Here is a 57,671-nt window from a genome sequence, read left to right as displayed (position 1 = left end):
AGTAAATATTCCCTATTATGGAATATCAGGCGCTACTGCACCCGATGATACAACAATAATATTTAACAGACCTGACCCTGTTTATATTGCTTATTACAATAAAGAGACAAAACAATATAATAATGTAAAAGGGTTTCCTGGTGAGGAAGGATTAAATTTTGTATCAGCTTATGGTATTACCACCACTCAGGATTTATCGAAAGTATATTATTTAACTACACAGCCCGATACGACACTTGACGGCAGATACTATGTGAAGGAGGATTTAGTAGTTTGCTATAAAAAGACAAATTCAACAGATTATACTCGCCCATATGTACTCAATATCAGTTACCAGGCAGACACACTTTATTTTAATAGAGAATATTCTAAACGAGGACAAGCATACCCAACAATAACTGCTGATGGCAAAACACTTTTTTTTGTTGCAACATATCATGGTCAGCAGACAGTTTACGTTTCTCACATGCTCATTGATGAAAACGGTATCCCGGTTTCTGTGAACAATGAATCGTCTACGCTTCCGTCAAATTTCCAACTGTATCCCCCGTATCCAAATCCGTTTAATCCAACAACGACAATAGAATATGAATTAAATAGAGAAAGTAAAATAAGTATAACTATATATGATACTCTGGGAAGAAAGGTAAAGGAATTATTTAACGGCATAAAACAAGCCGGCAAACACAAAACAACTTTCAATGCATCCGGACTTTCAAGCGGAATATATCTTGTAGTATTAAATACATCCTCCGGTTTCTCCGTTAAAAAACTAACTTATCTAAAGTAAAAATTAAACTATGAGGTGCTTTATGAGATTCTCAAGATGTATTTTGCTGTTATCACTGCTCCCGCTTTTCGCCCTTTACGGGCAGTCCGGTTATGAGGAATTCCACTGCTATGTAAGCAGCGAGGGAATTCAGCTTCAAAAAACGAACTCAGTTCTTACTCTAACAACCGGTACAACAAATCTTGCTATTCTTCTTTGTGTTGAGCAAGGGCAGAATAGAGAAATATCACTAACTAATTTTGTTAATCAACTTAAGGACAGAATACCAGATTTTTTTGACAAAACAACAAACGGCAATTACGACGTGAATGTAATTGATGTATTGGTTGACAGTGTTGATACGGGAAACAACAAAGCATTCGCGTATGAACTACCTGGTATGCTTGTACCCAAGCCGCCGACCGATACAAACTTTGTTACCCCGCCGTGGATGGTTAGAAATGTGCTGGCAAAAGCCGATGCCGATTATAACTTTGCCAACTTCGATTCTAACAACGACGGCATTGTTGACTTCCTTGCATTTTTTGTAATTAAGTTTGCATCAGGATATGCAAACGGAACGGTAGGATTAAGCATCAATTCATATTACACAACCAACGACCCATATTCCGGCGGGGGAAATATCAGAATTGACGGCAGAGGATATTTGTATTCAAGCAGCAAAGCGATAATCCAGAGAAATACAAATGCTGATGCAAATAGGGTAATAGCCGTAAGTGTCCACGAACTCGGTCATGCTCTTTTTTCTCTGCCCGATATGGATCATTCGGGAGGAACATATTATGCCCATTACAGTTTGGGGCATTTCTGCGCTATGTCGCAAGCAATAGGATTTAACGGACGACCTTCACCTTATAATCCACAGTTCAGGATACAAAATCAGTGGCTGACTACGACAACATTAACTTCGGGTACAAAAACGTTTACTGATCTCCAAAACACCGGTTTGATTTATAAATATGATTTGCCGGTGTATAGCGCTGCAGCATCGAATCAGAAATTCTATTTAACATATCATACTCCATCAGTGGATAACTATTGGGAAGGCGCATGGCCTATACCAAGAGACGCTCAGGATAATAAAAGAGGAGTAATGATTTGGCATAATTCACCAAACGGCAGCTACAGTAATAAATATCATATGCCGATAGATATAGTTTCAGCACACGGTAAATGGGAATGGGATTTATCTAATGCGACATTAGATAGTGTAAACATTTCTTTAACAGAAGCAGTAAATACTGGTATACCCGATCCAATTAAAGGGTTAGATAGTTTAGAAGTGCGTTATTCATATATAAAATTCAGATGGACACCATCGATTCATTGGTGGACAGCCGAACCTGTATATGCAGACTACCGCATTGGAAGCGCTTCATGTTTTTACAATCCAGCTAATCCTAAAATCTTAGCTTTTTATACAAACCCCAACAGCAACGGTGTCTTGAACAACAGTAGTGAAAATTATAGTCGCACCGTTGGTTCAGATCTTAAGATGACAAACCTACGAATTGAAAGTGGAGTGGTAAAAGCTGATTTCAGCATAGGGGCTAATGCAAATATTGTTACTGAAAATGCTACACTCAAGAAAGGTAATTACTATTTTGATCAGAATGTTACAGTAAATTCTGGGGCAACATTAACAATAGAAGCGGGTTCAAAGTTATATTTTGCTTCAGGCACAAAACTTATTATAAACGGGACGTTAAGTGCCGTGGGTAATTCAGCAAACAGAATAACGTTTGACCGAATAGGAGCGTCTGGAACCTGGGATGGTATACAATTCAATTCCGGTTCAAGTGGTAACGTTCAGTATTGTAATATTAATAACGCTACGATAGGTATCCAATGCAACAGCAGTTCTCCCACTATTCAATACAATAACTTGAACAATATTACAAATATTGGTATCTATCTTTATAATACTTCCCCAAGTCTGCTGCGCAATACAATCCAAGGAAGTTCAGGCAGTTACGGTTACAACGGCATTAGATGCGAAGAATATTCCTCACCATATATTGCGAAAAATACCATAAGATATTTTACTACCGGTATAAATAATTACCGTTATAGTTCACCGAATTTTTCGGAGAACGCTTTTAGCGAAGGTCATAATAAAATAGTAAGAACAAGTACGGCAATTTATGGGTGGTATTACTCATCTCCCCTTGTAGGGCAAAACGGTTACCCTTGGGGCTACAACTACATCGATAGTGCTTCAACATACAATGTAGAAGCGGCTTGGTATACAAATATTATGGCAGAAAATAACTGGTGGGGAACAGCAAGTCCTCCTTCTAATAAATTTAATGCTGTTTCAAATAGCAGTATTGATTATACACCGTATTTAACAAGTCCTCCAAGTTTATCAATAAGAGAGCCGAATCCTTATACTTCAACAGCAATGCCGATAGCATTGAAGATAGCAAGCGGGGCTACTTCTAGTACTTCAAGCGATTTGTCTTCCAATTCGTTATTTGATGATGAAGACATAAAGACGGCATTGCAATATGAAAGCAAACATGAATATCAATCTGCATTTGATATTTATGAGAAAGTATTCAAGAAAGAATTAAATACTGCAAAAGGCAGATATGCTTTTGTAAGATTAGGTGATTGTTTCTTTAAGCTGAACAGAAATGGAATTGATAAATACTTAGCTGGTATATCTGATTCTTACAAAAGCTTAAAGAAAGATGAAATTTCAGTGATGGCACTCGATTTAATAAACCGCGAATTACTTACATACAGAGAATACGAAAAAGTAGCAGATAATATGAAGAAAATTAAAAATGAATTCAGAATAAATTCAGAGATTGAAAAGAGTGCGTTATATGGACTTATTTCATTGTATGTTAACTGTCTTGGTGACACAAAATCAGCTTCAAATTATTACGAAGAACTAAAACAAAAATATCCTAAAGATGAGTTGCTAACCGATAGTGAAATACTTCTAGGTAATCAGTATGATGCTTCTCTAAATGAAAAAATGGTAAATGATAATGAATCGACAAAACATGAAGAATTCGTTTTGACAACAAGTAATTACCCGAATCCATTTAATCCGACAACGACAATTAGCTATACGTTGCCAGTGGACGGCAAAGTAAGCATAAAGATAATTGATATATTGGGGAGAGAGGTAACAACATTATATGATGGCTATAATACATCTGGCAAACACAGTGTAATATGGAATGCAAGAGATGTATCAAGCGGAATTTATTTCTACAGCATTAACTTCAATAATCAGAAGCTCTATAAGAAGATATTGTTGATGAAATGATCTATAGTTTTATGAAGGCAGAATAATTAAGGTTCTGCCTTCTGTTTTGAATAACGTAAGTATAACAAGTTTTACAAGCCGACCGCTTTAAACTATTCGGCATTTGTAAGATTATAAAATAGCGTTGTAAAAATTAATTGTTTTTTGAATGTAATTAAGTAAACAAAGTAATTAATAAATTATTGGTTCTGGTTTTCAAAGCTGCCTTGCTCTGTTGGACAGCGACTTAAAAAACACCGTTATGTCACTAATATTATTGATGAAGAATACTTTGAGTTACAAAAGATATTTTAGAAATTTTGCTCGCAAATAAAGATGTTCCTGTCAAAGAAGTTATCAGATTGATTGGTGCTTAAAGCTTATCAGTTATATTTTTTTACATTCCGCAGCAATAGTTTATAAAATAATCTTTTACCAGATATTTGATTAAAGATTTTCGATTAATCATCTAATATTATTTCCCGGACGATGATTGAAAACTCACTTGTTTTCTATTATGTATTTTCTGAACCTCTGGAGGTAAAGCTTTACTTTGTTCTACTCTCTTTTTAGGTAAAGTGAATTCTGGATTTTAAGAATACTGAAGATTAAAAATTTTGTACGCCCGGAAGGATTCGAACCCTCAACCGCGTGATCCGAAGTCACGTGCTCTATCCATTGAGCTACGGGCGCATTTTTTAAGAAGTATGTTAAAATTTTGCTAATAAATATAAAATTATTGCCTGGCTTTTTCAAAGAAATTGAATTTAGATGTCTGTTTTAATTATTTTTGTAACCATATTATCCATCAATTTATCAGGAGAAAAAGATGACAAACATAGTTGATGTTTGGGGACGTGAAATTCTTGATTCAAGAGGAAATCCCACAGTAGAAGTAGAAGTAGCGCTCGAATGTGGTGTGGTAGGGCGCGCTGCAGTTCCAAGTGGTGCATCGACAGGCGAAAATGAAGCTGTTGAACTGCGTGATGGCGACAAGTCGCGTTATTCAGGAAAGGGCGTTAAAAAAGCTGTCGAAAATATTAACAACAGAATTGCCGACGAATTGATTGACTGGGATGCAGTTGAACAGGTTGCAATTGACAATTTTTTGTGTGAACTCGACGGCACTCCAACAAAATCTGAACTCGGTGCAAATGCAATTTTAGGCGTTTCGCTGGCTTGCGCCAAAGCAGCCGCCGAAGCTCTTGGACTGCCTCTCTATCGTTACATCGGTGGAACTAACGCTCGCACTCTTCCCGTTCCAATGATGAACATTCTTAACGGCGGAAAACATGCCGACAATAACGTCGATTTTCAGGAATTTATGGTAATGCCCGTTGGAGCTCCCACATTTGCCGAAGCTCTTCGAATGGGCGCCGAAACATTCCATAGCCTCAAATCAGTTCTTAAAGCAAAAGGTTATAACACTGCCGTTGGTGACGAAGGTGGTTTCGCTCCCAATTTAAAATCGAACGAAGAAGCTATCGAAGTAATTCTCGAAGCAATTGAAAAAGCAGGATACAAAGCTGGCAAGGATATCTTTATTGCTCTTGACCCTGCAGCAAGTGAAATGTGGGACAACGACAAAAAAGCTTATTATTTCTTTAAGTCAGATAAATCTTACATCTCTCCAGAAAAAATGGTTGACTATTGGGCTGACTGGGTAAGCAAATATCCAATTATTTCAATCGAAGACGGCATGGGCGAATTCGACTGGGATGGCTGGAAATTGATGACGGATAAATTGGGCGATAAAATCCAGCTCGTTGGAGACGACGTTTTCGTTACTAATACTGAATTCCTCGCAAAAGGAATTGAAAAGGGAGTTGCAAATTCAATCCTAATTAAAGTAAATCAAATTGGTACATTAACAGAAACTCTCGAAGCTATCGAAATGGCAAAGAAAGCTGGATATACAGCAGTAATTAGCCATCGCTCGGGCGAAACCGAAGATACTACGATTGCTGATATTGCAGTGGCTACAAACGCTGGACAAATTAAAACCGGCTCGGCAAGCAGAACCGATAGAATTGCAAAATATAATCAACTTCTCAGAATTGAAGAAGAACTCGATACCACAGCAATTTTCCCCGGTATCGCAGCAATTAATTATACTGCAGAGTAATTTATTTTTACGGACTGCTCTCTTTTGCAGGGAGCAGTCCCACCTTTTACACCGATGAATCGCCGTTTGAAAATAATTGTCGTCAATACAAAATTTCTCGGCGATTTAATCGTATCCACTCCAGCCATCAGATTCCTAAAAGAAGAATATCCAGACTCGGAGTTAATTCTCGTTGCAAGAAAAGAATACAAAGAGGCATTTGAAAATTTTCCTTATATCGATAAAATAATTCCATTCGACGCCAGTTTGAAGCATAAAAAAAGTTTGCGCGATTTGAAAAAAGGAATTGACTTCATCAAGAAACTTAGAAAAGAAAAGCCTGATGTTTTCATAATGCTCCATCCTGGCGATCGAATTGCATTGTGGGCTTATTTTTCTGGTGCCCCCTTAAGAATTGGACCAAAGAAACAAAACTTTGCGTTTCTAATTAACAAAAAAATCGACGTCGACGAGGATTCGGTAAAATATATCGAATACTATAATCGAATTGTTGAGCACGGCAATAAAAAAGTCAAGTCGAATAGAACGGAATTTTTCATACGTGATGAAGACGTTATATGGGCTAAAAAATTCATCGATGAAAATAATCTTATGGATGGCGAGTTTATCACAATTCATCCCGGTGCAAGCGAAAAAAGTAAGGTATGGCACATTGAAAATTATATTAAACTGATTGAAATGCTATTGACAAAGTTAAATCGGAAAATACTAATTCTCGCCGGTCCACAGGACGAGGAATATTGTAATAAAATTTCGGAAAAGTTTGATAATGAAAAGCTGGTGGTCTACAGATCCGAGAGCATATCAAAAAGCGGAGCGCTTATTAAAAAATCTGCACTATTACTTGATAACGATACAGGAACACGGCATCTCGGATTTGCCCTCGGTACAAAAGTGCTGGCACTCCTTCCAGAAGATAATCTCGATTACTGGAATTTTTATGACGATGTTAATCACAATTTTATTGCCGGTAAAAGAATTAATGACGGTGAAAAATCTTATCTTGGCGGCATTAATTTTAAAACAGTTTTCGATAGGATAGTTGAATTGATCGGAGAAAAATTGTGAACATATTGATAATCAAATGGGGCGCACTCGGCGATCTAATTGCTTCTACTCCTGCAATTCGTTCGGTTAGAGAGAGTTACCCCGACGCAAGGATTACGCTTTTGACAAATAAGTTGATGACACAAATTTTACCGGCGGGTTTTATTATCGACGACCATATAATCGTAAATACTCACAAAAACAAAGTAAAAGATTCGCTGCTAAGACAAATTGCTACCATATTGAAATTGAGAAGAAGGAAGTATGATCTCGCATTGAATCTACGCTGGACATCCGAGCGAGCGGCATTGATTACATATTTGAGCGGTGCAATTAAAAGAGCGGGAAGCGGTCCCGAAAGGATGAAAAATGTCTACACCAATTTTATTCCTCATCCCAAAGGGCGCTATCACGAAATTCATCGCAATCTGGATATTGTCAAAGCTGCGGGATGCAAAACAATTATCGACAAACCAGTTGTGGCAATAACGAAAGAAGAAGAGGAATTTGCCAGCAGAATTTTCGAAGATTTTTTTGAAAAGGGAAAACCAGTACTTTGTATTCATCCCGGAGCGAGCCGTCCCGTAAGAGCCTGGTTGCCAGAACGATTTGCAGAAATCGGGAAGCGGTTTATAAAAAATTACAATGGCAAAGTGCTTTTAACCTGGGGAAAAGGGGAAGAAGAGCTTGTTCAATTTGTGGCGGAAAAAATTGGAAACGGAGCTGTCATTTCTAAAGCAACGGATACGATTGGTAAACTTGCAGCTGTAATTAAAAAATCGACACTCTTTTTTTCGAACTGCACTGGACCAATGAATGTAGCTGTGGCTGCAGGTACGCCGGTAGTTGCATTGCTGGCATCGTCCGACCCACTTGATTGGGGAGCTTATGGCGAGCTCCATCTTAATATTAAATCGCCGTTGGTGCTCGATAGTTATTCCGACGAAGACGAAAGGCGTGCAATGGAAGCCTTAGAGACGGATTATGTTTGGGAGCTTTTGAGCAAACGATTTGAAAAAATAACTGAGGAGAGGCAGAATGCTGGGTGAATTAGCAGCAATTATTACTGCATTGTTATGGTCGGGAACTTCAATTGCATTTACTGAAGCTTCTGTGCGAGTTGGGTCATTTCATGTGAATATTTCACGACTCGTCATCGCCTTTTTATTGCTCGTCATTACGATTGTCGTCCTTGGTTTTGATATAAAAATGAGCACAAATCAAATTTTTAATCTTGGCATGAGCGGATTTATTGGTCTGGTAATAGGGGATACGTTTTTATTCAAGGCTTTTCAGTATATCGGAGCGCGGGTCAGCATGCTTATAATGGCGCTTGTACCGGCACTCTCTGCTATTATGGCTTATATTTTTCTGGGAGAAATAATTCTTCCTGTGCAAGTTTTAGGTATGATTGTTACTATAACAGGAATTGCAATTGTTGTACTGCAGCGGAAAGATAATAAATTTAAACCCGACTACAGAGGAATCTTTTATGCTTTTATGGGGGCTGTGGGACAGGCTGGTGGGTTGATTTTTGCCAAGCTTGCATTTAATGAAGCCGATTTAAATGGCTTTGTGGCAACATCGGTACGCATTGCCGCATCAATTATTTTTATCTATCCCGTTTTTGTTATAGTTAATCGTAATCCTAATCCTTTTTATAAATTTGTTGACAACAAAAAGGCTTTCCTCTATATGCTGGCGGGTTCGGTTGTCGGCCCATATTTTGGAATTACATTTAGTTTAATTGCTATCTCAAATACAAAGGTGGGTATAGCTTCCACTTTAATGGCAATGCCTCCTATTATAATGCTACCGATGGTTAGATACTTTTATAAAGAGAAAATTCCTCTCTACTCTGTAATTGGTGCAATTATAGCAGTTGCGGGCGTTGCTCTTTTATTTCTCGCATAATTCGTTAAATATTTTTAGATATTTATCGTACGCCTCCTTGCCGAAACAGCAGAATATCACTTTTTCTGGCAATAGGTTCCGATTCAAAAAATCGAGAGTAGTTTTAAGAGCAATTCTGGTAGCCCGTTCAAATGGGAATCGATAAGCTCCCGTACTGATCGATGGAAATGCAATTGATTTGATTTTATTTTCTGCAGCCAGTTGCAGTGAATTCAGATAGCATTCGCTCAAAAGTTTATCTTCATTATGATTGCCCCCTGACCAGACAGGTCCAACTGTATGAATAACAAACTTTGACGGTAAATTATAGCCTTTTGTAATTTTGGCCTGGCCGGTCTCACATCCACCGAGTTTTCTGCATTCTTCCAGTAGTTCTGGACCTGCTGCGCGATGAATTGCTCCGTCGACTCCGCCTCCGCCAAGCAATGTTTTGTTTGCTGCGTTTACGATAGCATCCACTTTAAGTTTTGTGATGTCACCTTCAACTATCTCGATTCTCGTTTTCATATTTTCCTCATCTTATTTTTTCCCATCGGTTAAAATAATAGTGAACTCTATAATAATAAAATCTGTTTTTGTTTCTGAATCTTGACAATTTTATCAAGATTGAATATGTTTTGCATAACAATTTAATAATAAAGGTAAAATTATGAGTAATGAAGAAAAAAAGAACTTAGGTGCTGCTGAAGAATTATCTGAGGATATGAAAGTAATTGAAAACCTTACAAATGAAGAATATAAATGGGGATTCGTTTCCGAAATCGAATCGGAGGTGGTGCCCAAAGGCCTGAACGAAGATATTATCAGGCTGATTTCTGAAAAAAAAGGCGAACCCGAATGGATGACCGAATGGCGCTTGAAAGCATATCGTTATTGGCTTAAAATGGAAGAGCCCAAATGGCCAAACGTTAAGTACGACCCCGTCGATTTTCAGGATATAAGTTACTATGCCGCTCCAAAGAAAAAACCGCAATATAATAGTCTCGACGAAGTCGATCCTGAATTGCTCAAGACATTCGAAAAGCTCGGTATTCCTCTGGAAGAGCAGAAAGCCCTTGCTGGCGTGGCAGTCGATGCTGTTTTTGATTCGGTATCTGTGGCAACTACATTTAAGGAAACTTTGAAAGAAAAAGGAATTATTTTTTGTTCGATTTCAGAGGCAATAAAAGAGCATCCCGATTTAGTGAAAAAATATCTCGGCTCTGTAGTGCCATACACGGACAATTTTTATGCGGCTTTAAACTCGGCTGTTTTCAGCGACGGCTCTTTTGTCTACATTCCTAAAGGAGTCCGTTGCCCGATGGAGTTATCAACTTATTTTAGAATAAATGCTCAGGAAACCGGCCAGTTCGAGCGCACTTTAATAATTGCCGACGAAGGTTCGTACGTTAGCTATCTTGAAGGTTGTACTGCACCAATAAGGGATAACAATCAATTGCATGCAGCCGTTGTCGAATTGATTGCACTCGACAATGCAGAAATTAAATATTCGACTGTTCAGAACTGGTATCCTGGTGATAAAGAAGGTAAAGGCGGCATCTACAATTTTGTTACAAAGCGTGGGGCCTGTCGTGGAGTGAATTCGAAAATTTCCTGGACGCAGGTAGAAACCGGTTCTGCAATAACCTGGAAATACCCCAGCTGTATTTTACAGGGCGACAATTCGGTCGGCGAATTTTATTCAGTCGCTGTAACTAATAATTTTCAGCAGGCTGACACCGGCACCAAAATGATTCACTTGGGAAAGAATACTCGCAGTACAATTATTTCAAAGGGTATATCTGCCGGTCGAAGCAACAATTCTTACAGGGGTCTGGTGAAAGTCGGTAAAAAAGCTTTGAATGCCCGCAATTTTACGCAGTGCGATTCGATGTTGATGGGCGATAAATGCGGCGCTCATACATTCCCTTACATTGAAGTTGAAAACGATACGGCACGTGTTGAACATGAAGCCACCACTTCAAAAGTGGGCGAAGATCAGATTTTTTATTTGAATCAAAGAGGAATTGCTACCGAAGACGCAATTAATATGATCGTTAACGGATTCTGTAAAGAGGTTTTTAACGAGCTGCCGATGGAATTTGCCGTCGAAGCTCAAAAATTGCTTGCCATCTCGTTGGAAGGTAGCGTAGGATAAAATCAGTTATTAACGTAAACAGGAAATAAAGGATATAAAATGCTAACAATTAAAAACTTACATGCTACAGTCGAAGGAAAAGAAATTCTAAAAGGAATTGACCTCGAAATCAAAGCCGGCGAGGTTCATGCGATAATGGGACCGAATGGCTCAGGTAAAAGTACACTTGCCAATATCTTAGCCGGTAATTCTAATTATGAAGTAACCGAGGGTGAAATAATTTTCGAAGGCAAGAACCTTCTAGAAATGGAACCTGATGAAAGAGCAAAGGAGGGCGTCTTCCTGGCTTTTCAATATCCAATTGAAATACCTGGTGTTTCGAACGCAACATTTTTGAAAACTGCCCTCAATGAAAAGAGGAAGCATCTCGGATTACCGGAACTAACTCCAAAGGAATTCCTCGATTTAATGAAAGAAAAATCGAAAATTCTTGGCATGGACGATAATTTGATCGGCCGTTCAGTTAACGTTGGATTTTCGGGCGGCGAAAAAAAGCGAAACGAAATATTTCAACTTTTGATGCTCGATCCTAAACTTGCAATTCTCGACGAAACCGATTCGGGACTCGATATCGATGCGCTTAAAATTGTTTCAAACGGTGTAAACGTTTTTCATAACGAGCGTAATGCAGTTATTGTGGTTACTCACTATCAAAGACTTCTTAACTATATCGTTCCCGACTATGTTCATGTACTTTATAACGGTAAAATAATAAAATCGGGTGGTAAAGAACTTGCTCTGCTACTCGAAGAAAAAGGCTACGACTGGATTAAACCAGAAGAAGTCGAACTCGAATCCAATTAATCGAAGGAGTTGAATTTTGATGAATGAATTAACCAAAAACGAAAGTATAAAAGATTGGTATCTGAAGAACTTCGAAGTGTTTGAAAGGCAAATGAATGGCCGTAATCATGATTTATTGAAGAATATACGAAAGAATTCGCTGTCAAAATTTTTAGAACTCGATTTTCCAACGACGAAGAATGAGGAATGGAAATACACAGACGTATCGTTTGCCAGAAAAAATAAATTTAATCCTGTGCCGACAGATTATAAAACTTCTTTTACAAAAGAAGATGTAAGAAAAATCGTCTTCGGCAATTTCGATTACAATCTTATCACATTCATAAATGGGAAATACTCAGCTGAATTATCCGACATATCTGCGGATGACGATAAAATCATCATTAAAAATCTCAATTCGTTTATCAAGTCGCATAAAGAAATTGTCGAAAATTATTTTGCAAAAATATCGAGTGACGATAATCTCTTCAATGTTTTGAACGGCATTTACATGCAGGATGGAGTTGTAATATTTTTAAGGGATCAGAGTGAATTTAGCAAACCCTTGCAGGTGCTTTATCTTAACGGGGATTCCGAAGAAAATCTCTTGATTGCTCCGAGAAATTTAATTATTGCAGGCAGGAACACTCGAGCTGCGATTGTATTCAATTACTATGGCAACACGAAAACGTCTTACTTTACAGACGCTGTTACCGAATTATTTCTCGAAGAAGATAGTCTGGTTGACATTTATAAAATCCAGAGAGAGAGCCTGTCGTCTTACCATATTGAAAAGTTTCAGGCAATTCAAAAAGATCGAAGCGTACTAAATCATTATAATATTAATTTCGGTGGTAAGCTTACACGTAACGACGTCAATTCGAAACTCGATGGCGAAAATATCGAAACTCATTATTACGGTTTATATCTTGGTAAAGTAGATCAGCATATCGACAATCATACTTTTGTAGATCACGCAAAACCAAATTCAATCAGCAATGAATTGTACAAAGGAATTCTGGACGATAATTCTCGTGGTGTATTCAACGGAAAGATTATAGTACGACGGGATGCACAAAAAACAAATGCATATCAGCAAAACAAAACTGTCTTACTTTCTTCCGAGGCACGTATCGATAGCAAACCTCAACTGGAAATATTTGCAGACGATGTTAAGTGTACACATGGAGCAACTGTAGGACATCTCGACGAGGAAGCTGAATTTTATATCCGTTCGAGAGGAGTTCCTGAGGAACTGGCAAAATCTATTCTTATCCGTGCCTTTGCTGCTGATGTGTGTGACGAAATTAAAATTGATGGACTCAAAGAACAAATTAATCATTTGATTTTTGAAGAATTACATAGGCAGGAAGTCAGTTATTAACATAATATAACGGGTATACAGTGCAAAGAGTAGAAAAACTCGTAAAGAAAGAATTTAACGTCGAAGAAGTCAGAAACGACTTCCCGATATTAAAACGCTTAGTTAACGACAAGCCGCTAGTCTATCTGGATAACGCTGCAACAACACAAAAACCTCAAAAAGTTATCGACGCTCTGACAAATTATTATACGTACGACAACGCCAATATACACAGAGGTCTTTATTTCCTGAGTGAACTTGCAACGGAACAGTACGAAAATGCACGCTTGAAAGTAAAAGAGTTTATTAACGCAATCAGCGCATCGGAAATTATTTTCGTAAGAGGTACAACTGAGGCAATAAATTTAGTCGCTTCGAGTCTGTGTAGGTCAAAGTATTTTTCTGAAGGAGATGAAGTTATTATCTCCAACATGGAGCATCACTCGAATATTGTACCCTGGCAGTTAATTAGAGACCGTAAGAAAATAAACTTGAAGGTAATACCGATTAACGACGCAGGCGAACTTGACCTCGAAGCTTTTGAAAATATGATAACGGATAAAACCCGCCTGGTTTCGGTAGTTCACATTTCGAATGCACTCGGCACAATCAATCCAATTAAAAAGATTACAGAAATTGCTCATTCGAGAAATATCCCTGTGCTGGTAGACGGTGCGCAGGCTATGTCGCATTTAAAAGTGGATGTACAGGAACTCGATGCAGACTTTTATGCGTTTTCAGGTCACAAAGTTTTTGGACCTACCGGTATCGGTGTACTTTATGGTAAAACTGAATTTCTCGAAATGATGCCGCCTTATCAGGGAGGCGGTGATATGATCAGAACCGTCACTTTTGAAAAAACCACATTTGAGGATATTCCCAAAAAGTTCGAAGCCGGAACTCCGAATATTGCCGGCGGAATTGGACTTGGTGCTGCAATCGACTATGTAAACCAATTTGATAGAGCAGAATTATCTAATTACGAAGACATGCTCTTAAAATATGCGACCGAACGTCTTTCGGAGATAGAAGGCTTGAGAATTATTGGCACTGCCCGCGAAAAAGCATCGGTTATTTCATTTGTCATCGAAGGTATTCATCCCTACGATATCGGTACAATTATCGACACGGACGGTATTGCAATTAGAACCGGACATCACTGCACTCAACCAATAATGAAACGTTTTGGAGTGCCAGCAACTGCACGAGCTTCGTTTTCATTTTACAATACTAAAGAAGAAGTCGACAAACTTTATGAAGGCTTACTGAAAGTTAAAAAAATATTCGAGTAAATTATGATCGAAAAAGGAAAACTGGAACAGGAAGTTATTGCAGTTCTTAAAACATGTTACGATCCCGAAATACCTGTTGATATCTGGGAATTGGGATTGATATACGAATTACGAATTGACGACGAAGGAAATACATACATTAAAATGACTCTTACTTCGCCTCATTGCCCGGTGGCTGAAAGTCTACCCATTGAAGTCAAAGAAAAAGTAAAAAAAATTAAAGGTGTTAAAGACGTTTATATCGATTTAGTCTGGGAGCCACCGTGGAGTATGGATAAAATGAGCGAAGAAGCAAAACTCGAACTTGGATTTTTATAATCAAAAAGAAAGGAATACCATGTTTAATATAAATCAAAAGCCACCACTTTACGACCCTGAAGCTGTACAGCCAATGAGGGACGAACTTACTTATGTTGGCTTTGAAGAAATACCAACTCCAGAAAAAGCACGCGAAATTTTTTCTGCAAATATAGACAAAACTATTTTTCTTGTGATTAATTCCGTTTGCGGTTGCGCTGCGGGAAGCGCCCGGCCTGCTGCTACCTTAGCCCTTCAGCATACTGTAATACCCGATAAATATGTTACTGCATTTGCAGGTCAGGACAGAGATGCAGTCGATTTTATACGGGAAAATATTTTAGGGGACTATCCTCCTTCATCCCCTTGTATGGCTTTGGTTAAGAATGGCAAAGTGATTTATTTTTTGCCACGCCATCGCATTGAAGGTCGATATGCTGAAGAAATTGCTGAAGAATTGACAAAAGTTTTTGAACAGCACTGTTCCAGCAAAGGTCCTTCGATTCCGAAGGAAAAATACGATAAACTCGTAACTGCAAAAATGTGCGGTTCTAAAATACCACTGGCTTAAGGAGTAGTAAATTGAAATTCAGCGCACAGGAAGAATACGGTCTTAGATTATTGCTCAGGATTGCTAAATTTTACCACGTCGGTAAATCTTTGACCATACCTGAAATTGCAAACGCCGAAAAGATTTCACACCACAACGTGGGAAAAATACTGCGGTTATTGAGGCTTGGAGGTTTTCTTGTGGCTGAACGAGGACAGACCGGCGGATATACACTGGCACGTCCGCCGGAAGAAATTAAAGTAAGTGAAGTACTCGTATCATTGGGCGGTAGATTATACGACGATTCGTTTTGCCGATCTCATGCGGGCGCTGCCGACTTTTGTACCAACTCGATCGATTGCTCCCTCCGTTCACTCTGGAAAGTTATCCAGGATTCCATCGATACGGTGACCGAAAGACTGACAATAAAAGATTTGATGGCATCAGAAAACTATATTTTCGAAATCATAACGGAACCAGAAAAATATTGAACAACACACCTAGGTTTGTTTACTTTTTGTTTCAATTGTATTAAGTTTGTTCCTAAAATAATCCTTTAATTTTATCCAGCGAGATAAAAAGGAATGAGTCAAATAAATACTTTAATAATCAAAAAAGAGGACCTCGGCGACGAAAGTCAACGAGGATTTTTTTTATATGGACATAAAAGCAAAAATAGTTGACGAAGAAGGGTTGCGCAGAACAATTACTCGACTTGCGCATGAAATAATTGAAAAAAACAAAGGTTCGAAGAATATCGTATTAATAGGGATGCGAACCCGTGGCGAATATATTGCCGAAAGAATCAAAAATAAAATAAAAGAGATTGATAATTATGAACCTCCATTCGGCGTTCTCGACATTACACTTTACAGGGACGACTTTCGCACACGTCTGAAACAGCCTGAAGTGTCAGTTACAAATATCACTTTCGACATAAACGAAAAGGATATTATTCTCATCGACGATGTTCTTTATACTGGCAGAACAGTCCGCGCTGCGCTCGACGCAATTATGGACCTCGGCAGACCAAACACAATCCAGCTTTGTGTTCTTGTCGATCGAGGACACCGCGAAATGCCAATCAAAGCCGATTTTGTCGGGAAAAATATACCAACATCAATAAATGAAGAAATTAAAGTTAAACTAAAAGAAATCGATGGCGAAGATTCCATCTATTTAGTTAATGCTCCTAACAACAAAGAGTGAGTAATTTATGTCATTATCTAGCAGACACCTGCTTGGATTATATGGCGTTCCAAAAGAAGATATACAGCTAATACTCGATACAGCAACTACATTTAGGGAAGTACTGGAACGCCCTATAAAAAAAGTGCCCACACTCCAGGGCAAAACAATAGTTAATCTTTTTTATGAGAATTCAACCAGAACACGTATTTCCTTTGAACTTGCCCAGAAACGCCTTTCTGCCGATACTGTGAATTTTTCGACTTCAACAAGCAGTACCAAAAAAGGAGAAAGCTTCAAGGATACTGTACGAAATATCGAAGCTATGAAAGTCGATATGATTGTTGTAAGGCATCAATCGGCTGGTATTCCTTATTTCCTGACAAGAATATCGAAGGCAAATATTATCAATGCTGGCGATGGACTTCACGAGCACCCAACGCAAGCTTTGCTCGATATGTATTCGATAAGAGAAAAGTTCGGTACATTAAAAGGCTTGAACGTTTGCATAGTTGGAGATGTTGCTCACAGTCGCGTGGCAATGTCGAATATCTTTGGATTGAAAACTATGGGTGCAAATGTATCGGTATGTGGTCCTTCGACAATGATTCCTGTCGGAATTGAAGAACTCGGTGTGAAAGTATGCAAAAATATTGACGAGGCGATTAAAAACAACGATGTTCTCAATGTATTGAGAATACAACTCGAACGCGACGCTGGCAGCCGCATACCCTCCGTCAGAGAATACCATAATTTCTTCGGCATTACTTCTGAAAGACTTGAAAAAAACAATAAGAATATATTGATACTCCATCCTGGACCGATTAATCGTGGAGTGGAACTTACTTCCGAAGTTGCCGACGGTCCTTATCAAATCATTTTGGACCAGGTAACTAACGGAGTTGCTATACGAATGGCAGTACTCTATTTACTCGGGACAATGAATTAATTCAGGTGAATAATGAAAATTATACTAAAAGATGCTACACTTTTGAATCCAGCTCAAAAATTAAATGAAAAGAAGGATCTCCTTATTGAAGACGGCATAATACGAAAGATTGGTGAATTAACGGATGAAGATTATGAAAAGTCGACTGTGTATGACTTTGCAAAAAAATACTGTGTGCCTGGATTATTTGATATGCACGTCCATTTGAGAGAGCCGGGTAGAGAAGACGAAGAAACAATTGAAACCGGTTCGAATGCAGCCGCTGCAGGTGGATTTACAGAAATTGCCTGTATGCCGAACACAACGCCGGATATCGACAGTGCAGAGATCGTCCGTTATATAAAAGAAAAATCGAAAGAGCATCTTGTCGAAGTCTATCCGATAGCTGCAGCCACAAAGAAAAGACAGGGCGAAGCAATTTCACCGATGTTTGAACTCTATGAAGCCGGAGCCGTGGGATTCTCGGATGATGGAGTTGCAATTAAAACTGCAGCTGTACTGAAAAACGCATTAGAATATTCAAAAATGTTCGACGCTCCGATTATTGAACATTGCGAAGATGAATCTCTTTCCAGCGGAGCAATGAACGAAGGAATTAATTCTACTATTCTCGGACTACCACCACTGCCTTCAGTTTCAGAAGATATTATCGTTATAAGAGATATCCTGATGGCTGAATATACAGGCGGCAGAGTTCATATAGCTCATATAAGTACAAAAAAAGCGGTTGAGCTCGTACGCTGGGCAAAAGAAAGAAATATTAAAGTAACTGCAGAAGTAACTCCACACCATTTTACTCTCACAGACGAATCGCTTAAGACTTATGACACTAATTTCAAAATGAGTCCTCCACTTCGAACTGCCGAAGATGTAGAAGCAATAATAGAAGGATTAAAAGATGGAACTATTGATTGTATAGCCAGCGACCACGCACCTCATTCGATTGAAGAAAAAGAGATGGAATTCATCTATGCCCCCAATGGGATTATCGGACTCGAAACTGAATTAGGACTTGCGCTGAGCGAATTGGTACACAAAAAAAGAATGACAATGGAACAGCTTGTGGAGAAATTATCGATTAATCCCAGAAAAATTCTCAATCTGCCAGTGCCACAATTCAAAGTAGGTGAAAAAGCAAATCTTACGATCATCGATCCAGATTTAATCTGGACGGTTGATGTAGCAAGGTTCAAATCAAAATCAAAAAATTCACCGTTCGACAAAAAACTACTGACCGGTAAAGCTGTGGCGGTAATTAATAAACGTAAAATGTATTACGAAGACAAGTTTATTGATATCTGAGTTCCTCTAATTTATTCACCTCTGTCCATTTTTGAACACAATTTTGTAAAAAGGATTTCGTGAATTAAGCGAAATCCTTTTTTTATTCTGGCACTCTTATTGCACCTAAAATCCCAAAATCAGAGGTTAAAATGAAAAAGTTGATATTTGTAGTGGCGATGATCTTGATTGCAGGATGTAATAACATAAACGATTGGGAATATGATTATATTCCCCCGATGCCGCCCCGAAATATTAATACAATTACGGGTGATAACCGCGTGGATATCTACTGGGAGAGAAATACAGAACCAGACCTTGCAGGATATAATGTTTATTATAGTTATTCATATGACGGCACTTATGAGTTAATTGGTACAACTTACGACAATTATTTTGTGGACTATGGCGCGCGCAATGGTATTACTTATTATTATGCTGTTACTGCGTTCGATTACAACAATAACGAAAGTGAATTAAGCTACGATGTTGTTTACGACACTCCGCGTCCGGAGGGATTCGGCAGGGCATTATTCGATTTACATGTATCGCCTTCAAATTCAGGATACGATTTTAGTAATTTCTCGGTAGTTCCATACAACGACGAGGGAACCGATTTTTTCTTTGAAAAATATGAAGGCGTCTATTATTTGAACGTGTGGGAAGACACAGATATTCAGGATATGGGTCCAACAAATGATATCTATGATGTTAGCTTTGCTCCAATTGATGGTTGGGTGCCCATTAACGAAGGCGAAAATATTAAATATGTGGAAGCCATTGCCGGTCATACATATGTTATCTGGACATGGGACAACAGATACGCAAAAGTCAGAATTAGTTCAATTACAGGTGATAGAATGATTTTCGATTGGGCTTATCAAATTGTGGAAGGAAACAGACAATTAAAAATCCACAGGAAATCAATCGACCGGAAAAATCTTACTCTACATCGAAAAGGACAGTAGTTTTTGTGCGGACTTTAATTTCCCGTACTTTTTTGAGAGGGCATAAAAAGTTGAAGGGAAATTATCGTCCGTGTTTTTTATTTTCTTTTGGTATATTTTGTATTGTGATTTGCTTGTTCACAAAATTTGGAAGGCCCTTGAAACTACTGTTCCATACCGCAATTTTATTTTTTGTGACTATCGCAATATTTCCTCAAAACAGAGATGCCGATATAAGCAGAATCTTCGCAAATATCGAGGAAGGATTGCCCACAGGCTCAATTGATCGCTTTTCAAATTATTTCGCTGACAAAACTTTTATCAGTCTCTTCAACGGTAAGAGTGGATATTTCAGTGCCAACCAGGCTTATTACGTACTGAAAGACTTTTTTGGTATATATCGCCCTGTTTCATTTAAGATTGATAATCTGGTAACCGACACGATCAATCCGTTTTCATCTGGCACACTGAGAATGAGTTACAGGGGTATTAGGAAAAGTGCAATGGTGTTTATATCGCTTCAGAAATACGGCGACCAGTGGCGCATTTCACAAATAACTATTAATTGACCTTTATGAAGGGCATTTTCGAAAAATCAAATCTTAAGTGGATTTCTCTGATTACTATTTTGTTTCTATTGCTTATTTCTGCTTTTGCCGCTCCATATTTTATTGATAAGAAAATGTGGAAAGTCCGCTTAGAAGAAAAATTAAAAGAGGCGGAAACACTGGTTGAGGGAGCTCTCGATAAAAAAGTCGATAACTTGATTTCATTTAATAATAACGTTAAAAAAAGAATACCGCTGCTTCTGCGCGAAAATTCACTTTCAACAAATTATTTTGTCTTTGTTTACGAAGAAGACAGTTTAATATACTGGAATAAAGAAGCCGATATTGAAACAACATTAAGACATAAGACCGGTCTGCCCTTTTTTTACGACGATGGCTTGCGAATTTATTTAACTTACATCGATACACTGGTTGATAAAAAAAGCAAGTTTTACATTCTTACGTATGAAATACTCGAACAAAAATATAATCTCTATGGTGAAGAGAGTAGAATCTCTTTTACCGATTCGTTGTCGATCGAAGCGGGCACAAATATTACGATTGATTATAATAACAGCGGCACAAAGATTCAGGATGGCAGGTATCGAACATTTGCATATAAATCGCGGACTGGCAATTTACTCTGCAAAGTAATCATTGAAAATCCTACGCTCGATAGTGAAATTAACAACCTGAAAAAAAATATCTACACAATTCAGTCTGTCCTGATTTTGATTTGTTTTTTTATTGCTGTCCATATTTTGCTTGGATATGTAAAGCGTTCAAACAGGATTATAAGATTTGTATTCTGGACATTGACAATTGGAGGAGGTAGGGTCATAATTTATCTCCTCGGAATTCCTTCGACTTATTATCACAATGCACTGACTGATCCGTCAAATTTTTCTTCGCCTTTTGCATTTGGACTCGTTAGATCGCCGGCAGAGTTTCTTATAACCGCAATTGCAGGTACGATATTGATAGTAATCGGTAATAACTACTTTGAAGAATATTCTCGTGAAAAGCCGGGCACAAACAAAAATTGGATATTATTTTTTGTAGCCCTCTTTGCTTTCACTATATTTTTCCTTCTTACGTTAAGAGGAATTGGAGCGTCGATTAGAAGTGTTGTTTTTGATTCGTCGATTAGATATTTCAGGGAGTTCAATTTAATTCCGGAATCCCACATTCTGGTAATGAATCTTAATATCTTGATGCTTGGATTTTCAGCAATCCTTTTTTCGTATCTGTTGCTCTCTTCGCTCTATGGCTTTTTTCCATATAAGGGAGAAAAGAATTACTACAAACTATTGGGTGGCATCTTTTTGTTTTTGCAGATTGCTGGATTTCTGTTCGATTATTTTCAAAAAAATCCTCAAGGCACGCCTCAAATCAGAATTACATACATTTCCCTTTTTGTGCTTGTGGCTTATGTTGTTTTAAAAAACAATCCACGTCAGCTTAAGCGTTTTGTCTTATACTCATTGCTTGCCTCGGTGTTGGTCGTGAGTTTATTGATACATTATAATTCAGAGCTCGAAAAAGAATCGCTCAAAACAACTTCACTTGAACTTACACGTAACGACGAGAATATTTATTCCTTTATGGTAATGCAAACACTGAATCAATTGAATACAGAGTTAGATGATGAGTTTGGCAACAGGATGAATGCCCGAGCCTTTCTTGCGTGGAACAAAAGTCTTCTTTATAACGAAAATGTACAATCGTTCATCCGTTTTTTTTACGTCGACGGAAAACCTGCTGGTAGTTATTTGACTAATGATAATATTGAACGGTTAATTACCACAAAGCCGCAGCAAACCGATTCCGTAGTCTTGATTCAAACACCGAGCATTTTTGGAGATTCTAAAATAATTCGCGGAGTAGCACCACTGTTCATAAATAACTACAAAGCAGGCTATGCCGAGGTGGGAGTTGTCTACAACCGGGTGAATCTAAGCTTTGCTGCAATGCCCGAATTTATAGTTAAAAAACGCTCACTTATTTCGGACGTTATTGATCCGAATAGATTGGTGGTTGCCTATTTAGATGGAGGGATATTAAAATCCTCAACCGACAAAATAAAATCAGATAACAATTTTTTAAATCGACTCATGCAAATCTCTGAATTAAAAAATTCAGAAGAGTGGATTTCCGCAAATATAGATGGGGAAGAATACCTTTTTTATGTTACTAAAATGTCCGGCATGATTGTGGGAGTAGGTAAAGAAGAAAAAAATGTATCGTGGAAAATATCCGACTTTTTCAAAGTCTTTTTCATACACGTGTTTATTATCTTTATGATGGTATTAGTACTCTCAATACTGAATTACAAAAAAACTCTGCGCCTTTTCGAAAGCTATAAAGCGAGATTGATTGCGGGATTTCTGCTTGTCTCCGTTGTCCCGTTGTTGATTACGAGTGTTTATATTAAAAATCTTATCGAGACGAAGAACAATGAATTGATTAAGAAAAGACTTGAAGAGTATGCAATTCAGATAAAAAATTATCTGGATAATTATTCGGGACGGATTAAAAGTGAATCGCTACTTGAAAAAGCTGCTCACGATTTGTCAATTGAGTTTACCGTATTTGAAAAAGAAAAATATTTTTATTCGACACAGCCTTATTATTATAAGTCAGGTCTAATACCTCCTTTGATTAAGTATAAAGCACATTCTGAAATCGAAAAGAGAAATAAACACATAACATTTTTGAGGAGTATCTTTGAAGGAATTCAGTATAATTCACTCTATACAAAAATTACAAATGAAAACGAAGAATATATTCTTGAAATAAATGATTTCTTTAACGACATCTCATTACCATTGTCGGATATAGAACTTGACGTATTCATGTTTGGTATTTTATCTTTAAGTTCCATTTTGCTTATTTTATTGAGTACACTGCTGGCAAATCAAATATCTCAACCGATAATTAAATTGACAAATGCAACCAAGTCGTTGTCGGGCGGCGACCTCAGCATAAAAATAGAAGGAAAGTATACAGGGGAAATTGGCGATTTAACCAGAGGATTCAATATGATGGTCCAGCGTCTGAAAGAAAATCAGGAAGAACTGGCAATGATGGAAAGAGAATCTGCATGGAAAGAAATGGCACGACAGGTGGCGCACGAAATTAAAAATCCTTTGACGCCTATTAAATTATCTGTTCAACAATTAATTGCTGCTTATAAAGACAAATCGCCTAAATTCGATACTATCTTCGATAAAGTTACCAATACCGTCATAAACCAGATTGAGCTTCTTACAAATATCGCTTCGGAGTTTTCTAACTTTGCAAGAATGCCAAGACTAAATATTTCAAAAATAGACCTGGTCAAAATTATTGAATCGGTAATCGATCTGTTTCAATCGGAAAGGATTAACATAAATTTTATTAAATCATCTGAACAAATTATTGTTGAAGGTGATGAACAACACTTTACGAGAACATTTGTTAATCTGTTCAGAAATTCCGTTCAGGCTAAGGCAAAAAATATTATAGTCGACGTCAAAGAATTTGATAATATTTATGAAATAACGGTTGAAGACGACGGTGAAGGGATTGAAGAAGAATTTATCGATAAAATTTTCGAGGAAAAGTTTACTACAAAAAAGCAAGGAATGGGCTTGGGGCTAAAGCTCTCTCGCCGATTCATTGAAAGCATTGGCGGCACAATTGAATTGACTAAAACCTCGAAGGAAGGTACCATATTTAAAATAAAATTGATTAAACCAAAGCCATGAAGAAATTAACTCCCTTTCAGGATAAAGCACTTCGATACGATAAAAATATTTTATTGACTGCAAATGCTGGAGCTGGAAAAACCTTTGTCTTTGCCAGAAGATATGTTGATATCCTTCTTAACGAGAATCTTTCCGGCAATGTCGATATCGAAAATATTGTTGCAATTACTTTTACCGACAAGGCAGCTGGGGAATTGCAGAAACGAATAGCTATCGAAATAGAAGAAAGGATTAAAAACGAAACTAATTTTACCAAGAGAAAAGTAATTGAATCTCTGCGGAGCCAGCTGGTTAATGCAAACATTTCAACGATTCACTCCTTTTGTCTAAACATACTACGTGAATTTGCGCCCGAAGCAAATCTCGACGCCAATTTTATTCCTATCGAACAATCCGAAGCCGACGATTTACTCGAAATTTGTATAGATGATGCACTGAAAAATATGATTGAAGTTCCTGAAGAATCGGAACGCTTAAAATTTCTTATCAGATTCTTCGGCGGAAAGTACCAGCTTATAACTAATATTAAACAGTCGATATCAAAAAGAAAAATTATCGAAAACATCAATGAATTTTATGCAAAATCTACTGATGAAATTCTCATGATACTCAAGCAAATATATGAGCATGTATTAAAATTAATTTTTGCCGATGATTTGCATCTCTTCTTAAATGCGGTTGAAACGGTAAATAGAAAAGTTAAAGAAGTAAATCCTTCTTCAAGTTTAATATCGTCTGTGGATATAATTTTAAGCAGACAGTTAACACAAGAAAATTTGCCTGCTCTTCTATCCAATTTGAGAGAACTGAAGAGTATTATTTTAACAAGTTCAACCAGGAAATTGTCCAACAGAGGTTATCTCAATAAAGAACGAGAAACAGTACAAAGAGAAATTCAGACCATTGAAAACTTCCTTTCAGATTTTAATAATATCATCGATTGTGACTGGGAAGATAACGTGATTATTAAATTAATAGAGTTTGGGAAAGCCTTTATACATGTTGTTGAAAAAGTAATTGAATTATATAACAATAAGAAAAAAGCAAGAGGTTACGTTGATTTCGAAGATATCCTTCTGCTTACAGAAAAAGTTGTGAAACTGGAATCTGCAAGGGAATATCTCAGGACGCGTTATAAATACATAATGATTGATGAGTATCAAGATACAAACGAATTGCAATATAATATTTTCATGCCGATACTCGATTTTTTGAAACACGGAAATTTGTTCGTTGTGGGCGACGAAAAGCAGAGTATTTACATGTTCAGGAATGCTGAACTCGAGGTTTTTAACAAGACAAGAAATGTCATCGAATCGAAGAGAGAAGGAGGGGCTGTTCTTACATTACCTCACAGCTTTAGACTGTCGCCGCCAATTGTTCTATTTGTAAATAAATTGTTTGAGAATCTATTCTCGGTTAAGAATGAAGAACTCAGAAACCTGTTCAACGAAGTTAAGTACGACAAATTAATTTGCGCCCGACCCGAGACCGAAAAGGGAAAAGTTGAATTGCTCATTGCCAATGGTGGAGAGATAAGTGAAGAAATGCTGGTAGCCGATAAAATATACGAATTACTGAACTATGAAAAATTAAATCCCGGCGATATTGGAATACTTTGCAGAAAAAGAAAACTTTTCGATCGTTTGGAAACTGAATTTATTAAAAGAGAGATTCCTTATTCAATTGTAGGTGGCAGAGGTTTCTATCAGCAGCAGGTTGTCGGTGATGTCTTTAATTATTTATCGTTTATTATCAACAGGGAAAACGATGCAGCTTTGGTCGGTATTTTGCGTTCGCCCTTTTATTCGATTTCAGATTCCGAATTGCTCGAAATTTCTATGACGAAAGGAAACTCGTTTTATGAAAAACTTATTAACATTTCCAAGACTGATGAAAAATATAAACAGGTAGCGAGTTTATTAGCCGAGCATATTCGACTGGCAACTTTTGAAAAACCGTATGCACTTATAAGAAGGATATTGCTCGATACTGGTTACTGGGCTGTAATATCGTCAAAAAGAGACGCCGAACAACAACTGGCTAATCTCAATAAACTTATCGCAATTGCAAGAAATTTCACGATAAAAAACTTTGTGAACCTCTATGATTTCAGAGAAGCACTGAGAAACTATATCGAAAATTTCGAAGACGAAAGTCAGGCAGCCGTATCTAAAAATCAAAATGCCGTTAATTTACTGACCATTCATCAGGCTAAAGGGCTTGAATACAAAGCCGTATTTGTCTTCGGTGCAAATGAAACGAGCGGAGGATATGATGGAATTGGTATTGATAAACAACTGGGTATTATTTCAAAGGTGTATACAGACTATGATTTTACGGGTGAGAAAAAATCGAATTCGATTGAAACACTTTATAACTATATTGTTCAAAAGAAAGAGATAGCTGAAATGAAAAGATTGTTTTATGTTGCATTGACAAGAGCAGAAAATTATCTTTTTATCACTTCTTCAAGAAATGATATCAAAAAAAATTCCTTTATGGATTTACTATCTAATGGTTTGAAAATTGAAAACATCGATGGCATTGAGGAAATAAATTTATATGATGAAGTTGAATTTATGAACCTCGACTCTAAAGAAATTGATGTATACAGTAAAAAAATGGAACTCAAAATTCCTGTGCATAGAAATTTATCGTATCAAGATTCGATTTATGAAAGTTCAAAAAATAATACTATCGAGAAAAAGCCATTAATTGGTGAGATTGAAGATGAACCGGAAAAAGAAATAATTTCCGCAACTAAAATTGCAATCTTTAATCAATGCCCGATTAAATATCAATTAATCTATGAGCTCGGCTATTCTCTCACTTTTGAAATTGTAAAGCAAAAAGAATTTAATTATGATTTCAAGGACAATGAAGATGATGAAGTTAAAAGCTACTCCGACGTCAAGGGCAGAATAATTCATGCAATTCTTGAAAAAGAAACTAAATATGAAGAGATCGAAAAACAGCTTTCAGATTTACTGCAAAGAGAAATGATACACCACTCAATTGAAGAAATGAAAAAAAATATACTCAACGACCTTAAAAAGTTTTATGAATCGAGTACTTATGACGAATTACAGAAATATAAGTCTTACATTAACGAGGCCGAGTTTTATGCGCAGGATGGGAAAAATTATCTTTACGGCATAATCGACAAGTTGATATTTGAAAATGATAAATTGATTATCGTCGATTACAAAACTGATAATGTTGATGAAAATGAGATTCATTCAAAAGCTGAAAATTATTTCCCGCAGTTAAAGTTTTATGCTTATCTTATAAGTAAAGTGTATCCAGAAGTAAATCGTTACGAAGTGAGACTCATTTTTATCAAGCATCCAGATATTAGTGTAAAAAAAGACTTAACGAGAAAGGAAGTGGAACAATTTGGTAATGTAATCAGAAGTACAATCGATAAAATTAATAAATCGGATTACTCACCTAATTTAAATCATTGCAGAAAATGCCACTATGCGCTCAAAGGTGGGAAATGTATAAAGTCCTTTTCATAGCAATAGCGGTGATCTATCTTTCGGGCTGTGCTGCCGTTGAATTCCCGCTTTACGAAATGCCCCCCGACTGGAAAGAAGAGGCGGTCAGGATAAAGACTATAAAAAAATATTCTGAATTCCTGAAGAACAGGAAAATATTTGTCGATCCGGGACACGGCGGCGAGGATAGAAAAAACAAAAGCCGTGATGGTAAAATTATTGAGGCGGATGTCAACCTTAGAGTGGCACTCTATCTCAAGCAATATCTTGAAATGGCAGGAGCGGAAGTATACATGTCGAGAACGTCGGATATTACTGTCCCGCTGCAGAAAAGAATTGATCTGGCGGATTCAACTCAGGCAGAATTATTCATAAGCATTCATCACAATGCATCTTCAAATTCAGACGATAATTATACAAATTATACTTCCACGTTTTATCATGCATCGCCAGGTCATTATGAATATGAGCCATGTAACAACGACCTTGCAAAATATATCCAGCGGGATTTATCGTATGTAATGGGAAATCCAGGAGGACTCGGTTCGTTTGACGGTACTTATTCTGACTATGTAATTTATCCGGGCGAGGGTTTTTATGTTCTGCGCAAATCAAAAATTCCAGCCATACTTGTAGAATGTGGTTTTCATACCAGCAGGCTTGAAATTCTTAGATTAAACGACGATACTTTCAATAAGATACAGGCATGGGGTATATTCCGCGGACTTGCGAAGTACTTTATGACGAGCATTCCTCAAATAACGTTTTTGCCGGAGAGTTTGAATTATGAAAACGATACAGTCGAAGCATCTTTTAAATTGTCCGATAAATATGGAATCGACTTTGAAAAGACCGAAGTCTATATTAATAAATTGAAAAAGAGTTTTGACTATGACACGTTGAAAAATGTCTTAAAAATAAAGGAACGAATAGAGCCTTGCGGAGAAATCCCCGTTAGAATAATTTGTGCTAATAAAAAAGGCAAACATTCGTTCCCTTATCATAAAAAATTTGTTGTCTATTGCAGCGACCAGAAATATCTTTTTTTCAGTGATTGATAGTGGCATTGCGATTATCGATTCTTTCTGTTACAATCTTGAAGATGAACAATGCAATTGCTGCTACAAGTCCGATGCCTACAAAATAATACCAGATGACGTGTGCATTCTGGTAATAAATTACTTTTTCTGCAGCACTTATGCCCGCTGGTAAAGTTTTTGGGTCGGGGCAGTAGGCGTCCAGTAAAAAGCCAGACATTGTAAATCCTGCCAGTGCCGATAAAAAAGAATGCAAATGACTGAATCCAAGATAAACTCCTTCTTCTCCTTTTGGCGCTTGAAGAGAAAAGTATTCTAAAAATCTGGGAGATATAAAACATTCAGCCAGTCCCTGAATTGCTATTCCAATTATCATCATGATAGTTAGAGGATGCATTGTCAAAAAACCCAGTATAGAAACTGAAGGTCCTGTAATTCCTTCCAGCCATTGACTGCCCGACATTGCCAATGCCGAAAAAGGCATTAAAAGCATCCCGACTAACATCGATGTAACTGCCTTTTGTTTTTTCATTAAATTTGTTATCAGAACAACAAATAAAACTACAACAGCTGGGTTTACATTTGCCAGCCATTCCGGACGAGCATCTTCACCTAAAAGACGAATTACATACTTCGGCATGGTTGCATAAAGCTGGTGCTGTATTGTCCAGAAACCGCTGACAATGAGTATCAATAATAATAACCTCGGTGAGGTCATTATTTTTTTTAACGAATTTATTACGTCTTTAATAGTTTTCGTAGTGTAGGATGCGTCGTTTTGATTATAAAAGAAAATAGCAAAGAGCATAGCAAGAAACGACATCCCTGCGGAAAAGAAATTGACATATTCCAGACCAATTCCCTGTCTTACATACGGAACAAAAGTTTTTCCGCTAAATGCGCCTATATTAACTATCCAATAAAAGAGGGCATAGCCACGTGCCCGGGTTTCTTCGGAAGTCGTCTTTGCTACAGTACCTGTGATCAGAGGTTTTATAAATGAACCACCAACGAGAACAATAAATAGAAAAAAAAGTACTGGAATTTTTTCATGATAAACTCCCAACAGGGAATAGCCAATTGTAAGAAGGGCAAAAGCGAGAATTAAACCTTTCTTAAAACCAATTTTATCAGATATTGCACCTGCGAAAGGAGGCAGGAAATAAAGCAATGCATAAAATACACCTGCCACAATTCCAGTTTCTGTATCTGAAAAACCGACAATATCTGTCAGGTAAAGTGTTAGAACAATAAAAAAACCGTAGTAAGCTGCGCGTTCACATAATTCCATAAAATTAGCAAGCCAGAATTCTTTTGGAAATTTCCAGCTTTGTCCAGCAGTAACTGTTTTGCTATTCTTTTCCATCAACATTCCTCACTTGGTTATAAGGGAAAAACTAATTTATAGAATTTGAACTAATTATGAAACTCAATTCTGTAAGGTATAAATTTTTTCGTGGGGTGTTAATCAAGTTTACTGTTTTTCAAACGGAGTGAATTGGTAACGACTGAGACAGAACTAAATGACATTGCAAGAGCTGCAATCATCGGATTAAGCATACCCAATGCTGCCAGCGGAATCAGTAGAGTGTTATAAATAAATGCCCAGAAGAGATTTTGTTTAATTGTTTTAATCGTAGCGCGCGACAGGTTAATTGCTTTGATGACACCCGTTAGTTTTCCTCCGGTGAGTGTAATTTGAGCCGTTTCGATTGCAATATCTGTACCTGTACCGATTGCAATACTTAAATTTGCCCGAGCCAGTGCTGGGGCGTCGTTAATGCCGTCGCCTATCATAGCCACGATTTTATTGTCGCCTTTGTTCTGATATTTCTTCACAATTTCTACTTTCTGATCGGGTAACACTTCAGCATGTATAGCATCAAATCCGATCATCCCGCCAATGTTTTCGGCTGTGGCTTTGTTATCTCCGGTTAACAAAACTGTTTTAATATTCATTTTTTTTAGAGCCGCAATCACTTCTGGAGCTTCGGGTTTTATTTTGTCTTCTATAATTATAAAACCCGCAAGTTTTCCATCAATTGCAGCACATATAATTGTATTCCCTTTTTGGGAAAGTTCATTATAAATATTTTCGTCATTGTTTGTAATTATGGAAAATTCTTTCAATAGTTTAAGATTACCAACAATTACTGGTTTGTCGTTAACTATGCCCGAAATTCCAAAACCTGTTAGACTTTTGAAAGTTTGTGGTTCATAGAGGTTTTTATTATTCGTGTATTCTGTAATTGCTTTTGCAATTGGGTGTTCTGACTTCCTTTCGAGAGATGCTGTATAAAGAAGAAGTTCTTCTTTGTCGTAATTATTCAGAGTAATAATTTCTTTGACCGAAGGTTTGCCCTCTGTAATTGTGCCGGTTTTGTCGAAAATAATTACGGATAATTTATGTGCCAGTTCAATGCTTTCGCTGTCTTTAATTAATATTCCATTCGAGGCACCTTTTCCCAAACTTACAATGATTGCCGTGGGAGTTGCCAGGCCAAGAGCACAGGGACAGGCGACAATCAGTACAGCGACGAAGTTAATCATAGCTCTACTGATCGAATGGCCGTTTGAGAAGATATACCATCCCAAGAAAGTCAATACAGCGGCGATTATTACTGCAGGCACAAAAACAGCCGCAATCTTATCGACGAGCTTTTGTATTGGCGGTTTGCTTGCCTGGGCACTTTCCACCATTTGTATAATTTTGCCCAGTATGCTGTTCTCTCCAGTTTGAGTGACTTTGAAATTGAACGTTCCGTATTTATTGATTGTGCCTCCAACAACTTTAGAACCTGCAGTTTTTTCAACTGGAAGGCTTTCGCCGGTAATCATTGATTCGTCAACCGATGAAGTGCCGGTGATAATTATTCCGTCGGCAGGAATTTTTTCGCCCGGGCGGATTACGACAATATCGCCCGACTTCAAATCCGTTATATTAACTTCTTTTTCTTCTCCGTCAATCAGAATTCTTGCGGTCTTGGGTTGTAACTCGAGTAATTTACGAATAGCCGTATTAGTTTTTCGTTTAGAGTTGTGCTCGAGTAATTTTCCCATTAAAATCAACGTAATGATTACAACCGACGTATCGAAATAGACGTGTGGTTGCCTATGGAAAAATTCGGGAAATAATATTGCGATTGTACTGTAACTGTAAGCAGCGCCGGTTCCAATAGCAACTAAAGAATTCATATCGAACGCAAAATGCTTGAGATTATTCCAGAAAGAGTAATAAAAGCGTTTCCCTGATATGAAAATAACTGGAGTGGTCAAAAGAAAAAGAATCTTCTCGGTTTGAGTTTTGTTCAACGGGAATGACTTATAAAAAAAGTCGTACTCCATTATCATACTAATTATGAAAATCGGGATTGTAAAAGCAAGGGCAAAATAAAATTCCTTCTTTAGTTCCAAATAGTATCTATCCGTTTCCTGTTCTGCAGAATTGTTTTCATTTTTCAGAGCATCAATTCGTAATTGATAGCCATATTCTTTTACTGCTTCAGCAATTTTAATTAGGTCGACTTCTTTTTCCGTTTCAAACGAAACGGATTCGGTTGCAAGATTAACGTTGACATTTTTTACGCCATCGAATTTTCCGATTATTTTCTCTACACGCGTAACGCAACTTGCGCATGTCATCCCCTCGACGGGGAGTTTATAGTTTTTCATCTCAGTTTTCAATTACTTTATATCCAGCTTCTTCGATCGCATTAATAATTTGTTCTTCAGTTACTTTTGTCTCGTCAAAAATTACTTTTGCTTTGCCGATTTCTACCTCCGCCGATTCCAGATTAAGCGAAGATAGTTCTTTCTTTACTGCCATTACACAATGCTGGCAGCTCATCCCTTCAATCTTGAATTCTTTGCTCTGCATTATTTTCTCCATTTTTATGCATTAACAGTTTTTTAATTAATTTTGTTCTTTTTCTTGGAACGAGATAGTAAATGAAAGTGGGAAAATTAAATTATTTTTTCCCTTTTGATTTAAGGTCCTTAATAATCTCAATGCGGGGATTTTCCATATTCTTATCTTTTATACCCGAATTGGTTACAAGCGGCTTATAAAACTTTTCTTCTTTTTTGATTGGGTCGCTCTTTGGCGCTGGATTCGGAGGTGGGTGAGGGAGAATCTTTTTTACTGTATAGGTTTTTGTTTCTTTAGGCTCTTCGGTTTTTGTACGTCTGTTTTTTAGGTATGATATCCCGATACTTAAAAGGGAGAGAAATAAAACTACCAGAAGTAATTTGTATATAATAGGTATTAATTCCATAACCCAAAATATACAAATTACTTCTTAAATTAAAGCGGATTATTTTTAGTCAGCGTAGTTGTTAAAGAAAACATTGTTATAGGAAGCGCTCTTATCGATAAATTTTTCATTAATAATTTCAATACGCTTTTTTGTTGAAGTAGCACGAGGACGTGGGGGGAAAGTGCTCCTTTTCTTTTCTGGCTTTTTTATCTCATCCAGACGGACTGCGGTACGTGGCCTTTCATAGTATTGTTGATAGTACGGCTTTTCTATAGATGGGTTCTGGAAATTGTATTGTTTTTGAATTAATCTATCCCTTTCCTCAACGATAGCAGGATTTTCTTGTTTTCTCAATTTAAATGTGATATAAGAGACCAGTAGCACCAGTAACATCAGACTGAAAAAGAAGATCAAGCTTGTATAAATAATCGGTAAGAGGGTCATTTCGAATTCCTTTCATTCTCTGTTTGTTTTGCAATTCAATGAACAATTCCCGTGCCATATAAAAAAGCGTAAAAAAAACTGATTTCCAGTAGAAATTGAGACTTAGTTTAAGACTTGTGTGTCACAATGAAACAAATGGGGTTAAGTAATATCTGTAAATCATTTTAGAATTGGAATTTATCGGATTATTTAATATTTTTCTGTGCTAAAAAATAGCATTAAAGGTGTTGAGATGACTAAAGCAGACATTGTAGAACGGGTTGCAAACGGTACTGGATTGACGAAACTCGAGACTGAAGCAATAATTGAAGGTTTTCTTAATACTGTAATACAGGCGCTTCAGGAAGGAAACGGCATTGAAATCAGAGGATTCGGAAGTTACAAGGTTAAAAAGAAAAAATCCCGTTACGCCCGTAATCCCCGAACAGGCGAACAGGTATTTGTAGACGAACATTATGTTCCGGTATTCAAGTTCTCGAAGGATTTTAAAGAAGCAGTTGACAGAGGCATGAAAGAAAAACAAAAAGCTAATTCGAATGAATGACGATTTGAAATGTATATCGTGCGGCAAAAAGCTGGAAAAGGATTTTGTTTATTGCCCTTATTGTGGGACTAAAACGGGAAAGTCTAAAAACGTAATAAGTAATGATATTAATTCGTCTAATGAAAAAGTACTCAGTTTTAAAAAAATAATCTATCTTGTTCTTTTGCTGATTGTTGTTGGAGGAGTAATACTTTATTCTTCCGGAGTATTCGACGAACCTGAGATTAAAGAGAGTGCATCTCAAGATTTTGAAGATGTTCATAATGGTGTTGACTTATCGAATTTACAACAAATTAATGCTCTTGAAAATGAACTTAAAGCAAATCCCGGCGACAAGGAAAAAATTCTAACCTTAGCACACATGCTCAATGATTCGGGATTTAAACAAAAAGCAATCGACTGGTATCAAGAATATTTGAAATACGATTCGTCGGATGCCGATGTGCTGGTTGATATGGGAGTTTGTTATTACGAGATGCAGAATTATACAGAAGCTGAAAAATGGATGAAAGAAGCTCTTAAATACCAACCCGATCACCAGATAGCACATCTCAATCTTGGTATCGTCAGTTTGTCAACTGGAAAGCACGACGAAGCAATTGAATGGTGGAAAAAAGCTGTCGAAATAGATCCAAATAATAATATCGGTAAAAGAGCCCAGGAATTGATTAATTCACATTAAAAAGGAGAATATATAAATGCCTTGCGGTAGAAAAAGAAAACGTCATAAAATGGCGACGCATAAACGTAAAAAAAGACTACGTAAAAATCGTCACAAAAAGAAATTAAGATAGTATTTTTTATAAGCCATCTTAGCTCAGCTGGTAGAGCAGCGCATTCGTAATGCGCGGGTCGGGGGTTCAAGTCCCCCAGATGGCTCCAATCTTTATTCCCTCATTTATCTTTCTATTTAACTACACCCCTGCTTTTCCAATAGTTAATCTGGATTATCCGCAATCACACAAAAGTGGATAATCTATTTTTTTTCGAAAAATGTCTTGACAATCCCATATAAAAACAGTTATTTTGCACCCAAGTGGTAAAAAGTGTATAAAAGTGGAGAAATATGTTTATAGGTAGCTTCACATATTCGATGGATGCAAAGGGAAGGGTAAGTATACCATCCAAGTATCGGAAGTATATAAACGAAGCTGCCAATGATACATTTGTGATGACAAGAGGAATTGTGCAATGTATCGATTTATATCCACTCGACTATTGGCGCGAAGAAGTATTGCCGCGTATAAATCAACTCGACGATTTCGATCCAGAAGAATCTGTCTTCAAAAGACTATTGTTTGAGTATGCATCGGAAGACAAGCTCGATTCGCAGGCTCGTCTGCTGATTCCAAAAAAACTAATTGAGTTCGCCGAAATCGAAAAGGACGTGCTCATACTCGGACAGAATAAAAAAATCGAAATCTGGAATCCTTCTATCTACGAAGCGCATAAGAAAGAAAATAGATTATCGTTTGCTGAAATTGCAAAACAGGTAATGTCGAATAAGAAAAAATGAATCGACACGAACCGGTTCTCCTGAAGGAGAGCGTGGAGTTATTAGTATGGAACAGAGACGGCGCTTATTTCGAAGGGACGGCTGGCTACAGTGGACATGCAGAAAAAATTTTGAGCTCATTGAGCGAAAAAGGTAGACTCGTTGCCACCGACAAAGATTTTGATGCGTTTAACCATTGCAAAAAATTGTTCGAAAACGAGTCAAGATACATCGTATACAATACATCGTTTACAAATATTGATATTATAGCAAAGATCGAGTTCATTGAAATGTTTGACGGCATCTTTTTAGATCTGGGGGTATCTTCTCTACAACTCGACGATCCCGACAAAGGTTTTACGTTCAGAGAGGATTCACCCCTTGATCTGAGGATGAATAAATCGGAAGGCATTACAGCCGCTGAATTCCTGAATACCGCTTCAGAAGAAGAATTAGCCAGTATTATTTTTAAGTACGGCGAGGAAAGAAAATCGCGACAAATTGCCAGAAAAATTGTCGAGTACAGAAATAAAAATAAGTTTGAATCTTCGAGCCAGTTGAGAAACATAATTGCTGATATCATCCCACAAAGATTTTTGAACAAAACTCTTGCGCGTGTATTTCAGGCTCTACGTATTTATGTCAATAACGAGCTGGAAGAACTCGAAATATTCCTCAACAAATCGATTGATCTTATGAAGAAGGGAGGCAGAATTGTCGTAATTAGCTTTCATTCACTCGAGGATAGAATTGTAAAAGAAAAGTTTAAATATGAAACTCTCGAGTGTGTCTGTCCGCCTCAAAGTCCAATTTGTGTTTGTGATAAAGAAGCACGGTTAAAATTGATTAATACCAAACCGATCGTACCCTCCGAAGAGGAGATTAAAAAAAATCGCAGGGCAAGAAGTGCAAAATTAAGAGCAGCCGAGAGAATTTAGTATGAGCAAATCGTCGACAGTACGCTTCCTTTTTATTGTATTTGCTTTAGCATTTTTGATTTTTCTCCACGTCGCCACGGTAAACGAAATCAAAAATATGAAACGTGAAAAAATTAACAAGACTGAATTGCTCAACGAAAAATTAAATAGCATCGAGATGAGCACAGTGGAAATTCAAAAGTTAACTTCCGAAGAAAAAATTATAAAAATCGCAAAAGATTCACTTGGAATGCAAGGCCCAATTGAAAATCTTAAAACAATACATGTGGATAAATACCAGATAGAACAGCTTGAAAAAATATTGCAAGAAAAATATGATTAATTCAAGAGCTTTGATTGTTACTGGATTTGTTTTTCTCTTTTTTCTGCTTTTACTGGCAAAACTTTTTTCGATCCAGATACTCAAAAACGAATACTACACCCTCGTTGCCGAACGCCAGCAGAACAAACCCAGAATTATTCGGGCCGAGAGAGGTACTATTAAGGACTGTAATGGCGAAGTTCTATCCTTTACGCGCGACAACGTTTCTTTCTTTGTCGATACGAGAATGATTAACGAATCTCAGATAGATACTATATCTAAGGCTTTTTCGAAAACGTTCGGCAAGCCTGTCTCTTACTACAAAAAAATTATTCGTAACGGGAAGCGCAACGTTTGTATCGAAAGAAAAGTACCAATGTCAAAAGCACTCAATCTGAAAAAGCTTGTTATAGATGGTTTCTTTTATGAAGAAGATTTCACGCGAGTTTATCCTTATGGAAATTTAGCGGCTCACATTATTGGATACGTTAATAGAGAATTGAAGGGCGTTGAAGGCATCGAAAAAGTTTACGACGAGTTTCTTGCAGGTAAAGACGGCAGGTATTTATTTGAACGAGATGTGCTGGGTAAAATAATTTCAGTTGATGAGAATCATTCCATTCCCCCAGTCCCAGGTAATAATGTGGTGTTGACAATTAATAAAACTTATCAAAAAATACTGCAGGAAGAACTTATTGCAGGAATAAAAAAATATAACGGCCATTCAGGCGTCGGTATAATAATGAATCCGAATAACGGTGCAATCCTTGCATTGGCAAACGTTCCTGACTTCGACCCAGCCAATTATAATCTTTTCTCAGCTGAAGAAAGAAGAAACCGAGCCCTTACCGACACGTATGAGCCTGGTTCGACAATAAAACCTTTTGTTCTCTCAATTTTATTTAATGAAAAACTTGCAAAAGAAAATGAATTAATTGACGTCGAAGGAGGAAAAATCACTTTTTATAAAACCAGTATAACGGACACTCATCCTCATGATATTCTTACTGTAAGAGAAGTTCTTGAACAATCGAGTAATGTTGGAGTAGCAAAATTGTCGACTCGCATATCGGACGAACTTTTTTATCGCTATCTGCGAAATTTCGGTTTTGGTAATCCTACGTATATCGAAATTTCGGGCGAAGCTGAAGGCTATTTGAAAAAGCCAAAAAGCTTTTCAAAGCTCTCCAAAGCATTTATGTCGTTCGGTTATGAATTCTCGGTAACTCCTTTGCAAATGATTACAGCATTCAGTGCTCTAATAAACGGTGGAGTCCTCTATAAACCTTATGTGGTTGAAAAAATTACGAATTCAAATGGAGAAGTCGTCAGCATTAGTGAACCGAAAAAAATAAGAAGGGTAATTGATGAAGAAGTGTCCCATAAAATTAGGGATATGATGATTGGTGTTGTAGAAAACGGCACTGCTACGGCCGCTCAACTTGATTATGTTTATGTAGGCGGCAAGACTGGCACTTCGCAGAAGCTGGTCGACGGCAAATATGTAAAAGGCAAGTATAATTCGTCTTTCATAGGTTATTTGCCGGCCGAAAATCCTCAAATTGTCTGCCTGATTTTGATCGATTCGCCTGAAATCGCAAAGTACGGCGGTCTGGTAGCTGCTCCGGTTTTTAAAAACGTTGCCAATCGTCTTCTTGAATACGATTTATCACTTGCACCAATAAGAAAAAAAATTGTAAGGAAAAAGAAATTAATTGAACAGTTGATTGCCGAAGATGTAAATACAAATGAAAGTTATTATGATAAATTTTTTAATCCAACTAACGAAAAAAAGATGCTACCTGATAAATCGATCAAAAAAAATATTCAAAAAGGTGTGATGCCCGATTTAAGAAAAATGAATTTGCGCGATGCCATAGTGATACTGAATAGACTCGGAATAAAATATAAAATTAATGGTAGTGGATATGTAGTTTCGCAAAGTATTGAGCCAGGTGAAAAACTTTCCTCCAGCTCAATATGCAATATTAAATGTCAACTAAATATCAACAGTAAAGTTCTGAATCTAAATTGAAATGAAACTAAGCGAGCTCTTAAATAACGTCCACGTTAAACAGGTAACGGGTAATGCCGAAGAGAAGGAAATTAATAATCTCTCTATCGATTCCCGGAATGTGGACAAATATACGCTCTTCTTTGCAATCAAAGGTTTTAAAACCGACGGACATAAATTTATTCAAGATGCATTGAATAAAGGTGTACAGGCGGTTGTATTGCAGGATCCCGAAGTTGTGCCCGACATGATTTTCGAACACTGCAATGCAGTTAGAATATTGGTTGAAGACAGCAGAAAAGCACTGGCCGAATTCTCCGACAGATTTTACAATAGCCCTTCAAAAAAAATAAAATTAATCGGAGTAACAGGCACTAAGGGTAAGACCACGACTGCATTTTATCTTAAATCACTTTTTAAGTTTGCTGGTTATAATGCCGGCTTAATAGGAACAATTGCGAATTATATAGGCGATGAAGAATTCAAAACAATGCTAACAACTCCACAATCTCACGAAATTAATTATTTACTCGATAGAATGGTGAAAGCAGATTGTAAATATTGTTCGATGGAAGTTTCTTCACATGCACTGGACTTACACCGTGTAGATTTTCTCGATTTCGATTACGCCATTTTTACAAATATTACTTCCGACCATATGGATTATCATTTGACTTTTGATAACTATCTCAAAGCAAAAAAAATTTTGTTTGATATGCTTCCACAGAAAGCATCGGCTGTTATAAATGCGGACGATCCGAGTGCAAATGAAATTGTGCGAAATACAAAAGCTAAAGTAGTTAGTTATGGCACATCCGAAAAAGCTGATTTCAGAATTAAGGATATAAGATATTCACTGGATGGGACTGATTTTGTAATTGTATATAAAAATAAAGAACATAGATTACACACAAAATTGATTGGCCATTTTAACGCTTACAACGCTGCAGCAGCCTTTGCAGTTGGAGTTCTGGAATCGATCGAAATCGAAAAAGTTGTCAGTGCAATCGAAAATTCTCCTCAAGTTCCGGGAAGATTTGAAGTGGTTTCTGAAGGAGAAAAGAAGGTGATCATCGATTACGCTCATACAGCTGATTCTTTGATGCAGGCATTAAAAGCTATAAGAAATATCGTGGGTTACAGTCGACCGGTCTATACAGTATTCGGATGCGGCGGCGACCGCGACCGTTCCAAACGACCGATAATGGGCAGAATTGCTTCCGAAATGAGCACTAAGGTTTTTGTTACTTCGGATAATCCACGTACCGAAAACCCTTCTGCTATTATTAATGAAATTATACACGGCATAACGAAGAGTAATTATTCAGTTATAGAAAACCGAGAAGAGGCAATTAAAGAAGCAATACAACAATCCGAAAAAAATGCCGTTATTCTGATCGCTGGCAAAGGACACGAGAATTATCAGGAAATAAACGGAGTAAGAAAACATTTTTCAGATAAAGAAACTGCAATTAAATACTTGAATTTATGAGTGGTAAAATAAAAATATCGCTGGAAGACCTGTTCGAACTTAAAGGCGCTGAAATTTTTAATCCGGACTATTATAAACCAGTAAGCACAGTTTCGATTGACACCCGAAAAATAGAAAACAAATGCGTTTATGTTGCAATTAAAGGCGAGCGATTTGACGGACACGATTTTGTAGGCGAAGCAGTAAAAAAAGGTGCCAGTGCGCTCATTGTTAATAAAAGAAAACTTAAAAAGATTTTCGAATCGAACACTTTTGATACATATCGTACCACAATTGTTTCAGTACCCGATACAGTAATAGCACTGGGTGAAATAGCCAATAAGTGGCGAAAAAAAATTGGTGCACGAGTAATTTCAATTACCGGGAGCAATGGAAAAACTACTACTAAAGATATTCTGGCATCGATTCTTTCTGAGAAATTTATTACGGTAAAAACCGAAGCAAATAACAACAACCATATCGGTGTGCCGCTTACTCTTTTGTCGGCCAATGAAAAAACCGATTTTATCGTCTTAGAGCACGGCACGAATCATTTCGGTGAAATTGAATATACCGCCAAAATTGCCGAACCCAATTTTGCATTAATTACAAATATTGGCGATTCTCATATCGAATTTTTACAAAACAGAGACATGGTTTACCTAGAAAAAGCTGCTCTACTGTATATCGCTGACAAAAATGGTGGTCTGGTTTTTATTAATAATGACGACCCCTTACTTAATAAGAATAAAAAAAATTTCAAGAATGTGATTACTTACGGTTTTCGGAATAGACCGATTGTTAAAGGTAAAATTAATGGTTATGAAAAAGACGGCAGGACTAATCTAAAAATTAATTACAAAGAGATGGAAAAAGAGTTTAAACTTTCTTTGTACGGTGAAGCAAACGCTATCAATTTTCTTTCTGCTGCGACAGTTGCATTGAATGTTGGCGTTGGTGAAAGAGAACTTGAAATAGCTTCACAAAAACTCGTACCAGCAAAAGGCAGATTAAACGTCGTAAAAATGCGTGACTTATTTTTAATAGACGACACTTATAACTCAAGTCCTGCTTCTGTTGAAGCTGCTTATAAACTTGTAAAGAAAATTAAGGGATACAATAATAAGATTTTTGTTCTTGGCGACATTTATGAACTCGGGGAAAAGTCGGCAAAAATTCATAAAGAACTTGCTGCGTTATTTAAACCAGAAAAAAATCTTTATGTCCTTACACTCGGTCATTATATGAAATACATGAGCGACGAGTTAAAGAAAAGAGGAATAAAAACCATCCACTTCAAAAATCGAGAAGAATTGTCGATTTACTTGAAGTACGAAGAACTCAAAAATTCCGTGATTCTCGTAAAAGGTTCACGGGGTATGGAGATGGAAGAATTTGTTAAAATAATAAAAGAGAGATTTGAATAATGTTTTATTACTTATTCGATTATATAAACGAAATATTCAGTCCACCGGGATTCGACGTATTCCGGTTCTTATCGTTCAGGTCGGCTTTGTCGGCAATAACGGCGCTTTTGATGTCGTTTTTGATTGCCCCGAAAATAATCAGGAAACTGAAAGAAAGTCAGATTGACCAGCCGATACGAGACGATGGACCGAAGACGCACAAAAAGAAAGCAGGAACACCTACAATGGGCGGAATTATTATTCTGCTTTCTGTTGTTGTACCTGTCTTATTATGGAGCGATATCAAAAGCCACTTTATATTGCTCGCGCTATTTGCCACTATTATTCTCGGCTTAATCGGATTTCTTGATGACTATCTTAAAGTGGTGAGAAAACTGCCGACTGGATTGATAGCACGATACAAACTAATGGGACAAATTTTTGTTGGTTTGATTGTAGGCGTGACGGTTTACTATCTGCCAGAATTTGCACAGTATAATACTCAAACTACTTTGCCGTTCTTTAAAAATCTAAATTGGGATTTTTCTTATCTGTATATACCATGGGTTATCTTTATTATTACAGCTACTTCGAACGCAGTTAATTTAACCGACGGACTCGACGGGCTGGCTATCGGCACTATGACTATTGTTATGCTTGCACTGGCAATAATTACATATGTAACAGGTAATGTAATTTATGCCGATTATCTCAATATTATCTATCTACCCGGTAGTGGAGAGTTGACCGTATTTATTGCAGCATTAATTGGAGCCGGGCTGGGATTCTTATGGTACAATTTTTACCCCGCGGACATTTTTATGGGCGATACAGGTTCACTGGCACTTGGAGGTGCGTTCGGCGTACTTATGATAATAATTAAGAAAGACCTTTTGATTCCAATACTCGGTGGTGTCTATTTCATAGAGACTATATCGGTTATTATTCAAAGACTCTATTTCAAATACACTAAAAGAAAGTACGGCGAAGGGAGACGGGTTTTCAAAATGGCTCCGATACATCATCATTTTGAGCAACTTAACTGGGCTGAACCAAAAATTGTAGTACGCTTTTATATAGCAACAATAATACTGGCAATAATAAGTTTAACATCATTCAAGATCAGGTAATGGAAATTAAGGGAAAAAAAATATCGATAATCGGTGCAGTACGGAGCGGAACAGCCGCGGCAAAGCTTGCAAAAAAAATGGGCGCTTTTCCCTTTGTTAGCGACTCAGCAAGCAAGCAATCCATTCTTAAGTCGATTTCAGTTTTGGAATCTGAAAATATTCCTTACGAAACTGAAAAACATTCGGAACGAATTTTCGATTGCGATTTTATCGTAACGAGTCCAGGCGTCCCTTCGTACTCGGGCATCTTAGCCGAGGCAAAAAGCAGAGGCATCGAAATATTTAGCGAACTCGAATTCGCAAGTTGGTTCAATAAAGGCAAAACAATTGCGATTACCGGTACAAACGGAAAAACTACTACGACGTCGCTAATGGAATACACTTTACGTCAAAATGGCTTCAAGACATATTGCGTTGGCAATATTGGCGTTCCTTTTTCGGATGTCGTTACGGAGATTGGAGAAGATGATTTCGTAGTTGTAGAAGTATCCAGCTTTCAACTTGATTACATAAAATATTTTAGACCAAAATTTTCTGTGATATTAAATATTACGCCCGATCATCTTGACAGATATAATAATGATTTTAATCTCTACGCACGCTCGAAAATGAATATTACCAGAAATCAAACTTCAGACGATTTTTTGATTTACAATGCCGATGATCCAAATACTATCAATTTTATGCCAGCTACGGATGTGAATAAATACGGCTTCTCGCTCCAGAAAGAATTATTCAAGGGTTCATATGTAAAAGAAGGAAATATGATTTATTCTGATGAAATCAGAGAAACGGTATGCGCGGTGTCTGACTTGTTTATTAAAGGTCCACACAATGTATCAAACGCGCTGGCGGTCATGACTGTAGCAAAAAAAGTTGGTATTGAAAACAAAAAGATCAAAAGTGCATTTTCATCGTTTCAGGGGGTAGAACATCGTATCGAGTTCGTGCGTGAATTTGAAGGCGTGGAATACTACAACGATTCAAAAGCAACAAACGTTGATTCGGTCTGGTATGCGCTCAACAGCTTCGATAAACCAATCTATTTAATATTGGGAGGGAAAGACAAAGGTAACGACTACAATAAAATAAAAGAGCTTGTTGCAAGGAAAGTTAAAAAAATATATGCAATCGGTTCATCAGCGAACAAAGTTTATGAATTTTTTAAAGAAACTGTTCCCGTTGATTATAAACAATCGCTGGAAAGTTGTGTTCTTTCTGCTCGAAAAGAAGCCAGTCCAGGCTCAGTCGTCCTTTTATCGCCGGCGTGTGCAAGCTTCGATATGTTCGACAATTATGAACACAGAGGCAAAGTTTTTAAAGAAGCAGTAAACAATTTAAAATAAATGAAAACACTCATAAGAATATTGATAATTCTTGTCGTAGCTCTGGTATTGCTTGGTGCAATTATGGTTTTTACTTCAAGCGACACCTACAGCATGACTAAGTATAACAATTATTACTCGATGTTCAAGTCCCATATTATAAAGGTAATACTGGCTCTCTTTGCAATTGTTTTATTTTCATTTATACCCTATGATCTATATCGTAAGTACAGCAAACAAATGATGTTGTCCGGGCTTATTTTATTGATTGCCACATTAATATTTGCTCCTAAAGTCAAAGGTGCAGCAAGATGGCTCGACCTCGGCTTTTTTAGTTTCCAGCCTTCGGAAGCAGTAAAAATTTTGTTGATAATTCACTTATCGGTCTTGATAGAAAGAAAAGGAGAATTGATTGCTAATTTCAGAAGAGGTTTTGTTTATGCTCTAATCTGGATTGGGCTTGTATGCGGATTGATTATTCTTCAGCCAAACGTAAGTACTAGTTTGATAATTGCCTTTACTTCTTTCGTGTTGCTATATGTAGGTGGTGCGAGTTTCAGACATATTGCGGGAATCTTGTCGATAGGGATCTTCTTTGTGGGTTCGGCGGTGATATTGTACAAACATTCTCGCGAGCGCCTTTTTGATTATGTGAATAGTCTTATGACAGGCAGCGATATAAATATTCAGGTTATGCAAGCTAAGATTGCACTTGGCAGCGGTGGATTGAAGGGTTTGGGATTCGGACGCAGTCGCCAGAGCGACCTCTTTTTACCTGAATCTTATGGCGATTTTATCTTTTCAATCATAGGTGAGGAAACAGGATTCATCGGGACAGCTTTAATATTGTTCACATACTTCACACTTTTTATCATCTGTCTGGTCATAGCCAAGAAAGCGCAGGATAAATTTGGGCAGTTGCTCGTGTTCGGATTGGGATTCAATATTCTAATTAGCGCTTTTATTAATGCTGCGGTTGTTACCGGATTGTTTCCGACTACTGGCATTACGCTTCCTTTCGTTAGCTTTGGAGGCACCTCTGTGGTTTTTATGGGTATATCGATAGGAATCATAATTAACATTGCATATCAAACGATGCAAACGGAAAAATTAAAACTGGCTCAAGTAGGATGAAGAAATCGAATCCATATCGTTTTGCATTTGCAGCTGGCGGCACAGGCGGGCATCTTTATCCAGCCATCGCCGTTGCTCAGCATATAAAAAAAATCCTGCCAGAGTCTGAAATCCTTTTCTTTGGTAACAAAAATAAAATAGAATCGAAAGTCGTTCCCCAATACGGTTTCGAATTCAGGGATATCTGGATAAGCGGATTTTATCGAAAATTTGATTTAAGAAATTTAATGTTCCCTGTAAAACTTGCAATTTCGTCTTTACAATCTCTTCTGATTATGATGCAATTTAAACCACGCGTTACAATTGGATGTGGTGCTTATGTATCTGGACCTGTTATCTGGGCAGCTTCTGTAATTGGTTCGAAAATTATTTTGCTCGAACAAAATAGCTATCCGGGCATTACGAATCGATTGCTCGAAAGAATGGCAGATGAAATTCATGTGGCGTTCGAGGAAAGTAGAAAATATTTCCGTCGTAATGAGAAAATTTATGTAACGGGAAATCCCATACGAATTGATTTGAAAGAAATTGATAAATACGAAGCGGCAAAAAAATTTGGTTTGAATCCTGCTAAAAAAACAGTGTTGATAATCGGAGGTAGTCTGGGCGCAAAATCGATCAATGATTCAATTGCACAGATTGCTGATTTAATTGAAAAAAATGACCTGCAGGTAATATGGCAGACAGGAAAACTTTACTATGACGAGTACAAAAAATATAACACAAAACAAATAATAGTTTTACCATTTATTGATGATATGCAGGCAGCTTATTCGGCTTCCGATTTGGTAATTACAAGGGCGGGTGCAACCACGATTGCTGAGCTTTCTGCATTAGGAAAAGCTGCTATTCTTGTGCCCTCTCCCAATGTGGCTGCCAATCACCAGTATTTTAACGCTCTTACGTTGGCTGAATCAAATGCCGCAGTTCTTATTGAGGACAAAAATTTATTAGCAGAATTGAAAAATAAAATTATTGAATTAATCAACGACGAAAAAAAATTGGAAAAATTATCCGACACCATAAAAACATTTTCAAAACCCGAAGCTGCCTTAGTGATAGCTCAAAAGGCAATCAGTATGGCAGAACAGATTAATTAAGGAGCAGACTTTATGATGATGAAAACAGTAAAAAACATACACTTTGTAGGCATCGGCGGAATTGGAATGAGTGGCATAGCAGAAATATTGTTGAATCAGGGATTTAATATAACTGGCTCGGATTTGAATAAGACTGAAATTACCGATAGGCTGGAAGCACTGGGAATAAAAATTTATGAAGGCCATCACCCCTCAAATATTGAAGGAGCTGATGTAGTAGTCTATTCCTCGGCGGTCAATAAAGATAATCCAGAAGTAAGTGCGGCTATTGAAAAGAAGATTCCAGTTATAAAACGCTCTGAAATGCTTGCCGAATGCATGAGAATGAAGTATGGAATTGGTATTGCCGGTACACACGGCAAGACTACAACAACATCGATGGTCGGACTTACATTGACGGAAGCCGGAATCGACCCGACAATTATTGTCGGCGGGAAATTAAGCAGTCTCGGAGGCACAAATGCACGACTGGGTAATGGTGAATTCATTGTAGTTGAAGCCGACGAATTTGATAGAACTTTTTTGATGTTGACACCTGTTATAGCTGCAATCACCACGCTCGAAAAAGAACATCTCGATACATACAAAGATCTGGACGACATTAAATCGGCATTTGTCGAGTTCGCCAATAAAGTTCCGTTCTTCGGCTTTGTTGTGCTCTGCCTTGACGAACCAGCCCTGCAAGATATAATACCATTAATAAAGAAAAAAATATTTACCTACGGGCTTTCGCCTCAAGCCGATGTACAGGCGATAGATATTACACATAAAGAGAGTTCCTCTGAATACACCGTTGTTTACAAAGGGGAAACCTTAGGCAGGGTTAAATTAAATGTCCCCGGCGTTCACAATATCAAGAATTCTCTTGTGGCAATTACAATTGCAAAAGAACTTGGAGTGCCTTTCGATACAATTAAAAAAGCCTTAAGTGATTTCACGGGAGTTTATCGCCGCTTCGAGAAAAAGTACGACAATGATGTTATGGTTATTGACGATTATGGGCATCATCCGACTGAAATAAATGTTACTCTCGACGGTATTCGTAAAGGCTGGAAAAGAAGAGTGGTTGCTGTATTTCAGCCTCATCTTTATTCGAGAACGCGAGATTTTTATCTGGAATTCGGCAGGTCCTTTTTGAATTCCGATGTTTTTATTTGTACCGATGTTTATCCTGCCAGGGAAGAACCGATCGAAGGAGTTTCCGGTCTTCTGATTGCCGAAGCTGCTAAAAAGTTCGGTCATAAAAATGTGATTTACGAAGCCGATAAAAACAAGATACCAGAAATTCTAAAATCGATTTATAAAAAAGGCGACATAATTATTACACTCGGTGCCGGCGACATCTGGAAATACGGTGAAAAATTTGTGGAATACTTAAAATCAAAAAGTAAATGAAAACAAAAGAATACATAGCGGGATTAGTATTCTTATTGCTGCTAATTTCAATTATCGGATATTTCGCAGTGACTATCCGGAAAGAAAATTACAAAATTGATTTGATTACTATTGAAGGAAACAATCACCTTTCTAAAGAAATGTACTTGAAATTTGCGAATCTACTGATCAGAAGGAATTTTAGAGAACTTACATTGCAAATAATTAAAGATCGGATTGAAAAACATCCTTATGTAAAATATGCGGACGTCAGTTTTATAAGCAACGGAAAAGTTAATATAGTTTTGCATGAAAAGAATTTCGATGCGATATTGATTGAAAATCAAAAGCAATATTTGATTACGGATAACCTTGAAGCGGTACCTTTGCTGGAAGGTACAGAACGCGTCGATTATCCTGTTATTACAAATCCTTATCTCGAAAGTAAAATAAAGCCGTTTCTTAATTTGAAAAGAAATTATGATGTACTGACCGCTTCAAAAATATTGAGCGGGATAAAGCTCATCAACCCCGAATTATATAGCAATCTATCGGTTGTCGACATGAGAAAAGGGGGAGATGTGGTAATGACTTTTTCGTTGTTCGATTATCCCGTTATATTCGGCAGGGATGACGAAGCGAGAAAGATAGTTTATTTCAACGCACTCTGGAATTATCTGAAAGGGAATGAAGCAAATAATTTAATTGAATACATCGATTTGAGATATCATAATCATATTTATTTCGGCTTTGCCGCAGATAGTATAATATCGGGAGAAGATCAAACATGAAAAGAAATATTATAGCTGGACTCGATCTGGGTACTACGAAAGTATGTGCAGTTATTGCCGAGCATGCAGAAGATAACATTAACATACTCGGATTCGGTGTTGCTCCATCAGAAGGATTGAATCGCGGGCTGGTTGCAAACATCTCTAAGACCGCCGAAGCAATTAGCGAGGCGATGAACATTGCCATTAACAGGGCTGGCTTGAGCGTTGAAGAGATTAACGTTGGAGTTGCAGGCGAACACGTAACAAGTTTAAGGCATCGTAACTATGTGACAATTAACAATCCTGAGAGGGAAATTACCGAAGAAGATTTGAATCGTCTTAAATCCGATGTACACACAATAAGAATTCCTTCGGACAGACAAATACTGCACATTATTCCTGAAGAATTCTTTGTCGATTATCAGGGTGGAATCGAAGACCCAATTGGAATGTGTGGCTCGAGGCTCGAGGCAGTTAATCATGTAGTGTTGGCTTCAGTGCCGGCTATTCAAAATATTAAAAAGTCAGTAGAACGTGCCGGTTATAAAATTAAAGAGTTAATTCTACAGCCGATTGCTTCAAGCTTATCGGTGCTGGAAGAAAACGAGAAAGATCTCGGTGTCTTGTTAATCGATATTGGTGGCGGTACAACCGACCTGGCTGTTTTTCATCGCAAAGCTATTAAACATACTAAAGTTATTGGCGTGGCGGGAAATCAGGTCACAAATGATATAAGAGAAACACTCGGTATTGTAACGGCAGACGCCGAAAAATTGAAAAAAGAATACGGCTACGCTCTGGAAAGTGCAATAATTAAAGATGAGGATATTTATATAAAAGGTGTCGGAGCGCGTGGCAATATCAAAATTCCATTAACTCTTCTGACACAAATTATCAGCGTTAGAATGCGTGAACTATTCATGCTGATCGATAATGAATTACGCCAGACTGGATTGAAAAATAAAATTAAAGCTGGAGTGGTATTAACAGGCGGTGGTTCACTTCTCAGAGGAACAACAGAGCTGGCTGAAGAGGTTTTTGGATTGCCTGCGAGAATTGGTGTGCCGCTTGATTTGGGCACAGGCCTATCCGGCGAAATTGAAAGTCCGGAATTTGCCACTGCCGCTGGATTGATTAAAGGTATGCCTGGTAAGTCGGTTACCGAATTCTCCGATTCCAGAGATCTACGAAAAGAAAAGAATCCTATTAAAATAAATCTGTTCAAAAAGATACAGGAATTTTTTGAAAATTTATAAATATACCACAACAAGGAGGAATTATGACCGATTATACTGACGGAAAAAAAGAACGACTCAAATTTGTAACTCTCGACAGGGAAGATTCACAAAATTTGTCTGCCGTTCTGAAAGTGGTTGGTATTGGCGGTGGTGGGTGCAATGCAATCGACAGCATGATTCACCGCGGATTAACCGGCGTCGAATTCGTGGCTATCAATACAGACGCCCAGGTACTTAAGAACAGCCTGGCTCATCATAAAATCCAGATTGGTACAAACGTTACGCGTGGACTCGGTGCTGGAGCCGACCCTAACGTAGGTAAAAAAGCAGCCGAAGAAGACCGAGAAAAAATTACACGCATTCTCGATGGCAGCGATATGGTGTTCGTAACGGCAGGAATGGGCGGTGGAACCGGTACAGGAGGAGCTCCAATTGTTGCTTCGATTGCTAAGAGTCTTGGCGCACTGGTAGTAGGTATCGTTACAAAGCCTTTCAACTGGGAAGGCAAAAAGAGAATGAAAAATGCAGAAGATGGAATTAAGGAACTTAAGCAATATGTAGACAGCCTTATTGTAATTCCAAACAGCCGAATCCTCAGTATAATTGACACTGCCACGGCAGCAAGAGCTGCATTCGATAAGCCTAATGAAATACTCTACGAAGCTACACGTGGAATTGCAGACATTATCACAATGACCGGTATTATCAATGTCGACTTTGCAGACGTGAGAACAGTCATGCGCGATAGCGGTCATGCATTAATGGGATGCGGAATTGCAAGCGGTGAAAACAGAGCAATCGAAGCTGCACAAAAAGCTATTTCGTCGCCTCTGCTCGAAGGAGTTTCGATTAAAGGAGCTAAAAACATTCTCCTGAACGTTTCAGGCTCGTCAAATATGACCATGCAGGAGGTAGAAGCGGGAAATAACATTATCTTTGAAGCAGCGGGTGAAGAAGCAAATGTTATTTTCGGCATCGTCAATAAAGAAGATATGAACGATTATATTTCTTATACTGTAATCGCTACTGGATTTGGCGACGACCTCGAAACGAACGGAATAGGAAGTTTTAGAAGGGATGGTAAAAACTCCGGAAAAGACAAAAAGTCCGTTCCATCTTTCGGAGGATTTTCAAAAGAAAAAATCATTTTAAACGAAGCTAACATCAATGAACAGGATCTTAATATTCCAACAATTTCTCGTGTTCGTGGCGATATGAAACTCTTTCCAGAAAATGATATCGATGAAATTCAATCCGGATTCAAAACAAAAAATAAGGATTACTACGACGAAAGAAAAAATAATGACGACGAAGATTCCTCTTCGTTCTTAAGAAAAATAATGGATTAAAAAAGAATAATATGGCCGGATTTGATTATCCTTGTTGTGGTGACGAGAGTGATCCAATTAATCAGTCCGGCCTTATTAATCCTATTCAGGAAAATCTTTCCAATTACTGAAGTAATTCTTTACTACAACTGTTTGATTAAAAAAGTACGATTTATCGGGTGTTTAGATATAAAGCTATAATTTTTATTATCTACTTCCTTATTCAGTAATTTTAGCAAATGAAGATATTGGTACATCATTAATAAAGAAAGCAAGCTTCGGATATTTAAGCAGCCATTTTTCATTTACGACGAGGGAAGTTTGCAATTTTCGATTACCTATCAACACAGAATATTCTTGATAAAAAATCTCATGAGGGAATTGTGAGTAATCTCCAGGTTATCAATTCCTCGTTTTTAAGTTTGATTAATAATTTCTTATTTTGACATAAACAATTCGGAAAGTATTAATATGAAGAGAATTTTATTTTTATTGATAGTATCGTATACACTTCTGTCGGCTCAGGAAAATGCTGAAATCGGATGGGTAGCACGTTTCGGATTAGCCGGCGGAATTAACCCTGTATATTTGTTCCCCAATGTCGAGCCCTTGAACTCTCAGATACAAAGTATCGGGTTGAGTGGATTGTCTGAAAACGGTATGATTGCATGGGGCGGTAGTGGTTATGCTTATATAATGTTTGTGGAAAATCTCCGAATAGGTGGTGTTGGTTTAAGCGGCTCGATGAATACATCAGGCAAAGTAGGCGAGTTCGATAAAGAAGTAAGATACGGCTACGGACTGGGTGGTCTAACCATTGAATACACTTTCCCGTCTGTCCATCGCATCGCAATTTCTGTTGGAGGCATTATTGGTATGACTTCAACCGAAATTGAAATCTATCAATCGAGTATGAACTATAACTGGGAAAATTTATGGCAGAAGGGAAATAATAAAACTCAGGAAGTAAGCGATAAATTGTCTAAAACTTCTTATCTCATTGCACCAACTATAAATTTTGACATTCCAATTAATCGATTTATTGCCTTCAGAGTAGGAGCGGGCTATAGTTTCAATTTTGGAGGCGAGTGGGAAATTAATAATGGTAAAAATATAGAGGGTGTTCCTTCGGATTTGAATTCAAATACATTCTTTATTCAAACAGGAATTTATTTCGGTTTCTTTTCTTACTGAGAGGGTAAAAGATGAGCTTAAAGTCTATTCTTGTAACTGGCGGTGCGGGCTTCATTGGAAGTAATTTTATTAACAATCTATTGCCAGAACATGACGATTGGTTTGTCGTTAACCTCGATAAACTAACTTATGCCGGGAATCTGGAAAATCTGAAACCAGTTGAGAACAACAAGAATTATACTTTCGTAAAAGGAGACATTACAAACAGAGAGCTGGTCGATTATCTTTTTAAAAAGTATCGTATCAAATTTGTAATCAATTTTGCCGCCGAATCTCATGTCGACAGAAGTATCCTTGGTTCGGAAATTTTTTACAGAACAAATGTAATCGGAACAAATATACTGCTGGAAGCTGCAAGAAGGTATGGTGTAGAAAAATTTTTGCAAATCTCGACCGACGAAGTATACGGAAGTTTGGGCTCAGAAGGATTATTCACAGAATCGACACCTCTATCGCCAAATAGTCCTTATTCGTCAAGCAAAGCTGCGGCCGATATGATGGCACTGGCATTTCATCACACGTATGGACTTCCGGTTGTAATAACGAGATGTTCTAACAATTACGGTCCATATCAATTCCCTGAAAAATTAATACCGTTGATGATAATCAATGCTCTTAATAATAAAAAACTTCCGGTTTATGGCGATGGTTTGAATGTGAGGGACTGGATTCATGTGTATGATCACAACAGAGCTGTCGAAACCGTTTTTGAAAAAGGGAAAGCTGGTGAAGTTTATAATATCGGTGCAAGTAGAGAAATGAAAAACATCGAAATTGTCAAACTGATACTAAAAAAATTGAATAAATCAGAAGACCTCATTGAATACGTAAAAGACAGACCGGGGCATGACCGCCGTTATGCTATCGATTCTTCAAAAATCCAGAATGAACTTGGCTGGAAACCAAAACTTAAGTTTGAAACTGCACTGGATGAAACTATCGAATGGTATATCAATAATAAAAGCTGGTGGGAAAGGGTTATTTCGGGCGAATATAAAAAATATTATAAGACACAGTACGGCAGGGACTAATTATATTCTTAGGAGATGAAGATATTACTCTGCAATAAAAATTATTACCATTGCGGAGGCGTCGAAACTCTCTTCTTATCAACAGAAAAATTACTCAATGACAAAGGGCATACCGCAATTCCATTTAGTTTAAAATCGACTGTTAATTACAATTCTGAATATTTGCAATACTTTCCATCACGTCCTGAAAACAGATTACTGAGGGCTTTAGATTCTTTTTATTCATTTAATTCGATATATGCGCTTAAAAAAGTAATTGATAAGTTTAAGCCAGAGATTGCTCACGTTCATAATATAAACGGTGGACTAACATTTTCAATTCTGCCTGTTTTGAAGGGACACAAAATTCCAGTTGTCACTACAATACACGGCTTCAAATATTTATGTCCTGTCTGGGAATTTTATAACAGAAAAAAGGGCGTCTGCGAAAAATGCGCAGGAGGAAAATATTATCATTGCATATTGAACAGTTGCTCGAATGAAGGCCTGACAAGAAGTATTTTACTGGCAGTAGATAGTTATTTTCGTGACCTGTTTCTTAATTTCAGAAGGTATTTTAATTACTTCATTTTTGTGAGCAATTTTACGAGAAACAAATTTCTTAGTCTATTTCCCGACTTAGAAAAAAAATCGGAAGTACTGTACAATTTTACTGATGAAATTGAAAACAGAATTACGAAGACAGTGAGGCGGGATTTTTTGTTTATCGGAAGAATTGAATATAACAAAGGAGTCGACTTACTGGTCGAGGCATTCAGGCGCTTGAATTCTTTTAAATTGATTATAGCGGGTGAGGGTAGGCTTCTTGATACATTAAGACTTACATCCAGTAAGAATGTAACGTTTTTAGGCAACCTTTCGAGAAAGGAAATTAAAGATGCAATAAAACAATCATATTTTGTAGTTATATCATCGAGAACATACGAAAATAATCCATATGCTGTTATTGAAGCTTTTGCGGCTGGTAGACCTGTAATTGCACCAGCTCTGGGTGGAATCCCTGAAATAGTTGAAAATGGGGAAAATGGTTTTCTTTACCTACCAAATAATATCGATTCGTTGGTTGGTTCACTTAAAAGTGCTTATAGCCTTGACGAGGAAAAATATCTCGATATGTGTAGCCGTGCTCTTCATACAGCAAGAAATAAATTTAATCGAACTCTGCATTATGAAAAGTTGATAAACATATACGAAAAAGTATTAAAAGAATATTAGACTAAGAAATATTTGTTTGGGTGGTCTAAAAGTTCTATTTTTTGGTTCAACATCCAGAAAATATTATTAAATTAATTGGCATTAGAAAATGAGAATAAACATAAGATATCTCGTCCTTCAATTATTTTTATTGTCATCAATAATATCTGCGCAGCAAAACGATAATAATACGACAAATAGTGACAAGTCGACCTTATTCACACAGCCAATAACTGTTACTATCGGTGGTAATTTTATTGTAAACGGTTCTTTTACTGCTTTGTCGGTACAAAGGCTCGATCATTTTATTACGAATCTATTTATTGAGTCGCAGCGAGAGGCATTAGCTTCGCTTACGCAGCTAGAAACAATTAATATAGTAAAGAAGCAATTGGAGAGCTATCCTTTGCGGGGAATTAAATTAATGAGGGCAGACCGAAGTGAAATGATTATTGATTTATTGAAATTCAGATTGACCGGAGACTTTAAATACAACCCTTATCTTAAAGATGACGATGTAATTATTTTCCCCGATTACGACGAAGAAAAAGATTTTGTCGACATTTCTGGGGCAGTAAACAAGCCGATCAAGTTTCAATATGTGGAAGGTGACCGTTTATCCGATGCGATTTTGTTTGCTGGTGGAATTAGTAAATCATACGAAAATGTTAGTAGAGCTGAAATTTATCGACTTTCGGCGGACGGTTTGAATGAAGAAATTATTCAAACAAATATTTCGGATGATATTGAACTCAGAAGAGGTGATCGTATTAAAATAATTGCCGAAGAGAATAAGCGACATGATTATAAAGCCCTTGTTCTTGGAGAAGTGAAGAATCCCGGATATGTTTATCTAACTGCCGAAGGATTGCCTGTCTATGAAGTAATTAAGCGAGCCGGAGGCTTTACTGTTAACGCAGATTTATATAGAGCAGAAGTACTTAGGAATGACGCACCGGAAAGTATCTTGAGGAAAAATCAGCTGTCAAGAGATTTTGTTGAAAGTAACGATAATTTACTCCTGCCCGAAACACAATTTCAACTTGAACAGAAGAAAAAACTACTGGAAATGATGCGTCTTGCCAATCTAACAGAGGAAGATACACTATTCTTTAATATCGATAACCAACTTCGGGTTTTGGAAAGTGAATCGCTGGTAGACTTTACAAAGATTGAGAATCCAGAATCCGAAGAAAGTAAATTTTTGGTTAAAGACGGTGATGTGATTTTGGTTCCCTCGAAATTCGAATACGTTTATGTATTCGGGCAAGTTGCTAAAGCAGGGTACTTTAAGTATGTCCCTGATATGAACTATAAATATTACATCGAAAAAGCTGGGGGTCTAGCCGAAACAGCAAAAGGCGATGACCACGTTGTTGTTATTAAAGGGAAAGGAAAAAATTGGGTTACAAAAGAAATAGAAAAGTTGAAGATTGAACCTGGTGATTATATCTATGTGCCGAAAGACATACCAAGGACCACATGGTTTTATGTAGCAAGAACAGGAGCCGTGTTGAGCATAATAGGGAGTATAACGACTATTATAATATTGATTTTACAAATTACTAAATAAATTTTGGAACAGTAATGAATCGGATTAATCAATCAACAGAACATCAAGTAGAAATAGTAGGAAGTTCGTTTATAGAGTTTTTATCAGTGCTTGTTAAATATAGAAAGTTTTTATTCTGGTTCATTTTTACGATAACTGCTGGAACCACAATATATGCGTTGCTTGCACCCAAATGGTACAAGTCGACAGCTTCTGTATTGGCTGCAGAAAGAAACGATATATTATCTACTCTATCTGGTTTGTCGAGTCTGGCGAAAGGATTTTCTGCTAGTAAAGGCTTGGCTGCATTAACGGGTGGAAATACTGAAACGGATCGATATATAGCAATACTAAAGAGTGCAACGTTGACCGATGAAATAATTAAAAAATTTAGACTCCGAGAAGAATACGATATGGAAGATGATTATTATGAAAAAGTAGTTAAAAAATGGCAATCTAATCTTGAATTAGAAATCCAGGATGAAGGTAATTTAACTATTACAGTCTATGATAAAGATCCTCAAAAAGCTGCGGATATAGCAAATTATATGGTTAACAGACTTAATGAAATCAATACACAATTGAGTATTACGAATGCCAAAGCTAACAGAGAATTTATTGAAAAAAGGTATTTGCAGAATCTTACGGATATTAAAAACCTTGAAACTGAAATGCAGAAATTTCAGGAAAAATATGGAGTAATAGCTGTCCCAGAGCAAATTGAAGCAACTGTTAAATCGATGTCGGGCATTTATTTGGATATGTACCGTAAAGAAGTTGAATTTAATGTTGTTAAACAGATTTATGGTATAGATCATCCTCTTGTACACACAACGGAAATAGAACTAAATGAACTTAAAAAGAAAATTGACCTGCTTAATTCTGGCAAGGACGTATCCCAGAAAAATATAAAATTGTTAATTCCATTTAAGGAAGCGCCAGAATTGGGAAATGAATATCTGAAAATCTACAGGAATCTGGAAATTCAGTACAAAATATTAGAATTTATTCAGCCATTATACGAGCAGGCTAAAGTAGAAGAAGTACGCAATACTCCCAGTGTGCTTGTGCTTGATAAAGCTGGTCCTGCAGACAGAAAAGCAAAACCCAAGGGAAGTATATATGCGGCAGTAAGTTTTGTTGGATCAGTAATCCTCGGCATATTTATCATATTTATTCTCGAGTTATTTTATAAGATTAAATCTATTAATCCAGGTAAATATGAAGAATTGACAGGTTGGTTAAAGATTAAAAGGAAACAAAATTAATATTACCAGTAAATCATCTTAAATGTCGCATAAACTGAAAATACTTATCGACGAGGGAATGTCGAGTTACAGGTATCCTACTGGTATAGGTTATCATGCATTACTATTATATAAGCATCTTTCTCGTATTGCTGACTGTTCAATAACAGATTATTCGACAATGAAATATTTTCCGAAAGGATTGAGAAAATTTGCAATTGATGCCTTAATTAACATTTTACATCCGTTTCGTAGATTTGATATAATACACTATCAAAATTACTATGTCCCCCTTATTAATTCCAAGAGTAAAAAAGTTGTAACAATTCATGATCTCGGTGTATTTTTCTATCCTGAAACTGTCCCTTTTATATATGTCAGTTATAATAGACATGCAATTAAGAAGGCGTTGAAGAG

At 37.2% G+C, this 57,671-nt stretch carries 49 protein-coding genes and 2 tRNA genes (2 of these 51 only partly in view); 44 read left to right on the top strand and 7 right to left on the bottom strand.

Features of this window, described 5'->3' with window-relative positions; all coding sequences use genetic code 11:
• Both ACUN8G_RS11150 and ACUN8G_RS11145 read left to right on the top strand, forming a co-directional pair.
• Positions 1–790, top strand: partial view of a T9SS type A sorting domain-containing protein gene (locus ACUN8G_RS11150; RefSeq protein WP_437347362.1) — the 3' portion only. The gene continues 404 nt to the left of window position 1, outside the view; only the last 790 of its 1,194 coding nucleotides appear in the window; the start codon falls outside the window, past its left edge; it ends in the stop codon at positions 788–790.
• A 22-nt stretch (positions 791–812) separates the two neighbouring features.
• Positions 813–4,076, top strand: a complete 3,264-nt coding sequence (locus tag ACUN8G_RS11145; RefSeq protein WP_437347363.1) for a T9SS type A sorting domain-containing protein — start codon at positions 813–815, stop codon at positions 4,074–4,076.
• Between the two features lie 599 nt (positions 4,077–4,675).
• Here the strand turns inward: ACUN8G_RS11145 and ACUN8G_RS11140 are convergent.
• Positions 4,676–4,748, bottom strand: a tRNA-Arg gene (locus tag ACUN8G_RS11140).
• 136 nt (positions 4,749–4,884) lie between these two features.
• Here ACUN8G_RS11140 and eno point away from each other — a divergent pair.
• The 4 genes from eno to ACUN8G_RS11120 are packed head-to-tail and all read left to right on the top strand — an operon-like array spanning position 4,885 to position 9,141.
• Complete coding sequence (gene eno / locus ACUN8G_RS11135) at positions 4,885–6,180, top strand: phosphopyruvate hydratase (RefSeq protein WP_437347364.1); 1,296 nt, start codon at positions 4,885–4,887, stop codon at positions 6,178–6,180.
• A gap of 24 nt (positions 6,181–6,204) precedes the next feature.
• Entirely contained in the window at positions 6,205–7,248 is a 1,044-nt protein-coding gene (locus ACUN8G_RS11130) for a glycosyltransferase family 9 protein (protein ID WP_437347365.1), read from the top strand.
• Positions 7,245–8,276, top strand: coding sequence for a glycosyltransferase family 9 protein (locus tag ACUN8G_RS11125; RefSeq protein ID WP_437347366.1), 1,032 nt, complete (start codon positions 7,245–7,247; stop codon positions 8,274–8,276). The genes ACUN8G_RS11130 and ACUN8G_RS11125 overlap by 4 nt, the downstream gene beginning before the upstream one ends.
• Positions 8,266–9,141 (top strand): DMT family transporter, encoded by an 876-nt coding sequence (locus tag ACUN8G_RS11120; RefSeq protein ID WP_437347367.1) that lies wholly within the window; start codon positions 8,266–8,268, stop codon positions 9,139–9,141. The genes ACUN8G_RS11125 and ACUN8G_RS11120 overlap by 11 nt, the downstream gene beginning before the upstream one ends.
• Here the strand turns inward: ACUN8G_RS11120 and ACUN8G_RS11115 are convergent.
• The gene (locus ACUN8G_RS11115) at positions 9,127–9,648 is read right to left on the bottom strand and encodes an O-acetyl-ADP-ribose deacetylase (protein ID WP_437347368.1); all 522 of its coding nucleotides are present in this window, start codon (positions 9,646–9,648) and stop codon (positions 9,127–9,129) included. The genes ACUN8G_RS11120 and ACUN8G_RS11115 overlap by 15 nt on opposite strands.
• Positions 9,649–9,844: 196 nt before the next feature.
• Here ACUN8G_RS11115 and sufB point away from each other — a divergent pair, with 196 nt between their 5' ends.
• From sufB to ACUN8G_RS11040, 15 genes are all read left to right on the top strand, one after another.
• Positions 9,845–11,278 (top strand): Fe-S cluster assembly protein SufB, encoded by a 1,434-nt coding sequence (gene sufB, locus ACUN8G_RS11110; RefSeq protein WP_437347580.1) that lies wholly within the window; start codon positions 9,845–9,847, stop codon positions 11,276–11,278.
• Between the two features lie 39 nt (positions 11,279–11,317).
• The gene (sufC, locus tag ACUN8G_RS11105; RefSeq protein ID WP_437347369.1) at positions 11,318–12,082 is read left to right on the top strand and encodes a Fe-S cluster assembly ATPase SufC; all 765 of its coding nucleotides are present in this window, start codon (positions 11,318–11,320) and stop codon (positions 12,080–12,082) included.
• 19 nt (positions 12,083–12,101) lie between these two features.
• Entirely contained in the window at positions 12,102–13,445 is a 1,344-nt protein-coding gene (gene sufD / locus ACUN8G_RS11100) for a Fe-S cluster assembly protein SufD (RefSeq protein WP_437347370.1), read from the top strand.
• Positions 13,446–13,465: 20 nt separating this feature from the next.
• Positions 13,466–14,716, top strand: coding sequence for an aminotransferase class V-fold PLP-dependent enzyme (locus ACUN8G_RS11095; RefSeq protein ID WP_437347371.1), 1,251 nt, complete (start codon positions 13,466–13,468; stop codon positions 14,714–14,716).
• Between the two features lie 3 nt (positions 14,717–14,719).
• The gene (locus ACUN8G_RS11090; RefSeq protein ID WP_437347372.1) at positions 14,720–15,034 is read left to right on the top strand and encodes an SUF system Fe-S cluster assembly protein; all 315 of its coding nucleotides are present in this window, start codon (positions 14,720–14,722) and stop codon (positions 15,032–15,034) included.
• Positions 15,035–15,053: 19 nt separating this feature from the next.
• Complete coding sequence (locus ACUN8G_RS11085; RefSeq protein ID WP_437347373.1) at positions 15,054–15,584, top strand: BrxA/BrxB family bacilliredoxin; 531 nt, start codon at positions 15,054–15,056, stop codon at positions 15,582–15,584.
• Between the two features lie 11 nt (positions 15,585–15,595).
• A complete protein-coding gene (locus tag ACUN8G_RS11080; protein WP_437347374.1) occupies positions 15,596–16,054 on the top strand; it encodes an Rrf2 family transcriptional regulator in 459 nt (152 codons plus the stop codon).
• Positions 16,055–16,220: 166 nt separating this feature from the next.
• Complete coding sequence (gene pyrR, locus ACUN8G_RS11075) at positions 16,221–16,772, top strand: bifunctional pyr operon transcriptional regulator/uracil phosphoribosyltransferase PyrR (RefSeq protein WP_437347375.1); 552 nt, start codon at positions 16,221–16,223, stop codon at positions 16,770–16,772.
• Positions 16,773–16,779: 7 nt separating this feature from the next.
• Complete coding sequence (locus ACUN8G_RS11070) at positions 16,780–17,700, top strand: aspartate carbamoyltransferase catalytic subunit (protein WP_437347376.1); 921 nt, start codon at positions 16,780–16,782, stop codon at positions 17,698–17,700.
• Between the two features lie 12 nt (positions 17,701–17,712).
• Positions 17,713–19,002: a dihydroorotase gene (locus tag ACUN8G_RS11065; RefSeq protein ID WP_437347377.1), complete on the top strand. Its 1,290-nt coding sequence runs from the start codon at positions 17,713–17,715 to the stop codon at positions 19,000–19,002.
• A 131-nt stretch (positions 19,003–19,133) separates the two neighbouring features.
• Positions 19,134–19,949 carry a hypothetical protein gene (locus ACUN8G_RS11060; protein WP_437347378.1) on the top strand — a complete coding sequence of 272 codons (816 nt, stop codon included), beginning with the start codon at positions 19,134–19,136 and terminating at the stop codon, positions 19,947–19,949.
• Positions 19,950–20,086: 137 nt separating this feature from the next.
• Positions 20,087–20,497 (top strand): DUF4783 domain-containing protein, encoded by a 411-nt coding sequence (locus tag ACUN8G_RS11055; protein ID WP_437347379.1) that lies wholly within the window; start codon positions 20,087–20,089, stop codon positions 20,495–20,497.
• Positions 20,498–20,502: 5 nt separating this feature from the next.
• Positions 20,503–24,225, top strand: coding sequence for a sensor histidine kinase (locus tag ACUN8G_RS11050; protein WP_437347380.1), 3,723 nt, complete (start codon positions 20,503–20,505; stop codon positions 24,223–24,225).
• The gene (locus ACUN8G_RS11045) at positions 24,222–27,749 is read left to right on the top strand and encodes a UvrD-helicase domain-containing protein (protein WP_437347381.1); all 3,528 of its coding nucleotides are present in this window, start codon (positions 24,222–24,224) and stop codon (positions 27,747–27,749) included. Before ACUN8G_RS11050 ends, ACUN8G_RS11045 begins: the two co-directional genes overlap by 4 nt.
• Positions 27,728–28,786, top strand: coding sequence for an N-acetylmuramoyl-L-alanine amidase family protein (locus ACUN8G_RS11040; RefSeq protein ID WP_437347382.1), 1,059 nt, complete (start codon positions 27,728–27,730; stop codon positions 28,784–28,786). The genes ACUN8G_RS11045 and ACUN8G_RS11040 overlap by 22 nt, the downstream gene beginning before the upstream one ends.
• Here ACUN8G_RS11040 and ACUN8G_RS11035 read toward each other — a convergent pair.
• The 5 genes from ACUN8G_RS11035 to ACUN8G_RS11015 form a co-directional block, all read right to left on the bottom strand.
• Complete coding sequence (locus tag ACUN8G_RS11035) at positions 28,776–30,131, bottom strand: MFS transporter (RefSeq protein ID WP_437347383.1); 1,356 nt, start codon at positions 30,129–30,131, stop codon at positions 28,776–28,778. The genes ACUN8G_RS11040 and ACUN8G_RS11035 overlap by 11 nt on opposite strands.
• Positions 30,132–30,229: 98 nt before the next feature.
• On the bottom strand, positions 30,230–32,437 hold the full coding sequence (locus ACUN8G_RS11030; RefSeq protein ID WP_437347384.1) for a heavy metal translocating P-type ATPase: 2,208 nt from the start codon (positions 32,435–32,437) through the stop codon (positions 30,230–30,232).
• 1 nt (position 32,438) lies between these two features.
• Complete coding sequence (locus ACUN8G_RS11025; protein ID WP_437347385.1) at positions 32,439–32,642, bottom strand: heavy-metal-associated domain-containing protein; 204 nt, start codon at positions 32,640–32,642, stop codon at positions 32,439–32,441.
• Between the two features lie 91 nt (positions 32,643–32,733).
• On the bottom strand, positions 32,734–33,039 hold the full coding sequence (locus ACUN8G_RS11020; protein ID WP_437347386.1) for a hypothetical protein: 306 nt from the start codon (positions 33,037–33,039) through the stop codon (positions 32,734–32,736).
• 45 nt (positions 33,040–33,084) lie between these two features.
• Positions 33,085–33,465: a hypothetical protein gene (locus ACUN8G_RS11015; RefSeq protein ID WP_437347387.1), complete on the bottom strand. Its 381-nt coding sequence runs from the start codon at positions 33,463–33,465 to the stop codon at positions 33,085–33,087.
• A gap of 232 nt (positions 33,466–33,697) precedes the next feature.
• On the opposite strand from ACUN8G_RS11015, the gene ACUN8G_RS11010 reads away from it, so the two are divergent.
• From ACUN8G_RS11010 to ACUN8G_RS10900, 23 genes are all read left to right on the top strand, one after another.
• Positions 33,698–34,009 carry an HU family DNA-binding protein gene (locus ACUN8G_RS11010; RefSeq protein WP_437347388.1) on the top strand — a complete coding sequence of 104 codons (312 nt, stop codon included), beginning with the start codon at positions 33,698–33,700 and terminating at the stop codon, positions 34,007–34,009.
• Positions 34,002–34,691, top strand: a complete 690-nt coding sequence (locus tag ACUN8G_RS11005) for a tetratricopeptide repeat protein (RefSeq protein ID WP_437347389.1) — start codon at positions 34,002–34,004, stop codon at positions 34,689–34,691. Before ACUN8G_RS11010 ends, ACUN8G_RS11005 begins: the two co-directional genes overlap by 8 nt.
• A 124-nt stretch (positions 34,692–34,815) precedes the next feature.
• Positions 34,816–34,891: transfer RNA gene (locus ACUN8G_RS11000), tRNA-Thr, on the top strand.
• Between the two features lie 184 nt (positions 34,892–35,075).
• Entirely contained in the window at positions 35,076–35,525 is a 450-nt protein-coding gene (gene mraZ, locus ACUN8G_RS10995) for a division/cell wall cluster transcriptional repressor MraZ (RefSeq protein ID WP_437347390.1), read from the top strand.
• The gene (gene rsmH, locus ACUN8G_RS10990) at positions 35,522–36,442 is read left to right on the top strand and encodes a 16S rRNA (cytosine(1402)-N(4))-methyltransferase RsmH (protein ID WP_437347391.1); all 921 of its coding nucleotides are present in this window, start codon (positions 35,522–35,524) and stop codon (positions 36,440–36,442) included. Before mraZ ends, rsmH begins: the two co-directional genes overlap by 4 nt.
• Before the next feature lies 1 nt (position 36,443).
• Positions 36,444–36,764, top strand: coding sequence for a hypothetical protein (locus ACUN8G_RS10985; protein WP_437347392.1), 321 nt, complete (start codon positions 36,444–36,446; stop codon positions 36,762–36,764).
• Positions 36,757–38,778, top strand: a complete 2,022-nt coding sequence (locus ACUN8G_RS10980) for a PASTA domain-containing penicillin-binding protein (RefSeq protein WP_437347393.1) — start codon at positions 36,757–36,759, stop codon at positions 38,776–38,778. The genes ACUN8G_RS10985 and ACUN8G_RS10980 overlap by 8 nt, the downstream gene beginning before the upstream one ends.
• A gap of 1 nt (position 38,779) precedes the next feature.
• Positions 38,780–40,249: a UDP-N-acetylmuramoyl-L-alanyl-D-glutamate--2,6-diaminopimelate ligase gene (locus ACUN8G_RS10975; protein ID WP_437347394.1), complete on the top strand. Its 1,470-nt coding sequence runs from the start codon at positions 38,780–38,782 to the stop codon at positions 40,247–40,249.
• Positions 40,246–41,655, top strand: a complete 1,410-nt coding sequence (locus ACUN8G_RS10970; RefSeq protein WP_437347395.1) for a UDP-N-acetylmuramoyl-tripeptide--D-alanyl-D-alanine ligase — start codon at positions 40,246–40,248, stop codon at positions 41,653–41,655. Before ACUN8G_RS10975 ends, ACUN8G_RS10970 begins: the two co-directional genes overlap by 4 nt.
• Complete coding sequence (mraY, locus tag ACUN8G_RS10965; RefSeq protein ID WP_437347396.1) at positions 41,655–42,764, top strand: phospho-N-acetylmuramoyl-pentapeptide-transferase; 1,110 nt, start codon at positions 41,655–41,657, stop codon at positions 42,762–42,764. The genes ACUN8G_RS10970 and mraY overlap by 1 nt, the downstream gene beginning before the upstream one ends.
• Positions 42,764–44,110 carry a UDP-N-acetylmuramoyl-L-alanine--D-glutamate ligase gene (murD, locus tag ACUN8G_RS10960; protein WP_437347397.1) on the top strand — a complete coding sequence of 449 codons (1,347 nt, stop codon included), beginning with the start codon at positions 42,764–42,766 and terminating at the stop codon, positions 44,108–44,110. The genes mraY and murD overlap by 1 nt, the downstream gene beginning before the upstream one ends.
• Complete coding sequence (locus tag ACUN8G_RS10955; RefSeq protein WP_437347398.1) at positions 44,111–45,223, top strand: FtsW/RodA/SpoVE family cell cycle protein; 1,113 nt, start codon at positions 44,111–44,113, stop codon at positions 45,221–45,223.
• Positions 45,220–46,323, top strand: coding sequence for an undecaprenyldiphospho-muramoylpentapeptide beta-N-acetylglucosaminyltransferase (gene murG, locus ACUN8G_RS10950; RefSeq protein ID WP_437347399.1), 1,104 nt, complete (start codon positions 45,220–45,222; stop codon positions 46,321–46,323). Before ACUN8G_RS10955 ends, murG begins: the two co-directional genes overlap by 4 nt.
• A gap of 15 nt (positions 46,324–46,338) precedes the next feature.
• Complete coding sequence (murC, locus tag ACUN8G_RS10945) at positions 46,339–47,718, top strand: UDP-N-acetylmuramate--L-alanine ligase (protein ID WP_437347581.1); 1,380 nt, start codon at positions 46,339–46,341, stop codon at positions 47,716–47,718.
• On the top strand, positions 47,715–48,488 hold the full coding sequence (locus ACUN8G_RS10940; RefSeq protein ID WP_437347400.1) for a cell division protein FtsQ/DivIB: 774 nt from the start codon (positions 47,715–47,717) through the stop codon (positions 48,486–48,488). Before murC ends, ACUN8G_RS10940 begins: the two co-directional genes overlap by 4 nt.
• On the top strand, positions 48,485–49,726 hold the full coding sequence (gene ftsA, locus ACUN8G_RS10935; RefSeq protein WP_437347401.1) for a cell division protein FtsA: 1,242 nt from the start codon (positions 48,485–48,487) through the stop codon (positions 49,724–49,726). Before ACUN8G_RS10940 ends, ftsA begins: the two co-directional genes overlap by 4 nt.
• A 23-nt stretch (positions 49,727–49,749) precedes the next feature.
• Entirely contained in the window at positions 49,750–51,057 is a 1,308-nt protein-coding gene (ftsZ, locus tag ACUN8G_RS10930) for a cell division protein FtsZ (RefSeq protein ID WP_437347402.1), read from the top strand.
• A 450-nt stretch (positions 51,058–51,507) separates the two neighbouring features.
• Positions 51,508–52,230 carry a hypothetical protein gene (locus ACUN8G_RS10925; RefSeq protein WP_437347403.1) on the top strand — a complete coding sequence of 241 codons (723 nt, stop codon included), beginning with the start codon at positions 51,508–51,510 and terminating at the stop codon, positions 52,228–52,230.
• A gap of 11 nt (positions 52,231–52,241) precedes the next feature.
• Positions 52,242–53,261 carry a dTDP-glucose 4,6-dehydratase gene (gene rfbB / locus ACUN8G_RS10920; protein ID WP_437347404.1) on the top strand — a complete coding sequence of 340 codons (1,020 nt, stop codon included), beginning with the start codon at positions 52,242–52,244 and terminating at the stop codon, positions 53,259–53,261.
• A 15-nt stretch (positions 53,262–53,276) separates the two neighbouring features.
• Complete coding sequence (locus ACUN8G_RS10915) at positions 53,277–54,476, top strand: glycosyltransferase family 4 protein (RefSeq protein WP_437347405.1); 1,200 nt, start codon at positions 53,277–53,279, stop codon at positions 54,474–54,476.
• 88 nt (positions 54,477–54,564) lie between these two features.
• Entirely contained in the window at positions 54,565–56,028 is a 1,464-nt protein-coding gene (locus tag ACUN8G_RS10910) for an SLBB domain-containing protein (RefSeq protein WP_437347406.1), read from the top strand.
• Between the two features lie 14 nt (positions 56,029–56,042).
• Positions 56,043–57,275 carry a GumC family protein gene (locus ACUN8G_RS10905; protein WP_437347407.1) on the top strand — a complete coding sequence of 411 codons (1,233 nt, stop codon included), beginning with the start codon at positions 56,043–56,045 and terminating at the stop codon, positions 57,273–57,275.
• Between the two features lie 58 nt (positions 57,276–57,333).
• Positions 57,334–57,671, top strand: the start of a protein-coding gene (locus ACUN8G_RS10900) for a glycosyltransferase family 4 protein (protein WP_445480939.1). It continues 703 nt past the right edge of the window; the window shows 338 of its 1,041 coding nt (coding positions 1–338); it begins with the start codon at positions 57,334–57,336; its stop codon lies beyond the right edge, outside the window.

This window comes from Melioribacter sulfuriphilus, from assembly GCF_052656625.1.
The sequence above is the reverse complement of the archived record's forward strand: the minus strand, read 5'-3'. Positions and strand labels throughout refer to the sequence as shown.

Bases quoted from the DNA above. Each gene is read 5' to 3' on its own strand.
- ACUN8G_RS11145 (WP_437347363.1), top strand. From the start codon at position 813: ATGAGATTCTCAAGATGTATTTTGCTGTTATCACTGCTCCCGCTTTTC.
- eno (WP_437347364.1), top strand. From the start codon at position 4,885: ATGACAAACATAGTTGATGTTTGGGGACGTGAAATTCTTGATTCAAGA.
- ACUN8G_RS11120 (WP_437347367.1), top strand. From the start codon at position 8,266: ATGCTGGGTGAATTAGCAGCAATTATTACTGCATTGTTATGGTCGGGA.
- ACUN8G_RS11115 (WP_437347368.1), bottom strand. From the start codon at position 9,648: ATGAAAACGAGAATCGAGATAGTTGAAGGTGACATCACAAAACTTAAA.
- sufB (WP_437347580.1), top strand. From the start codon at position 9,845: ATGAAAGTAATTGAAAACCTTACAAATGAAGAATATAAATGGGGATTC.
- sufC (WP_437347369.1), top strand. From the start codon at position 11,318: ATGCTAACAATTAAAAACTTACATGCTACAGTCGAAGGAAAAGAAATT.
- sufD (WP_437347370.1), top strand. From the start codon at position 12,102: ATGAATGAATTAACCAAAAACGAAAGTATAAAAGATTGGTATCTGAAG.
- ACUN8G_RS11090 (WP_437347372.1), top strand. From the start codon at position 14,720: ATGATCGAAAAAGGAAAACTGGAACAGGAAGTTATTGCAGTTCTTAAA.
- ACUN8G_RS11085 (WP_437347373.1), top strand. From the start codon at position 15,054: ATGTTTAATATAAATCAAAAGCCACCACTTTACGACCCTGAAGCTGTA.
- pyrR (WP_437347375.1), top strand. From the start codon at position 16,221: ATGGACATAAAAGCAAAAATAGTTGACGAAGAAGGGTTGCGCAGAACA.
- ACUN8G_RS11070 (WP_437347376.1), top strand. From the start codon at position 16,780: ATGTCATTATCTAGCAGACACCTGCTTGGATTATATGGCGTTCCAAAA.
- ACUN8G_RS11065 (WP_437347377.1), top strand. From the start codon at position 17,713: ATGAAAATTATACTAAAAGATGCTACACTTTTGAATCCAGCTCAAAAA.
- ACUN8G_RS11060 (WP_437347378.1), top strand. From the start codon at position 19,134: ATGAAAAAGTTGATATTTGTAGTGGCGATGATCTTGATTGCAGGATGT.
- ACUN8G_RS11050 (WP_437347380.1), top strand. From the start codon at position 20,503: ATGAAGGGCATTTTCGAAAAATCAAATCTTAAGTGGATTTCTCTGATT.
- ACUN8G_RS11045 (WP_437347381.1), top strand. From the start codon at position 24,222: ATGAAGAAATTAACTCCCTTTCAGGATAAAGCACTTCGATACGATAAA.
- ACUN8G_RS11040 (WP_437347382.1), top strand. From the start codon at position 27,728: ATGTATAAAGTCCTTTTCATAGCAATAGCGGTGATCTATCTTTCGGGC.
- ACUN8G_RS11035 (WP_437347383.1), bottom strand. From the start codon at position 30,131: ATGGAAAAGAATAGCAAAACAGTTACTGCTGGACAAAGCTGGAAATTT.
- ACUN8G_RS11030 (WP_437347384.1), bottom strand. From the start codon at position 32,437: ATGAAAAACTATAAACTCCCCGTCGAGGGGATGACATGCGCAAGTTGC.
- ACUN8G_RS11025 (WP_437347385.1), bottom strand. From the start codon at position 32,642: ATGCAGAGCAAAGAATTCAAGATTGAAGGGATGAGCTGCCAGCATTGT.
- ACUN8G_RS11020 (WP_437347386.1), bottom strand. From the start codon at position 33,039: ATGGAATTAATACCTATTATATACAAATTACTTCTGGTAGTTTTATTT.
- ACUN8G_RS11015 (WP_437347387.1), bottom strand. From the start codon at position 33,465: ATGACCCTCTTACCGATTATTTATACAAGCTTGATCTTCTTTTTCAGT.
- ACUN8G_RS11010 (WP_437347388.1), top strand. From the start codon at position 33,698: ATGACTAAAGCAGACATTGTAGAACGGGTTGCAAACGGTACTGGATTG.
- ACUN8G_RS11005 (WP_437347389.1), top strand. From the start codon at position 34,002: ATGAATGACGATTTGAAATGTATATCGTGCGGCAAAAAGCTGGAAAAG.
- mraZ (WP_437347390.1), top strand. From the start codon at position 35,076: ATGTTTATAGGTAGCTTCACATATTCGATGGATGCAAAGGGAAGGGTA.
- rsmH (WP_437347391.1), top strand. From the start codon at position 35,522: ATGAATCGACACGAACCGGTTCTCCTGAAGGAGAGCGTGGAGTTATTA.
- ACUN8G_RS10985 (WP_437347392.1), top strand. From the start codon at position 36,444: ATGAGCAAATCGTCGACAGTACGCTTCCTTTTTATTGTATTTGCTTTA.
- ACUN8G_RS10980 (WP_437347393.1), top strand. From the start codon at position 36,757: ATGATTAATTCAAGAGCTTTGATTGTTACTGGATTTGTTTTTCTCTTT.
- ACUN8G_RS10975 (WP_437347394.1), top strand. From the start codon at position 38,780: ATGAAACTAAGCGAGCTCTTAAATAACGTCCACGTTAAACAGGTAACG.
- ACUN8G_RS10970 (WP_437347395.1), top strand. From the start codon at position 40,246: ATGAGTGGTAAAATAAAAATATCGCTGGAAGACCTGTTCGAACTTAAA.
- mraY (WP_437347396.1), top strand. From the start codon at position 41,655: ATGTTTTATTACTTATTCGATTATATAAACGAAATATTCAGTCCACCG.
- murD (WP_437347397.1), top strand. From the start codon at position 42,764: ATGGAAATTAAGGGAAAAAAAATATCGATAATCGGTGCAGTACGGAGC.
- ACUN8G_RS10955 (WP_437347398.1), top strand. From the start codon at position 44,111: ATGAAAACACTCATAAGAATATTGATAATTCTTGTCGTAGCTCTGGTA.
- murG (WP_437347399.1), top strand. From the start codon at position 45,220: ATGAAGAAATCGAATCCATATCGTTTTGCATTTGCAGCTGGCGGCACA.
- murC (WP_437347581.1), top strand. From the start codon at position 46,339: ATGATGAAAACAGTAAAAAACATACACTTTGTAGGCATCGGCGGAATT.
- ACUN8G_RS10940 (WP_437347400.1), top strand. From the start codon at position 47,715: ATGAAAACAAAAGAATACATAGCGGGATTAGTATTCTTATTGCTGCTA.
- ftsA (WP_437347401.1), top strand. From the start codon at position 48,485: ATGAAAAGAAATATTATAGCTGGACTCGATCTGGGTACTACGAAAGTA.
- ftsZ (WP_437347402.1), top strand. From the start codon at position 49,750: ATGACCGATTATACTGACGGAAAAAAAGAACGACTCAAATTTGTAACT.
- ACUN8G_RS10925 (WP_437347403.1), top strand. From the start codon at position 51,508: ATGAAGAGAATTTTATTTTTATTGATAGTATCGTATACACTTCTGTCG.
- rfbB (WP_437347404.1), top strand. From the start codon at position 52,242: ATGAGCTTAAAGTCTATTCTTGTAACTGGCGGTGCGGGCTTCATTGGA.
- ACUN8G_RS10915 (WP_437347405.1), top strand. From the start codon at position 53,277: ATGAAGATATTACTCTGCAATAAAAATTATTACCATTGCGGAGGCGTC.
- ACUN8G_RS10910 (WP_437347406.1), top strand. From the start codon at position 54,565: ATGAGAATAAACATAAGATATCTCGTCCTTCAATTATTTTTATTGTCA.
- ACUN8G_RS10905 (WP_437347407.1), top strand. From the start codon at position 56,043: ATGAATCGGATTAATCAATCAACAGAACATCAAGTAGAAATAGTAGGA.